Origin of the sequence: Kitasatospora sp. NPDC001309, assembly GCF_042896295.1 — a bacterium.
Taxonomy (GTDB): domain Bacteria; phylum Actinomycetota; class Actinomycetes; order Streptomycetales; family Streptomycetaceae; genus Kitasatospora.
On record NZ_JBIAXC010000063.1, the window covers coordinates 1 to 48,857 of the forward strand.

Genomic DNA, 48,857 nt, shown 5'->3' on the forward strand with positions numbered 1-48,857 from the left:
CCTCGTACTGGACGTACTTGGGCGATTCGGGCGTGCGTCCAGGCGGGATGCCCGGCGTCGCGCGCCTGGCAAGATCCGCCGGACAGGCCCTAGACGCCCTGGTACCGGGAGTTCAGGCGTAGTCGGGCAGGTCGAAGGCGGTGGCGGCCCGGAAGGCCGCCTCCAGTTCCATGCCGGGCCGGTCGAAGCCGGGGGCGGTCGGCGTCCGGGCCGCCGAGCAGCGAGGCGTCGGCCCCGTAGCGGTCGCGGGTCAGGTCGAGGATGGCCTGGTTGGCCGCGACGTGGTCGCGCAACCGCCGCTCGTAGGCGGGGAAGGCGGTGCGATGGTCGCCGCCGGCCGCGTGGAGTTCCCCGGCCAGGACGTAGGCGGCGGTCAGCGCCACGCTGGTGCCCTGGCCGGTGAACGGGGAGCAGCAGTACCCGGCGTCGCCGAGCAGGGCGACCCGGTCGTGGGACCAGCGGTCCATCCGGATCTGGGCCACGACGTCGTAGTGGAAGGCCTCGGTCTCCCACATCCCGGCCAGGAAGCGCGGCACCTCCCAGCGCAGTCGGGCGGCGCGCCCGGCGACCAGCTCGCGCTGCTCGGCGCGGTCCCGGGGCAGCATCCGGTCGAGCGGTTCGTCGGTGGAGAAGGTGACGAAGACCCGCAGTTCGGTGTTGTCGCGGACGGTCATCACCAGGCAGCCGTGGCCGTCCGCGCCCTCGTGGGCGATCTCCCAGCGGTCGAGGCCGAGGTGGTTGGGGACGGTCCAGCCGGCGACGTAGCCGCCGACGGGGTGCAGGTAGTCGTCCTCGGGGCCGAAGACCAGGCGGCGGGTCCGGGAGTGCAGGCCGTCGGCGCCGACGACCAGGTCGAAGGAGCGCTCCTCGCCGCTGCGGAAGCGGACCTGGACGCCGTCGCCGTGCTGGACGAGGGTGTCGATGCTGTCGTCGAAGCGGTACTCGATGCCCGGCCCGGCGGCTCCGGCGATCAGTTCGGCCAGTTCGTCGCGCAGGATCTCCACGTCGGGGCCGCCGACCGGGCCGCCGCTGGCCGTCCACTCGGTGGTGCGGTGCAGCTCGCGGCCGTCCCCGTCGACCAGGGACATGCCGCGCAGGCCGGTCCGGCGGGACCGGACCTCCGCGAGCAGGCCCATCCGGTCGACGACCTCCAGGGCGTTGCCGCGGATGTCCACGGGCTGACCGCCGCCGCGCAGTCCGGGGGCGCGCTCCACGACGGTGACGCGGAAGCCGTAGCGCTGGAGCCAGTAGGCGAGTGCGGTGCCGGCGATGCCGGCGCCGGAGACCAGGACCGAGGCCCGGGGTCCGGTGGCGCCGGGGTGCGCCGGGGAGTCGAGCGGAAGGGGGGTGGTCGTCACGGTGGTGGTCACGGTGGTGCCTCCGGTGGGTTCGGCGCTGCTGTCGTGGACCAGACTGGGCAGCGCCACCCACAGGACGCGGACAGACCGCTGACAGCACCGGCGGGCCACCGGCAGGGTGCTGACAGTGCGTCATCATCCACCCCCCGTTCCCTACTCCCGGGGCCGCTCGTCCAGGACCTGCTGGAGCTTGCCGGTCCGCGGGTTGGTGACCAGCTCCGAGCGCGGCACCCACTCCACCGTGAGGGGGTGGATGCTGCCGAGGGCGGCCTCGGACGGGTAGAGCGGCAGGGCCCGGTGGACGGCGTCGACCAGCCGGTCGGACAGGTCGGCGAGGTCGGCGGGCGGCGGCTGGCCGATGTGGCCGAGCCGCAGGATGACCCCGTCGCGGCCGTCCCAACGCCGCTGCACCAGCTGCATCCCGGCGATGTGCCGGTCCGGGTCGGCGGCGACCAGCACGCTGCGGATCTCCTCGGTGGGCAGGGTGACGGTGCCGACCCGGGCGCCCTCGCTGGTGCGGCCGAGCAGGCGGAAGCGTCGGCACTCGCCGTCGACCCAGGCGGCGCGGTCGCCGGTGGGGTAGCGCAGGATCGGCATCAGGGTCCGGAACAGGTTGGTGACCACGACGCGGCCGGGCGTGCCGGGGGTGGTGACGGGCTCGCCGGTGACCTCGTCGAGCAGCTCGACCACGGTGCGGTCGGCGAAGGCCTCGTGCACCCGGACGTCGTCGCCGGGGACGGGCGCGCCGACCAGTCCGGCGTCGTTGGAGGCGTAGCCGACCGAGGCGACGGCCGCGCGGGGGAAGGCCCGGGCGAGCAGCGGGCGCAGGTCGGCGAAGAGCAGGTCGCCGCCGAACAGCAGCAGTTCGACGCCGTCGGCGCGTTCGCCGCGGGCGACCAGGCACTCGGCCACGGCGCTGAGCTTCATCGGCTCGCCGGCCAGGACGTGCACGCCGAAGCCGGTGATCAGGTCGGCGATGTAGCTCTCCGGGGCGGCGCCGCCGACGCCGAGGCGCACGTTGTCGACCGGTGCGTGGTGCAGGGCGTTCTCGATGTAGAGGAAGCCGCCGTAGAGCTCGCCGGCGACGAACAGGTTGGCCACCCGGTGGCCGGGCCGCAGGCCGGCCCGGACCAGGCCGGCGCCGAAGGCCGTGACCGAGTCGGCGTGTTCGGCGCGGGTCCAGGGGGAGAACTTGGGGACGCCGGTGGTGCCGCCGGTCTTGTAGACGCCGGCGTCGGTGAGCGGGCCGGTCAGCACGCGGTTGTCGGGCCAGGTGTTGGCGGCCCAGAAGGCGGTCTGGTCGATCACCGGGAGCTGGTCGAGCCGGTCGGCGCCCTCGGGCAGCTCCCGGTAGAGCTCGGCGTAGAAGGGCGAGTGGGCGCGGGCGAAGCGGATCAGCTCGGCCAGGGGCTTGGCGGGCATGGGCGGGACTCCGTGGGTCGGGAGGAGGGTCGGGACGCCGGTCGGGCGGCGGGCAGCGGGCGGACGGGGCTCAGTCGGTGGTGGCCGCGGGCCGTCCGAGCCAGCCGCGGGCGAGGGTCTGGACGGCGGAGCCGTCGGGGTCGGCGAGCTTGGCCGCCAGGTAGTCGGCGGCCCAGGCGTTGGCGGGCACCCGGAACGGCGGCCGCGGCTCGCGCAGGGTGCGGAGCACGACCTCGGCGACCTCCCGGGCGGGTTGGCCGGCCGACTCCCAGCCCGGGCCGCCGACCCAGTCGAGGTAGTCGGCGAAGGTGTCCGCGTACGGGCCGGAGGCGGCGTGCAGGGTGGCCCGGTTGACGTCGGGGAAGACGCCGAACCCGGTGTCCGGGACGAAGCCCGGCACCACCACCGAGACCCGGACCCCGTGCGCCGCCGCGACCGGGGCGAGCGCCTCCAGGAAGCCCTCGACGGCGAACTTCGCCGCGCAGTACGCCTCGTTGAAGGGCTGGCCGACCACGCCGTGCACGCTGCCGACGGTGACCAGGCGGCCGCCGGCGGCGCGCAGCAGCGGCAGCGCGGCCCGGCTGACGGTGGCGACGCCGAAGAAGTTGACGTCCAGGTTGGCGCGCAGCGCCGCGTCGGTGGACATCTCCAGGGTGGGGTCGGAGTTGGAGACGCCCGCGTTGTTGACGACGGCGTCCAGCCGCCCGTACCGCCGGTGCACGGCGGCCAGGCAGTCGGTGACCGAGCCGGGGTCGGTGACGTCCAGCCGGTGGACGTCCAGGGTGACCCCGGCGGCCTCGGCGGCGGCCCGCAGCGGCCCGGCGCGCTCGGGTGCGCGCAGGGTCGCGACGGTGGTGTAGCCGGCCCGGGCGGCGGCGAGGGCGGTGGCCAGGCCGATGCCGGAGGAGGTGCCGGTGATCAGCAGGACCCGGCCGGTGGGGTCGGCGGGTTCGGTGTCGTTCACGTCGGCTCCTCCGCCGGGACCGCCTCCGCCGGGACCGCCTCCGCCGGGACCGCGGCCGTGCCCTTCGTGCGCTCGGCGGTGTCCAGCAGCGGCTGGAGGCCGAGCGCGGGGACGAAGGAGCAGGCGGCCAGCAGGGTGCCGGCGGCCATGGTGAGGCGGGCGGCGTCCAGGACGCCGAGCGGTCCGGTGAGCAGCGAGACGGCGAGTCCGCCGACCAGCGCGGCGAGCGGGATGACGCCCCAGGTGACGGTCCGGAAGGCGGCGTGCATCACGCCCTGGTTGCGCGCGGACATCCGGGACTGCCGGACGGGGGCGCTGCACACGTTGATGCAGGACATGAAGAAGCCGTAGCAGCCCATGGTCACGGCGATCACCGAGCCGGGCGGCAGCGCGGGCGCGGCGAGCACGCCCAGGCCGACCAGGCAGTGCAGCAGCAGCGACCAGGCCATCGTCCGGCCGAGGCCGAACCGGCGGGAGAGCCGGGGGGCGACCACGGCCCCGAGCAGGGCGCCGAGCGCGGCGACCGACATGGCCGCGCCGAACACGCCGACCTGCACGCCCAGGCCGCGGTAGGCGAGGACGGGCAGCACGGTGACGTACACCGGCCCGCCGCAGTTGAGGACCACGGCCGCCAGCACCACCCGGCGCAGCACCGGGTCGGCCCAGTTGAGCCGGAAGCCGCGGGTCAGCCGCTCCCGGATCGAGCCCTCCTCGACGGTCCGCTCGCCCCAGGGGCGCATGCGGCGGAAGCAGGCCGCCGAGACCAGGTAGCTGGCCGCGTCGACCAGCAGGGCGGCCACGCCGAGCGCGCTGTAGAGGGCCGCGGCGACGGACGGCCCGGCGACCTCGGCGACCGAACCGCTGCCCTCCAGCCGGGAGTAGGCGCGGACCATGCCGTCCTCGGGGACGACGGCGGGGACGGCGACGAGGTAGCCGACGTTGAAGAAGATGGTCGCGCCGCTGATGACGGCCACGCAGCCGAACAGCAGCGGGGTGGAGAGCGCGCCCAGGGCGTGGGCGAGCGGGATCGCGGCGACGGCGGCCAGCCGGACCAGGTCGCAGACGAGCATGGTGCGGCGCTTGTCCCAGCGGTCGACCAGCACCCCGGCGACCGGCCCGAGCAGCGGGATGCCGAGGTACTGGGCCATCGCGACCACGCCGACCTGGAGGGCGGAGGCGTGCAGCACGAAGATCATCAGGGTCGGGACGACGAAGACGGTGACCTTGTCGCCGACCAGGCTGACGGTCTGTCCGGCCCAGAACAGCGAGAAGCTCCGCCCGAGCGGCGCCGGGGCGCGCTTCGCCGGGGTGGTGTCGGCCGTCACGACTCCTCCCGGACGACCAGGGCGACGGTCTTGCCGGTGCGGCCGTTGCTGACCAGCTCGTCCACCGGGCGCACCCGGAAGGCCCACGGGTCGTGCTGGAAGGCGGTGCCGAGGGTGCAGGTCGCGGTGAACAGCTCGGTGCGCAGCCGCTCGACGTCCGGGACCGCCGCGGCGCCGGCGGTCACCACCAGCAGGTCCACGCCGGTCGCCCGGCCGTCCCGCTCGGTGAGCACCACCTGGGCCCGGGCCACGCCCGGGGCGCGCTCGGCCCGTTCGATCAGCTCGTCCACGTCCAGGCCGAGGCCGCGGACCTGGACGACGCTGTCGCGCCGGCCCAGCACCCGCATGGCCGGTCCGGGGCGCCCGCACGGGCAGTCGGTCAACTCGCCCGCGTCGCCGGTGCGGTAGCGCAGCACCGGGTTGAGCATCTCCGGGTCGAGGGCGGTGAAGTCCAGCAGTCCGCCGGGGTCGGCGTGCACCAGCTGGTGGGGCAGCGGGTGGAAGACCTCGGCCGGGCAGTCCGGGGTGTTGGTGCCCACCACCCAGGTCTCGGTGCTGCCGAACATGCCCCAGCGCCGCGCCTCGGGGGCCACCTCGGCGAGGTCGGCGTCCAGTTGGGGCTGCCAGGCCTCGCCGAGCCAGAGCACCTTGCGCAGCGCGGGCAGCCGGATGCCGGCGGACCTGGCGTGCGCGAACCAGAGCCGCAGCACGCTGGGGGTGCCGCCGATGGCGGTCACCCGCCGCGCGGCCAGCAGCTCCAGCCAGGCGCCGTACTCGTCCTTGGCGACCGAGCCGAGGGCGATGATCCGGCAGCCGGAGAGGTCGGCGAGGGCGGCGGCGAGGAAGTGGGCGCCCCACATCCGTCCGGCGCCCCAGGCGTTGACGAAGAGGTCGGTGCGGTCGAGCGGCTGCCAGTGGGCGTGCACGCCGGCCATGTAGAAGCCGGTGGGGGCGTAGCCGACCTTGGGGGCGCCGGTGCTGCCGCCGCTCTGGAACAGCCAGGTCGCGGACTGCTCGGCGGTCGGCTCCAGGTGGGCGAGGGCGGTGTTGAGGTCGACCTTCGCCAGCGGGGGGAGCTGGGCGAGCGCGTCGAGGGAGTCGGCGTCGAGGTGCGCGGGGTAGTGCGGGGCCAGCGCGGGCACGCTGCGCAGCCGGTCCAGGGTGCGACGGGCCACGTGCAGCCGGGGCGCGGCGGCCTCGGGGGACAGCGAGAAGGCGGTCATCGGGGGTCCGTCCGGAAGGCGGGGGCAGGGGCGGGGACGAGAACGGGGGCGAGGACGGGGCCGGTGCGGGGCGCGGTGTCGAGGGTGAGCGGGCGGGCGCCGTCGGCGAGCCACCTGGCGTGGCCGTCCCGGTAGGCGGCGAACCGGGCGCGGGTGACGTCCCGTTGCAGGCTGCGGTGCGGGTCGGTGCGGTCCGGGGCGATCACGCCGTCCGGTTCCAGCTCGGAGAACCAGTACCGCTCGCCGTCGTACAGGAAGTCGACGCAGAAGAACGGGATCGGCAGCCGTTCGGCGAACCAGGCGGTGGCGGCGGCGAGTTCGGGCGGCACCGGGGGGAACTCCATGCCCCCGCCGCGGCTGGCGTTGGCGACCGGGGAGCCGGGTTCGGGGGTGCGCTTCATCACCGCGTACGGCCGGCCGTCGACCACGTACACCCGGTAGTCGATGGTGCCGTCGCCCAGGTAGGGCTGGATCACCAGGGTGGTGTCGCCGCCCTGGGCCAGGCTGGCCAGGCCGCGCACCTCCTCGGGGTTGCGGGCCAGGTTGATCCCGCCGCCGCCGCACCAGCCGGCCGGTTTGACGATGGCCGGGTAGGTCATCCGCCCGAGCGCGACCTCGTAGCCGTACTTGGCGGTGTCCCGCCCGGTGCCGATCCGCACGGTCGGGATGGTCGGCACCGGGGAGTCGGCCAGGAACAGCAGGGTGGCCAGCTTGTCGTTGCCGATCAGCGACACCTGCGGGGGGAACGGCAGGTAGAAGCCGGCCTGTTCGAGCACCGCGTAGAGCGCGTACTGGTTGAAGACGTCCATCGACTGGTACGGCAGCGAGTAGAGCGCCGTGATGAAAAGGGTGTCCTCGGGGGTCACCACCTCGTCGTCGACGTACACCCGGGGGCGGCCGGGGCCGGTGGCGTCCACGCTGACGGCGTCCGGGGCGTGCCTGGTCCAGCGCAGGCCGAGGTCGGCGGCGCTCTCGGCGTAGAGGTCCCAGAAGAAGCCGTGCCACATCTCGGCCATCCGGGAGGACTCCCGGTCGGGGAAGATCCAGCACAGCCGGCGCAGCGGGCCGGGCGGGGCGGGGGCGGTCATCGGGCTCCTCGGGGTGCGGCGGGGGTGATGGCGGTCTCCGGGCGTGGGGTGCCGGGCGCGCGGCCTCTCGGGCGGGCGCCTGGGTGTGGTGAGGGGTGTGGTGAGGGGTGTGGTGAGGGGTGTGGTGCGGAGCGGGGGCGGTGGGGGCTCGGCCGGGGGAACGGTTGGGGCTCGGCCGCAGGGCGGACCTCGGCCTCGGCCCGCTCCGGGGTCAGGCGTGGTGAGGGTGGCTCCGAGGCCCGATCAGCCTGTCGGGGCGTGGAGTTCGAGGTGGCCCTCGCTCCTGCGGTGGCCGCGATGCGTCGGCCCGGGCCGGCCGGGGTGGGGGTTTCGACGGCGGTTCGGACGGCCTGATGGGAAGTCAGGACGGGTTTCGGCTGCCCGGTCGAACCCGTCGTGAAGCGTGGAGGGAATGCGGCCCGGTTGTTCCGGCGCCACCGTGGACGGGAGCGCCGGGGGGTCCCCGGGGTTTTTCGAAGGCTCTGCGGTCGGCTCCGGTGACTCCACTAATCGGATTGCGAGTTGAAGGCTTTCTCCGGTGCTTGCGGAGACCGTCGTACGGCACTGCGCGGCCGCCGCCACGGTCTGTCGGCGGGCCGGTGGGAATACCGGGTCGACGGGGCGGCAGTGGCCCCCGGCGGTCGGCACGCCGAGGAGTGCGACCACCGTTTCCGGTGCGTGGACGGCCCGTACGGCGACCGTGCCGGGGTTCGATCCCGGGCCTGTGGCCAGGGAGTTCGCCGATTCCAGGAGTCGGCCGTGGGTCGGGGCGGGTCCGCGGTGGACGATCGCCGGACGGCGGGGATTTCGACGTGCGATATCTCTGAGGACGTCAAGTAGGTCGGGGGCGACCCGGGGGAAACCGTGAATATTTGACATGCCCGCCCCAAATGCGCTGAGAACTGCTCATCCGTGCTCGGCGAACGGCGACTCTACCTTCGAACATGCGTGGCGACAATGGATGTTGAGGGTGTTCTTCCAAGGCTCCGTGGTGGAACTGTGAACCGCCCCCGACCGGGGAAATCGTTCGGGTGAGGACGGTGCGCCCGGGCGCCCCGAGGAGTTCACCGCCCACCCGCTGGGCTCCTCCGTCCGCCGCCCGCACGGCAGTTCGCCCCACTCAGTGCGGGTCGCCGGCGATCCGCCCGGCCAGTGCCCGTACGGTGGGCGGTAGTTCGCGCAGCCGCAGGGCGAGCAGCGGCAGGGCCAGGCCCAGGTACACCCAGCTGAGCACCAGCCGGGAGGACTCGCCGGGCAGGGCGAACTGGACGCCGAACAGCACCAGCAGCAGGGCGGCCTTCCAGGGCAGGAACCGCAGGTCGAGGAGGAGGACGACGGCCAGCACGGTCTGAGCGGCGGTCAGCAGCACCTCGTCCACCTGGCGTTCGACCAGGGGGAGCGAGGCCGGGCCGCCGCCCAGCAGGTGGGCCAGCGGCAGGCAGCCGATCAGCAGCGTCCACTGGTTGACCTTGCTGGAGAGCAGCGCGCCCAGCCCGTCGTCGCCGCGCAGCCGCCAGGCGAACACCACGGCGACGATCAGCTCCGGGGCCTCGGAGGCCAGCGGGGCGAGCCACTGCACCAACAGGAAGCGGTCGATGCCGAGCGAGGAGCCGGCGTCCACCAGCGAGGTGGCGAAGGGCTCGGCGCAGGCGAAGACGACGGCCGCGGCCGCGAGGAACACCAGGACGGTGACGGGCCGTCGGCGGGCCGTCGGCAGCAGGGCCAGCCGGGCCGGGACACCGACGAGCTCCTCCTCGTCGGTCTCGCTGCACCGGCTGATCCGGAACAGGTAGTAGGCGTACCAGGCGATCAGCACCACCGCGAGCACCCAGGAGATCCGCCGCATCGCCGGCATCACGAAGGCCACCAGCGCGGCGGCCCCCAGGAACGCGGTGTCGATCCGGCGGTGCTCGCGCAGCACGATCCCGGGGGCGACGCCGCGGCGCCGGGCGGCCAGGTACGCGGCCAGCGCGACCAGCGGCCAGCCGACGCCGACCAGCAGCCGGTTGGCGCCGGTCATGTTGGCGGCCGCGTAGGCGGCGTACTCGGGGCGGGTGCCGGCCGTGTAGGCGAACCAGAGGTCGACGGCGTACTCGGGCAGCACCGCGATGAAGGCCAGCAGGGCGAGCGCCAGCGGCCCGGAGATGTCCGCCCGGGCGGTCTCCGCCGCCCACATCAGCAGCAGCGCCGCCGACAGCACCCCGAGACCGAACAGCAGCATGGCCGGCACCGGCGAGGGGTGGATCCCGGCCAGCCGCAGCACCACCGCGGGCAGCGCGCCGGCGGCGGCCGCCGCGAGCCGCAGCGCCGTCACCGACCCGCTGGGCGGCGGCGCGGACGGCACCTCGGCGGTGCCCGGGGGCGGGGTGGCGGTCGCGGGTGACTCGTGGGCCATCGGCCGTCCTCGTGCTCGACGCTCGGCGGGGCGCACGGCGGGGGCTCGGCGCAACGCTCGGGGGACGCGAAGCAGGCTAGGGGCGCCCCGGGGCGGCGGCGCCGCTACGGGGCGGGGCCGCGGCGGAGTTCCCCCGTACGGCGGCGGGCGCGGCGGGGTGCGGCGGGGTGCAGCGCCGGTCGCGCCGGGGACGGGGTCGCCGGTCAGGGCCCTGGCGGCGACGCTCAGGACCCGAGCGGGGCCTCCCACACCAGCCGGGTGCCGCCGCCCGCGTCGTCCGCCGGGCCGTGGGTGAAGGCCCCGCCGACCCGTGCGGCGCGTTCGGCGAGGTTGCGCAGCCCGCTGCGCCGCCCGCCCTCGGGGATGCCCGTGCCGTCGTCCGTGACGGTGAGCACCACCCGCCCGGCCAGCGCCCGCAGGTTGACCTCGACCCGGCCGGCCCCGGCGTGCCGGGCGGCGTTGCTGAGCGCCTCCGCCAGCACGGCGACCACGTGTTCGGCCAGCTCCTGCGGGACGTCGGTGTCCAGCAGCCCCTCCAGGCTGAGCCGGGGCGCGAAGCCGAGCGGCCCCTGGGCCTCGGTGACCACCCGGGTGGCGCGGGCGCGCAGGCCGCGGTCCGGTTCGCTGTGGGCGCGCAGGCCGAAGATGGTCGAACGGATGATCTTGATGGTCTCGTCCAGGTCCGCCACCGCCCGGGCGACCCGGTCGGCGGCGGCCGGACTCTCGATCAGCCGGCCCGCGCTCTGCAGCGTCATCCCGGTGGCGAAGAGCCGCTGGATCGCCAGGTCGTGCAGGTCCCGGGCGATCCGGTCGCGGTCCTCCAGCAGGTTCAACTGCTCTGCGTCGCGCCGCCGTTCGGCCAGCTCCAGGGCGAGCGCCGCCTGGTCGGCGAAGCCCAGCAGCGGGCCGGTCTCCTCCGGCCCGAAGGCGGGCTGCCCCTGCGCCCGGGCCAGCAGCAGCACACCCCGCCCGTACCCGGGGCCGGTGCCCAGCGGCACCGCCACGGCCGGGCCCAGCCCGTCGAAGCGGCCCGCCGGACCGGCCGGGAAGCGGGCGTCGGCGGCCAGGTCGTCACTGGTGGCCGGGGAGCCGGAGGCGTACGCGGCGCCGGAGAGCGTGCCGTCCACCGGCACCGTCACCCCCAGCCGGGCGGCGGGCTCGGCGCCGAGCGCGACCTCCACCGCCAGCTCCTCGGCCCGCTCCTCCGGCCCGGCCAGCGCCACCGAGACGTCCGCCAGCTCGGCCCCGGCGATCTCCCGGGCCCGGCGGGCGATCAGCTCGACCACCTCCAGGCGCGGCGCGCCCGACAGCAGGCTGCGGGTGATCTCGGTGCTCGCCCGCAGCCAGCGCTGGCGCAGCTGGGCCTCCTCGTACAGCCGGGCGTTGTCGATCGCGACCCCGGCGGCGACCGCGAGGGTGGAGATCACCGCCTCGTCGTCCTCGTCGAAGTCCAGCCCGCCGCGCTTGTCGGTCAGGTAGAGGTTGCCGAACACCTCCCCGTGGATCCGCACCGGCACCCCCAGGAAGGTGTGCATCGGCGGGTGGCCGACCGGGAAGCCGATCGAGGCCGGGTGCTCGGACAGCACCGGGCAGCGCAGCGGCTGCGGGTGGCGGATCAGCTCACCGAGGATGCCCCGGCCGGAGGGCGGCGGGCCGATCTCCTCGATCTCCGCCTCGGACAGACCGACCGTCAGGAACTGCGACAGGGTGTGCCCGTCCGGCCCGATCACGCCCAGCGCGCCGTAGCGGGCGTCCACCAGGTCGACGGCGGCCTCCACGATCCGGTGCAGCGCCTGGGCGAGGTCCAGCTCCCGGCCGACCGCCAGCACCGCCTCCAGCAGGCTGTGCACCCGGTTCTGGGTGCCGCGCGCCGCGTCGATCCGCCACTGGAGCTCCTCCAGCAGCTCGTCCAGGCGCAGCCGGGGCATCCGCGCGCCGCCGCCCGCCGCGCTGCCGTCCGCTCCGCCCACCGCTGTCCTCCTCGTTCGCACCGCGACCCGTCGGCCCGCGCCGCCCGGTCCGATCAGGGACCGTCCGACCAGCGGGTATTCCGTGTCCACACCGTAGTGCCCGGGTGTCGACGGGGTGGCGGCCGGGGTCGCCCGTACTGTTCGGCGGGGGTCTTTCGTCCTGTGGGCGGGGGCCTTGCGGCCTCTGGCGGCTCGCCGTCGGCGGGCGACAGGGTGGGAGCAGAGCGGACGGGGCGTCAGTCACGCACCGTCCCCGGTGCCGAGACAGTGGAGGAACCGTCATGACGTCAACCGTGGTGGCCGGGGTCGACGGCTCGCCGGCGAGCACCGCCGCCGCCCAGTGGGCGGCCGAGGAGGCGGGGCGGCGCGGGGCGGCGCTGCGGCTGGTGCACGCCTGGCCGTGGCTGACCGACGGGGTGTCCTCCTACGCCGAGCCCGACGACCTCCCGGCAGCCGCCGAGCGCACCCTGGCCGAAGCCGCGGACGCGGTCCGCCGGCACCACCCGGAGCTCGTCGTGCACACCGACACGGTGCTGGACGCCCCGGTGGACGGGCTGGTGGCGGCCGCCGCCGACGCCGAGCTGCTGGTGCTCGGCTCGCGCGGACGCGGCGGCTTCACCGGGCTGCTGCTCGGCTCGGTCAGCATGGCGGTGGCCGGGCGCAGCGGCACGCCGGTGGTCGTGGTGCGGGAGGTCGGCGGCGAGGGGGCCGGGGAGGGAGCCGGCGAGGTGGTGGTCGGCGTGGACGCCCACGCGCCCGAGGAGGAGGTGCTCGCCTTCGCCTTCCAGGAGGCCGCCCTGCGCGGCGCCCGGGTGCGGGCGGTGCACGGCTGGGACCTGCCGCCGCTGTTCGGCTACGCGGGCGGGGCCGTGCCGGCGGGGGAGGTCGCCCAACTGGAGGCGCTGGAGGCGAAGCTGCTGTCGCTCGCCCTGGCCGGGCCGCGCGAGCGGCACCCGGCGGTCGAGGTGGTCGAGGACGTCCGGCTGGGCGCCGCGCGCGGCCTGGTGGAGGCCTCCGCCGGGGCCGGGCTGGTGGTCGTGGGCCGGCGCCGCCGTCCGATCGAGCTCGGCCCCCGGCTCGGCCGGATCGCCCACGCGGCACTGCACCACGCCGAGGCCCCGGTGGCGGTCGTCCCGCACGGGTGACCGACGCCCCGGCGGCGGAAGGGCTTTCGGCCCTGGCCCGCGCGGCGGCCCGGCGCGCAGGCTCGGAAGCAGCGAGGACTCCGCGGTCGAGTCGTCGACCGCTGGACGGTCGTGAGGAGTTGATCGCCATGATGCGCACCCCGGTTCCGACCCCGGTTCCGACCCCGGCGCTCACCCCGGCGGAGCTGCGCCTGCTCGCCGCGGCGGGCGGCGCGGCGCCGTCGCTGCACAACAGCCAGCCCTGGCGCTTCGTGCCCACCCCGGACGGCCACGGGCTCGCCGTCCACGCCGACCCCTCCCGCGGGCTGCCGCTGGCCGACCCGGTCGGGGCGGCGCTGCACATCGCGGTCGGCGCCGCCGTGTTCAACCTGCGGGTGGCCGCCGGACACCTCGGCCGCACGGCGGCGGTCCGGCTGCTCCCGGAGCCCGCTGAGCCCGGCCTGCTGGCCCTGCTCGACCTCTCCGCCCCGGCCCGCGTACGCCTGCCCTTCGGCCGCGACCTCCGCCCGGCCGTCGCCGCCCGCCGCTCCAGCCGCGAGCCCTTCGCCCAGCGGGACGTGCCCGAGGCGGTGCTCGGCGAACTGCTCACCGCCGCCGCCGAGGAGGGCGTCGTGGTGGCCGCGCTGGAGGAAGCCGGTGTCCGGCGGGTGCTGGCGCTGACCGTCGAGGCGGAGCGCCGTTGCGAGGACGACCCGGCCCGGGTGGCGGAGAGCCGCGCCTGGCTGCGCCCGCCGGGGGAGTGCACCGACGGCATCCCCTACGAGGCGCTCGGCTCCCTGGACCGCGACGCGAGGGTCCCGATGCGCCGGTACGCCGGCCGCCCGCCGTACGGCCCGGGCTCCGCCACGGCCCCCGGTGGGCCGCCCGCCCCGCCGGTCGGGCCGGAGCGGCGCTTCGAGGCGCTGCCGCAGCTGTGCACCCTGACCACCCCCGGTGACGGCCCGCTGGACTGGCTGCGCGCCGGGCAGGCGCTGGAGAGGGTCTGGCTGCTGGCCACCGTGCACGGGGTGCGGCTGACGGTCTGGCACCAGGCGCTCGAGTGGCCGGACCTCCGCTGGGCGCTGCGCGACCCGGCCGACGGCCCGGCGCACGTCCAGCTGGTGCTGCGGATCGGGTACGGCCCGCCCGGTGCGGCGACGCCCCGGCGGCCGGTCGAGGAGACGCTCGGCTGAACGGCCCGGCCCGGCACCGGGGAGCCCGCGCTCCCCGGCACCGGGCCGGCCCGTTCGGGCTCAGCGCGGCCGGTCGGCCGCCGTGCGGACCTCGGCGGTCAGGTGCAGCGGCGGGCTGTGCCGGAAGGTGAGGGTGAAGGCCACCCGCTGGCCGGGCCGCAGCGCGGGCGGGGCGGGGATCATCAGGTCGGCGTCCTCGGGCGTCATGGCCAGTTCGCCCCGACCGGGGACGGGCAGGCCGGGGACGGGCTCCCAGCGGCCCGCCGCGCCCTGGTGGAGGTGCCGCTTGAGGGTGATCGGTCCACCGAACTCCCAGTCGGCGCCGGTCAGTTCGTCGGGTACGTCGCCCGGGTTGCGGATCGTGAAGAAGGCCGCGGTGGCGGTGGCCGCGCCGGCCGTGGGCAGCAGCACCCAGCCGGGGCCGGCCTCCACCGGGCGGGGGCCGACGCCGGCTCCGCCGACCGCCGTCCAGCCGGTGAGCAGGGCCAGCGCGAGTGCCGCGGCGCCGACCGGCGGGCCGACCACGGCGAGCCGGTCGAGCGGCCCGGATATCCGTGTCCTCACCGCAGGCCACCCGTCGTCCGGCCGCTGGTCGTACGACCCTCCGTCGACCGTCCGCTGGTCGTACGGCCCCCCGTCGGCCGGCCGCTGGTCGTACGACCCCCGGTCGACCGTCCGCGCCCCGGTTCCCAGGTGCGCAGCCGCAGGCTGTTGCCCACCACCAGCAGCGAACTGAGCGACATCGCCACCGCCGCCAGCATCGGGTTCAGCAGCCCGACGGCCGCCAGCGGGATCAGCACCAGGTTGTAGCCGAAGGCCCAGAGCAGATTGGCCCGGATCGTGGCGAGGGTCTGCCGGGCCAGCCGCACGGCGTCCACCACCGCCTCGATGTCACCGCGCACCAGGGTCAGTCCGGCCGCGCCGATCGCGGCGTCGCTGCCGGAGGCCAGCGCCACGCCGAGGTCGGCCGAGGCGAGGGCGACCGCGTCGTTGACGCCGTCGCCGACCACCGCCACCGTCCGTCCGGCGGCCCGCAGTTCGGCCACCACCTCGGCCTTGCGCTCGGGCGAGGCCGAGTCGTGCACCCGCTCGATGCCCAGCTCGGCGGCCACCGCCCGGGCCGCGCCCGGGCCGTCCCCGGTCAGCAGCACGGTCTCCAGGCCCATCCCGCGCAGCCGGTGGAGGGCCCGCCAACTGCCGGAACGCAGCGTGTCACCGACCGCCAGTACGGCCGCGGCCCGTCCGTCCAGCTCCACCAGGACGGCGGTGCGGCCCGCCGTCCCGGCCGCGGTGACCGCCGCGGCGAGCTCCGGGGGCAGCGCGTCGCCGTCCGGCCGGACGGCCCGGACCGGACGGCCCTCGACGGTGCCGGACACCCCGAGGCCGGTGGCGGCGGCGAAGCCGTCCACCGGGGGGAGTGTCCCGCAGCGCTCCCGGGCGGCGGCCGCGACGGCCCGTCCGATCGGGTGCTCCGAGCGGTGCTCGACCGCGCCCGCCAGCCGCAGCACCTCCGCCTCGGTGCACCCCTCGGCGACCGTCACCGCCGCCAGTTCCATCCGGCCGGTGGTCAGCGTGCCGGTCTTGTCCACCACCACGGTGTCCACCCGGCGCAGGCTCTCCAGCACCTCGGGGCCGCGTACCAGCACGCCCAGTTCGGCGCCGCGCCCGGTCGCCGCCAGCAGCGCCGTCGGGGTGGCCAGGCCCAGTGCGCACGGGCAGGCCACCACCAGGACGGCGACCGCCGCCGTGACGGCCGCCTGCGGGGCGGCGCCCGCGCCCAGCCAGAAGCCCAGGACGCACACCGCGACCGCCAGCACGCAGGGCACGAAGACCCCGGCCACCGCGTCCGCCAGTCGCTGCGCCCGGGCCTTGCCGGCTTGGGCCTCGGCCACCAGGGCGGTGATCCGGGCCAGTTGGGTGTCCGCGCCGACGGCGGTGGCGCGTACCACCAGCGCACCGCCGACGTTCACCGTCGCCCCGGCCACGGCGTCCCCGGGGCCGACCTCCACCGGCACGCTCTCCCCGGTCAGCAGGCTCAGGTCGAGGGCCGAACCGCCCTCCACGACCACTCCGTCGGTGGCCACCCGCTCGCCCGGCCGCACCACGAACTCCTGCCCGGGGAGCAGCAGTTCGACGGGGATCAGGCGTTCCTCGCCGTCCTGCGCCCGGACGCAGACCTGCTTGGCGCCCAGCTCGGCCAGCGCCCGCAGCGCGGAGCCGCTGCGGCGGCGCACCCGGCCCTCCAGCAGCCGCCCGGCCAGCACGAACAGCGGCACCCCGACCGCCGCCTCCAGGTACACGTGCGCCGCGCCGCCACCGTCGGCGGTCAGCGAGAACGGCATCCGCATGCCCAACTCGCCTGCCCCGCCCAGGAACAGCGCGTAGGCGGACCAGGCGAAGGAGGCCACCACGCCCAGGCTGACCAGGGTGTCCATGGTCGCGGCGGCGTGCCGCAGCCCTTGCAGGGCGCGCCGGTGGAAGCCGGCCGACCCCCAGGTCACCACCGGCACGGCCAGGGCGAAGCAGACCCACTGCCAGGCGTCGAACTGGAGCGCGGGCACCATCGACAGGGCCAGCACGGGGACGGCCAGCAGGGTGGTGACCAGCAGCCGCCGGCGCTCGTCCGGCTCCTCCTCCGGCAGTCCGCCGAGCACCCCGGAGGCCGCCAACTCGGCCGTGTACCCGGCCCGTTCGACGGCCGCGACCAGCTCGTCCACGGACACCCCGGCCGGGTGCAGCACCCGGGCCCGGCCGGTCGCCAGGTTCACCCCGGCCGTCACCCCGTCGATCCGGCCCAGCCGCTTCTCCACCCGGCCCACGCAGGCCGCGCAGGTCATCCCGCCGACCGCCAGATCGGTGGACACCAGCTCCCCGGTGTCCGCCCCCGCGACCGGGCTCACCGCATCCCGCCCATGTCGTGCCCGCCCATGCCGGGCGAGGAACCGCCGCCCCGGCTCGGCGTCAGCCCCGGGGCCACCGGCCCCGCCTGCCGCCCCACCGCGTACGAGACCACGAACACCACCACCAGCAGCAGGGCGAACCCCACCAGCACACTCGACGGCCGGACACCCGGCGATTTCGGCTTCACCCCCCACCAGTCGGACGGCCGGAGCGGTCGGTTCCCGAACCTTCCGGGCCGGGCGGGTGGCGCTCGTCACGGTCCGCCCGGCCCGGTCCGCCCGCCGCCGTCGTACCGGGTGTCGTACCGCTGTCGTACCGGCGTCGTACGATCATTCGTGTGCCGAAGACCGGCGCAGGTACGACGAGCATCCGGGGGGATGGCGATGGAGACGACGAAGCGGGCCCGCGCACTGGGCGTGGCGGCCGGGGTCCTGGGGGTGGCGCTGGCGTTCGCCGGAACGGCGTCGGCGCGGCCGACCGACGGGCCTGACACCCCGATCGGCGGGCCGGGGACGGGGCGGATCCTGCCGCCGACCCCGGACGAGGACACCATGTTCTCGATCCCGGACTGGATCGGCAACGGCGGCGCCGTGACGGCCTCGGTGACGGAGTCGCTGCCGATCACGGTCGTCGTCGGCTGCCGGGGCGGCGGTTCGGCACAGGTCCACGTCGGCGGGCAGGCCCCGGCCGACTTCACGGTGCAGTGCCCGGCGGACGCGGTCGGCGTCGGCTCGGTGGAGATCCCCGCCCGGCCGGGCCGGGACTTCCAGTTCACCGTCCGCACCTCGGACCCGTCGATCCACTGGGGCATCAACGCCCTCCAGGTCCGCCCCGCTCCGCCGACCGACTGACCGCCGACGGACCGGCCGCCTACGGACCGACCGCCGACGGACCGACCGTGGTCGGACCCGGCCGGGGGCTCAGCGCCGGACGCTCCGCGGGCCCGTCACGGCGGCGCCCAACGCGCCGACCCGGGCCCGTAGTTCGCGGTCGGCGGTGACCACCAGGCAGGCCCGCGCCGGATCCCCGGTGCGGGCCTCGCGGACCAGTTCCACGATCCGGTCGTCGCCGCTGCCCGCCGCCGACACCACCCGGACCTCCGGCAGCCCGGTGACGCCCCGGGCCGCGCCCTCGACCACCAGCACCACCTCCAGCGGGCCGGGGTGCTCCGGCACGCCCCGGGCGGCCACGGCGACCAGGGCGTCCCGGAGGCGTTCGGCGGCGCCGTGCCGGTCGCGCCACCAGCCGTCGGGGACCGAGCCGACCACGTTCGCGCCGTCCACCACCAGCAGGGGCGGCGGCCCGGCTTCGTCATGTTCCATCAGTCCGTCCGGTCCGCCTGATCCGTCAGGGTGATCCGGATGCCGACGGTGCCGCGCTCACCGCGCCGCAGCCGGCTGCCGAGCAGGGTGAGCACGCCGAGCAGCCCGTACTTCTGGCGCAGCAGGGTGCGGTAGGCGGCGGTGCGCTCGGGGGCGAGGAGTTCGGCGGTGGCCGGGTACTGGTCGCCGGTCGGGCGGCCCTTGACGTCGCAGGGCCCGACCAGGACGTCGGACCGGTTGCGGATCCGCTTGACCTTCCAGGAGTCCGCGACGGTCCAGACGCCGAGCGCCTCCCCGTCCCGGACCACCCACACCGGGGTCGGCACCGGGGTGCCGTCCTTCTTGTAGGTGGTGACGAGCAGGTAGCTGCCGGAGGAGAGGCTGACGATCCGGGCGAGCCGGGCCGCGGCGGTGGGGTCGGGCGTGGTCATGGCCGAGAGTCTACGAGGTGGGAGCGCTGTGGCCGGTCACCAGAAGCGGGCGAGGGCGCTCTGTCTGAACGGCTCCGGCGAGATGCAGAGCTCCCCGGCGAACGGCCGGTCCAGCACCAGGACGAGCAGCAGGCTGAATCCGATCAGCGCGGCCACCGAGCCGACGAACAGCAGCCGTGCCCGCCGGGCGCGGACGCCGTACAGCAGGGACAGCAGGACGATCGCCACCGCTCCGCCGACGATCAGGACCTGGAGCAGGACGGGCAGTTCGGAGCCGCTGGCGTTGATCCGGTCCCGGCGCCGGCCGGCCACGTCGTTGAGACTGTCGAGCGCCTTCGCGTAGAAGGCCTGCTCGGACGGCGACTGCGGCTCGAACGCGAGCAGCGCCCGGTACATCGCGTCGACCTCCGTGCCGGTGGCCGTGAACTCGCCGCGGCCGGCCCTCATCAGCGGCCACTGCCGCTCCACCACGACGTGCACGTAGTCGCCGACCGAGGCGGTGACGGCCGCCCGGGGCCCGGGCGGGAAGGCGGCGGCGTCCCGGGCGATCTGGGAGACCGCGGTGGCTTCGGCGGAGACCACCTTCTGGGTGTCCTGCAGCTCGGTCCACAGGTTGACGATGACGAAGGCCAGGATGAGGCCGTAGATCGCGCCGAAGATGCCGAGCACCACGCCGACCATGTCGTTGTTCCCGCCCCGGGCGAGGGCCGGGGACCAGCGGCTGACCAGGACGCTCCCGGCCAGGGCCAGCAGGACGGACCCGCCGACCACCAGCACGCCGAGCCAGGCGGTGGAGAGGTGGTTCAGCAGCCACAGCTCCACGACCGACCTCCGGGTCAGCCGTCCCGGCGGGGGCGGGTGCCGCGGAGGAGGGCGCGGGCGCGTCGGGTGAGACGGCGGGCCACGCGGCCGCCGACGCCGGTGGCACCGATCCGGGAGGCGCCGGTGCCGACGCCGGTGCCGAGGCCCGTGCTGCCGCCGGCCGACGCGGGGCCGGTCGGCCGGGGGCCGGTGGGTGCGCCGCCCGCGGCGGGGGCCGTGCGGGCGGCGGCGAGGCCGGCGCGGCGGCGGGCGGAGCCGCGGGCGGTGCCCCAGACGGCGAGACCGGTGGCGACGGCGGCGCCGGTCCAGAGGGCGGGCGCGAGGACGGAGTCGTCGCCGCCGAGGACGGGGGTGCGGGACCAGGGCGGCAGGTCGGCCTCGCTGTCGGCGGCGGCCTGCGGGGCGCCGTCGGCCGGGGTGGCGGGCGCGCCCGGGGCGCCGTCCTTGGTGGAGCCCTTCGGCGCGGCGAGGTCCTCGACGAGTTGCCCGACCGGCTGGACCTTGCCCGCCGCGGCGAAGCCCCAGTCCAGCAGGACGGCGGCCTCGTCGTAGACCTTGCTCTGCGCCTCGGGGTGCATCACGGTCACCAGCAGGGTGCGGCCGCCGCGTTCGGCGGCTCCGGTGAAGGTGGCGCCCGCGTTGGTGGTGTAGCCGTTCTTGACGCCGATCAGGCCGGGGTACTTGCCGAGCAGCCGGTCGGTGTTGGCGATGTCGAAGGCGGTGCGCTGGCCGGTGGTCTTGTCGAGTCCGCCGGGGAAGCGGGCGGTGCGGGTGGCGCAGTAGGACCGGAAGTCGGCGTTGCGCAGCCCGGCGCGGGCGAACAGGGTGAGGTCGTACGCGGAGGAGACCTGGCCGTCCATGTCGTAGCCGTCGGGGGAGACCACCTTGGTGTCCCGGGCCTGGAGGGACTGGGCGCGGGCCTGCATCTCCCGGACGGTCTGCTGGACGCCGCCGTTCATGTGGGCCAGGACGTGCACGGCGTCGTTGCCGGAGCTGAGGAAGACGCCCCGCCAGAGGTCCTCGACCCGGTACGGCAGGTTCTCCTTGACGCCGACCAGGCTGCTGCCGACGCCGAGGTCGGCGAGTTCGGCGGGGGTGACCTGGTGCTCCGTGGAGCGGTCGAGCTTGGGCAGCACGGTGTCCGCGAACAGCATCTTGAGGGTGCTGGCCGGGGGCATCGGCAGGTGGGCGTCGCGCGCGGCGAGCACCTCGCCGGTGCCGGCGTCGGCGATCAGCCAGGAGCGGCCGGTCAGTTCGGCCGGCAGGGCGGGGGCCCCGGCCAGCGGCGCGACCTGGACGGCCGGGCGGCCGAGCCGCTCGCCGCCGACGACGGAGGCGGCGTCCTGGGCGAGGGCCGCCGGGGCGCCGGCGGCGAGCACCAGGGCGGAGGCGGCGGAGACGGCCGCGACCCTGGCGACGGACGGTGGTTTCGGCTGCGGTCCCCGCTGCGGTTCCCGCTGCTCACGCTCTGGCTGCACACGCTCTGACTGCACACGCTTTGGCTGCACACGGCGAACGTACCGGCGCCGCCGTCGGACCGCCGTGTCGGCTGCTCCGTCCGGAGGGAGGGCGGGACGCGACTTTGGTCAACGCCGGTCGCGCCGAAAGTCGGTTGGGCGCGGGCCGGCGGATTCCTAGGCTCGGGAGCATGAAGACCCTGCTCGGTTACCTCGGTTTCGTCCTGATCCTGGGCGGTGGCACCGGCCTGCTGGCCGACCACCTCGGGGGCTTCCGGCTGTTCGGCTTCGTCCGCTTCCTGGTGCCGGACGGACACGAGACCGCCGGGTACGCCGTGCTGCTGGTGCTCGGCGCCCTGCTGGCGATCCCCGCCGCCCGGCGGGGGTAGCGGGCCTCCCCTCCCGGCCCCTCGGCTCAGGCGCCGACGCCCGCGGCCACCCCGTCGAGCAGGACGGCCAGGCCGGTGCGGAAGGCGTCCGCGCCGGTGTCCTCCGGGCTGCCGCCGGCGCTCTGGAGGGCGGTCAGCAGCGGGAAGCGCTGCGGGAAGTCCGGCGCCAGTTCGGCGAGCCGGGCGGAGCGGGTGCTCCACCACTCCTCGTCCGTGACGCCGGTGGCGGCCGCCGCGCCGCGGGCGTCGGCGGTGGCGGCGGCCGTGCCGCGGACGAACTGCCAGAGCGCGGCGACCGCCCCGCGCAGTCGCCCGGCGGGCAGGCCGGCGGGTCGCAGCGCGGCCAACAGGTTTTCCATGGCGGCGAGTTCGGCCGGGCCGAGGACGGGGCGGGCCTGCGAGACCTGGAGCACCCAGGGGTGGCGCAGGTAGCAGGCGTACAACTCCTCGGCCCAGGCGGTGACGTCGGCCCGCCAGTCGTCGAACTCCGGTGTTCCGGTGGGGAGCTCGGCGAGCACCCGGTCGTGCATCAGGTCGAGCAGTTCGGCCTTGCCGGGCACGTAGGTGTAGAGCGCCATCGCGGTGCGGCCGAGCCGTTCGCCCACGGCGCGCATCGACAGGGCGGCCATTCCCTCGGCGTCGGCCACCGCGATTCCGGCGGACACGATCGCGTCCACACTCAGCCCCGGTTTCGGGCCGCTGCGCCCGGTGCGCGGTTCCCCGGGGTGCCCCCACAGCAGGGCGAGTGAGCGGTGGGCGTCTCCCTGCCCGGCGTAGACGGTCATCCCGACATCTCCTTATGGCGTAAAGTATCCTGGCGCCAGCAACTCTTTATGCCGTAAGTTATCAGGATTCCGCACAGCGGTCCGCACAGCGAGGGGTTACCGATGACTCTGCCCGTCACCTTCATCGAGGTCGTAGCGGTCGACCGGATCACGCCGCGCACCGCCCGGGTCGTCTTCGAGGCGGAGGCCCTGGACGACACCGTGGGCGGCACGCCCGACCAGCAGCTCAAGCTCTGCTTCCCGCGCCCGGGGCAGCGCGAGCCGGAGCTGCCGGCGGGGCAGGACGACCCGATGGGCTGGTACCAGGCCTATCTGGCGATCCCCGAGGCCGACCGCCCGGTCATGCGCAGCTTCACCCTGCGCCGCAGGCACCCCGGCACCCGGCGGATCGAGGTCGACTTCGTCCTGCACGGCGACTCCGGCGTGGCCGCGGCCTGGGCGCTGCGGGCCGCGCCGGGGGACCGGCTCGGCATGGTCGGGCCCTCCGCGCTGTACGCCCCGCCGGTCCCGTTCGCCCAGGTCGCGGCGGCGGCCGACTGGGTGCTGCTGGCCGGCGACGAGACCGCCCTGCCGGCCGTGGCGACGCTGCTGGAGGCCCTGCCGGAGGGGGTGCGGGCGTACGCCTGGATCGAGGTCGCGGACCGGGCGGAGCGTCAGCGGCTGGCGACCCGGGCCGAACTGGAGGTGCGCTGGCTGCACCGCGACGGCGCGGCCCCGGGCGCCCTGCTGACCGCGGCGTTCCGGGGCGGCGCGCTGCCGGGCGGGCGGCCCTTCGCCTGGCTGGCCGGGGAGGCGGGCGCGGTGCGGGCGCTGCGCCGCTGCCTGGTGGAGGAGCACGGGGTGCCGAAGTCGGACATCGACTTCACCGGCTACTGGCGCCACCGGCTGACCCAGGACGACGCGCCGACGGCCGAGGACCTCGCGGACGCCCGGGAGCGCCTGGGGTGAACTCCTCGGCCGCCCCGTTCGTTCTGCTTGCCGAGCGTTCTGCGTGCCGAGCGTTCTGCGTGCCGAGCGTTCTGGGTGCCGAGCGTTGTTTCGAGGGCCGTCGACGGGGAAGAAGAGTCGCGGTGTCGACAAAGAGGCAGCGGGTGGGCCGGAGTGGCGATGTTCCGCCAGTGTCCAGAGTTCGCCACTGACGTTTTTGCCGCCGCGGAAGCCTGTTTTGACCGTCCCTGACCGGCTCTGATCGGTGAAAAAGGGGCAGCAGCGGCCGGATTTATACTGTGTATTTTACTTTCTGATGGTCATTTTTACTTTCTGATGGGGTTTTAACCCCTTGTCGTGGTCGTGCCGGATGCGCTGGAATGCGACCGCTGTCGGGACGCGCGGTCCGGAGCACCGCGCGTCCGACCAGGATTCGTAGGCTGGATCGTGCAACCTGACGTCTCATCAGACGAAAGGATGTCCATTGATCGGCTGGCGCAAGACCCAGCTAGCAGCCGCCGTCACCGTCACCGCCGCGTCCATGGTCCTGAGCCTCGGGACCATCGCGAGCGCGGCCCCGACCCAGGATCCGCAGAACGCCCAGGCGGCGTCCTCGGACGGGTCGCCGGCACCGGTGATCGTGATCCTGAAGGACCAGATAGCGGACGCCCCGGCCGACCACGGTCACCTCGGCGCACGTGAGCAGAAGACCGCCAGCGCGCAGAAGCCGCTGCTGGACAAGGTCAAGGCCAACGGCGGCACCAACGTCAAGAGCTTCGTGGTCGGCAACGCCTTCTCCGCCACGGTCAGCCCGGCCGAGCGCGCGGCGCTCCAGTCCGACCCGGCGGTCGCCGCCGTGGTCGCCGACACCCAGGTCCAGGTGGCCCCCGTCGCCTCGACCACCGCCAAGAAGGCGGACACCGCGGCCACGGCCTCCGGCAAGTCCGGCGACGCGTCGAAGGCCGTTTCGGGCAGCAACGGCCAGGGTTCCCAGGAGAACGCGACCAACACGGTCTGCCCCTCCGACCCGACCAAGCCGCTGCTGGAGCCCGAGGGCCTCTACTCGGTCCGTGCCTACAGCGGCAACGGCAACCCCGGCGTGGAGAACCTGGCCACCGGCAAGGGCGTCAAGGTCGCCTACATCGCCGACGCGCTCGACCCGAACAACCCGGACTTCATCCGGGCCGACGGCTCGCACGCCGTGGTGGACCACCAGGACTTCTCGGGTGAGGGCTGGGACGCGCCGAGCGGTGGCGCCGAGGCCTTCGGCGACGCCTCGGCGGTCATCGCCCAGGGCCGTCAGACCTACGACGTCTCGCAGTTCGTCAACGCCTCGCACCCGCTGCCGGCCGGCTGCAACATCAACATCCGCGGCCTCGCCCCGGACGCCGACCTGGTCGCCCTCAAGGCCGGCGGCGAGATGATGTCCAACTCGTCGATCCTGCAGTCCATCGACTACGCGGTGCGGGTCGCCCACGTGGACGTGCTGAACGAGTCCTTCGGCGGCAACGTCACCCCGGACAGCGGCGCCCACGACACCATCGCGCTCTTCAACGAGCAGGCCGTCAAGGCCGGTGTCACCGTCGCGGTCTCCACCGGTGACGCCGGTATCAGCGGCACCATCGGCACCCCGGCCACCGACCCGTACGTGATCTCGGTCGGCGCGTCGACGGACAACCAGAACTACCAGCAGACCGGCTACGCGGCTTCCAAGTTCTCCAACAAGACCTGGAACAACAGCCGGATCTCCGCGCTCTCCTCGGGCGGCTTCACCATGGCCGGCCGCACCCTCGATCTGGTCGCCCCGGGCGAGTCGGACTGGGCGCTGTGCACCGCCGACACCACCAAGTACGCGGACTGCACCAACTTCAACGGCAAGGGCTCGAACATCCAGCCCTTCGGCGGCACCAGCCAGGCCGCCCCGTTCGTCACCGGTGCCGCGGCCCTGGTCATCCAGGCCTACCGCGACACCCACGGCGGCGACTCGCCGTCCCCGGCGCTGGTGAAGAAGTTCATCACCGGCACCGCCACCGACCTCGGCGTCCCCGCCGAGGAGCAGGGCGCCGGTCTGCTCAACGTCCGGGCCGCCGTCGAGGCCGCCCGCGGCTACGACGACGGCGACGGCACCGACGGTGCCCGCACCGTCGTGGTCAACACCGGCCAGGTGAGCATCCAGGGCGCCCCCGGTTCGACCCACACCGCCGACGTCTCCGTCACCAACACCAGTGACGAGCCGCAGTCGGTGAGCGCCACCACCCGCAGCTTCGCGCCGCAGGCCACCAACCAGCAGGTCGTCAAGCTGGACTCGGCCTCGACCGACACCTTCAAGTACGCCACCAACGGTGCCGACTGGGTGCAGAAGCAGGTCAAGTTCACCGTTCCGGCCGGTGCCGACCGCCTCGCGGCGTCGATCGCCTGGCACGGCGGCCCGAACCCGGTCACCAACGGCCCCGTGGTCCGCATGACGCTGCTCGACCCGTCGGGCCGCTTCGAGACCAACACCCGTCCGCAGGGCGGCGCCACCCCGGCCAACTTCGGCCTGGTCGACGTCCCGCACCCGGTGGCCGGCGAGTGGACCGCCATCATGTACACCCCGGCGGGCAAGGCCGGCTACACCGGCGACGTCCAGTTCGGCACCTCCACCCAGCGCGCGGTCCCGGCCGGCGCGGTGAGCCCGAACACCACCGAGCTGCAGCCCGGTCAGACCAAGACCCTCAAGGTCCAGCTGACCACCCCGGCGACCAGCGGTGACAGCAGCGAGGCGGTCCTCGTCTCCAGCTCGAACGGCAACACCACCAGCGTCCCGGTCGTGCTGCGCAGCCTCGTCCCGGTCAAGGACGGCAAGGGCAGCTTCACCGGCACCATCACCGGTGGCAACGGCCGCGGCTCCTCGCCGACGCAGATGTTCGCCTACGGCTTCGACGTCCCGAAGGGCCAGAAGGACCTGCGGGTCGGCGTCACCGTCGGCAAGGACGCGAACCTGTTCATGCAGGGCGCCCTGATCAGCCCGAACGGCACCCCGGTCGACATCGAGGGCAACACGCTGTTCGACGCCCAGGGCAACCTGACCGGCGCCGCCAACGGCGTCTCGGCCACCACGATCAACCCGGCCGAGGGCCACTGGCGCTTCGTCCTGAACGTGCTCGGCCCGGTCAGCGGCCAGGAGCTCGCCCAGGACTTCGCCGGCAGCATCGCGTTCAACCAGAACCAGGCCACCGCGGCCGGTCTGCCGAACGACCCGAAGACGAAGCTGGCGGCCGGCAAGCCGGTCACCGTCAACGTCAACTACACCAACAACACGGTCGCCACCCAGTCGATCGCGGCCGACGGCCGCCTCGACAAGCGCGTCGACCTGCCGCTCGTCCCGCAGGGTGCCTCGGCCAGCGTCAACCTGCCGCTGAGCCTGACCTCCTCGGTGCCGAGCTTCCTGGTGCCGCCGAGCACCGACCAGCTCAAGGCCGTGGCGGCGTCCTCGACGCCGGCGCAGATCGAGCTGAGCGCCACCACCGCCTCGCCGGACCTCTTCGGTGACCTCAAGAAGGCCCAGGACGGCTCCGCCATCTCGGTCGCCACCTCCAAGGGCAGCGCCGAGCAGCCGATCGTCCCCGGTGCCTGGAGCACCTTCGTCCAGCAGATCGGCCCGTTCGGCACCGCCGGCGCGCCGAAGGGCACCTCCACCATCACCGCCACCGCGCACACCCTGGCGTTCGACCCGGCGCTGACCTCCAGCACCGGTGACCCGTACGCCGCCGCGGTGAACGCCACGGCCACGGCCGCCGCCCCGGTGACCGTCGCCCCCGGCGCCACCGGCTCGCTGCAGGTGACCGTCACCCCGACCGGCCCCAAGGGCAGCACGGTCAAGGGTCTGCTCTACCTGGTGTCCGGCCCGACCTTCGTGCCGACCGCCAACAACAGCCTCGGCACCACCGGTGCGGTGCTCGCGGCGATCCCCTACAGCTACACGGTGAACTGACGCTCAACCAGTTCAGCGCACCAGCCTGAGGCCGAGGCCGTCCCGGAGTTCCGGGGCGGCCTCGGCTGCTTGTCCCGGTGCCGGAACAAGCCGGGGCCGTCCGCTTGTTGAGCCCGGGAGGAGAGCCCTCGGGGTCCTACGGAGCGGAACGGGAGCGGGAGTTGAACGAGGCGATCAAGCACAGCGAGATCGAGGTGAACGGTGTCCGGCTGCACCTCGCCGAACAGGGGGAGGGGCCGCTGGTCCTGCTGCTGCACGGCTTCCCGGAGAGCTGGTACTCCTGGCGCCACCAGTTCGCGCCGCTCGCCGCGGCCGGGTACCGGGTGGTCGCCCCCGACCAGCGCGGCTACGCCCGCAGCGCGCAGCCGGCGTCCGTGGACGCGTACTCCGTACTGCACCTGATCGGCGACGTCACCGCGCTGATCCGCGAACTCGGCGGGGGAAAGGCCGTGGTGGTCGGCCACGACTGGGGCGCGCCGGTCGCCTGGGGCACCGCCGCCCTCCGGCCGGACCTGGTGCGCGGGGTCGCCGGCCTGAGCGTCCCGCCGCTGCCGGCCGGCCCCGGCACGCTGCAGGCGGCCCGGGAGAGGTTCGGCGAGGGCTTCTACCAGATCTACTTCCAGCAGCCCGGCCGGGCCGACGCCGAGCTGGCCGCCGACATCAGGTCCAGCCTGCGCCGCGTGCTGTGCGGCCTCCAGCCCGGTGGCGAGCCGCGGCCGTGGGTCGTCCCCGAGGGCAGGACCCTGCTGGACACCATCCCGGAGCCGGACCGGCTGCCCGGCTGGCTCACCGACGCGGACCTCGATGTGTTCGCCGCCGACTACGCCCGGCACGGTGAGCGGGCCTTCACCGGCGGGCTCAACTGGTACCGCAACATCGACCGCAACAACGAGCTGATGGCTGCCTTCACCGGCCTGCGGATCGAGGTGCCCGCGCTGTACGTGGCCGGCGAGCAGGACCTGGTGAACGCGATGATCCCGCCCGGTGTGCTGGACTACCTGCTGACGGAGCTGACCCCGCGGCTGCACCGGCACGTCCGGCTGCCGGACACCGGCCACTGGACCCAGCAGGAGCGCCCGGCCGAGGTCACCGAGGCGCTGCTGGACTTCCTCAAGAGCCTGGACTAGGGCCTGTCCGGCGGATCTTGGCAGATCAGCGCGCGGCGTTGGGCGCCCGGCTGGGCGTGCGCCCGAGTCGGCCTCGTACTGGACGTACTTGGGCGATTCGGGCGTGCGTCCAGGCGGGATGCCCGGCGTCGCGCGCCTGGCAAGATCCGCCGGACAGGCCCTAGCCGGAGTTCCGGCCGGCCTGGTCGCCCTGCCCCGTGCGGGCGGTGACCAGGCCGGACTCGTACGCGGCGATCACCGCCTGGGCGCGGTCCCGGACGTCGAGCTTGCCGAAGATGCTGGTGATGTAGTTCTTCACGGTGGACTGGCTGATCTCCAGGGCCAGCGCGATCGCGGCGTTGTCGAGCCCGGTGGCGATCAGCCGCCACACGTCGACCTCCCGGGGCGTGAGCTCGCCGCACCGCACGGCGGCCGGCGATGCCGAGGCGGGCGCGGCGGGCGCCCGGACGTAGGTGGAGATCAGCCGGGTGAGCAGCCGCGGGGCGACCACCGCCTCCCCGGCGTGCACCGTCCGGATCGCCGAGCCCAGCTCCTCCGGGGAGACGTCCTTGGGCAGGAAGCCGTGGGCGCCGGCGCGCAGCGCGGCCACCACGTACTCGTCCATGTCGAAGGTGCTCAGCGCCAGGACCCGGCAGCCGGGCAGCTCCCGGGCCAGCCGCTCGGTCGCGCCGACGCCGTCCAGGACGGGCATCCGGATGTCCATCACCACGACGTCGGGGAGCAGCCGGAGGGCGGCGGCGACGGCCTGCTCGCCGTCCCCGGCCTCGCCGACCACGGTCAGGGACGGGTCGGGGGAGAGGATCAGCGACAGGCCGCGGCGCACCAGCGGCTGGTCGTCCACCAGCAGCACCCGGATCCGCCCGGTCATCGGAGCACCTGCCCGGTCTGGACCGCGGCCTCGGCCGATTCGGCGTCGCTCAGCGGGAGTTCGGCGGCCACGGCGAAGCCGCCGCCCGGCTGCGGGCCGGTCGCCAGGGTGCCGCCGTGCAGGGCGACCCGCTCGCGCATGCCGAGCAGGCCGTACCCGGCCCGGCCGGTGGGCTCCGCCGGGGGCGCGCCGCCGCCGTCGTCCCGCACCTCGACGGTGACCCGGTCCGGGTGGTAGGCGAGGCGGACGGTGGCCCGGGCGGGCCCGGCGTACTTGCGGGCGTTGGTGAGGCCCTCCTGCACGATCCGGAAGACGGTCAGCCCGACCGTCGGCGGCAGCGGGCGCGGGGGCCCGTCGACGGTGAACTCGGTCGGCAGCCCGGCCACCCGGGACTCGTCCACCAGCCGCTCCAGGTCCTCCACCCCGGGCTGGGGCAGCGGCGGGGCGGCATCCGGTTCGTCCCCGGTCCGCAGCACGTTCAGCAACTGGCGCATCTCGCGCAGCGCCAGCCGACCCGAGGACTCCAGGACGACCAGGGCGTCCCGGACCACCTCCTGGTCCCCGAGGTTGGCGCGGGCACCGCCGGCCATCAGCTGCATGGTGGTGATGTGGTGGGCCACGATGTCGTGCAACTCCCTCGCGATCCTGCGGCGTTCGTCGGCCACCGCGCGGTCCGCCAGCAGCCGGCGGTTGGCGGCCACCTCGCGCTGCCAGCGGGCCACCGCCAGACCGGCCCCGGCCACCATGACGGCGGCTACGGGGTCGGCGATGAGCTGCGGCCAGAGCGGGGATTCGAAGCGCAGCTGGCTCAGCGTGGTGGTCACCGCCGTCACGCCCACGGCGGCCGCGGTCACCGGGACGCCCCGGCTCACCGCGACCGAGTACAGCGCGACGACCAGCACCGCGCCGAAGTGCGGGCCCCTCGGGGAGAGCAGGTCGGCCGCCGCCTGGAGCACCAGGACGGCGGCCAGCGCCGGCACCGGGCGGCTGCGCCGGGCCAGCAGCGGCAGGCCGGCGAGGACGACCACGGCGAAGCCCGGCACGGACATGCTGAGGGCGCCGGTCGCCGGGCCGAGCAGGACGTAGCCGATCAGGTCCAGGGCGCCGGCGCCGATGGCCACCATGGCGTCGGTACGGGTCCACGGCAGGCGGTCCGTCCAGTCCTCCAGCGGCCCGTCGGTACCCGCGTCCACCCCGGGGCGCTGACGCCCGTCCATCTGATTCCTCCCGGCTGACCAGCGCTGACGCCCCCATTCTGGCATTGGCGGGCCGGGCCGGGCGTGCTCCCCCGGGCGGAGGAGCAGGGGCCCGGACCAGGACCACGGTCCCGGTCCCGGCCCCCGGCGGGGGAGCGCGGGCCCCCGGCGGAATCCTCCGCTGCCAGGACGCCCCGGCACCCCCGCGGCTGATGGTCTTGGAACAGGCCGGGAACCCCCGGTCCAGAGGCCGACGTTCGCGTCCACCGACCGGAGGAACAGTGATCCGCGCACTGACCGGATTCTCCACCCGACACGCCTGGAAGGTCATCGCCGTGTGGGCGGTGCTGGGCATGGGGCTGGCCGTGCTCAGCCCGATGCTGATGTCCCGGGTGACCCAGTCGCAGAGCGGGGAGTTCCTGCCGCGCAGCTACGACTCGGCGGCCGCACTGCGGATCGCCGAGCAGGACTTCGGCATCAAGCCGGACGCCACCACCGTCACCGTGCTGGTCGCCCGCACCGACGGGAAGGCGCTCACCGCCGACGACCAGCACAAGATCGAGGCCGGCGCCGCCAAGCTGGGGGAACGCAAGGTCACCATGCCCCGGAAGCCGGACGAGCCGGCCGCGCTGGTCCCCGACCGCTCCCAGACGCCCCGGGTCGCTCCCGCCACGGTCGCACCGGACCGCACCTTCGAACTGCTCAGCGTCGAACTGACCGGCAACGCCGCGGACGAGGGCGTCCAGGGCGTCTACCGCACCTTCCGGGACCAGGCCCGGGCCCAGTTCGACGGGATCGGCATGCGCACCGGGTTCACCGGCGGACTCGCCCAGCTGTCCGACACCACCGAGGCCAACCGGGGCGCCATGGTGCTCGGCAGCGCCCTGCTCACCGCACTGATCGTGCTGCTCAACGTGCTGGTCTTCCGCAGCGTGCTCGCCGCCCTGCTGCCGCTGCTCGCGGTCGCCATGGTCAGCGGCGCGGCCGGCGGCGCCGTGGCCGGCGCGGCCGCCCTCACCGGTCTCAAGCTGGACAGCTCTACCCCCGGCCTGATCGGGGTGGTGCTGCTCGGCATCGGCGTGGACTACCTGCTGTTCCTGCTCTTCCGGTTCCGCGAGCAGTTGCGCGCCCGGCCCGAGCAGAACGCCCGGGAGGCCGCCGCCGAGGTGTCCGGCAAGGTCGGCACCGCGATCACCTCCGCCGCGCTGACCATCGTCGCCGCCTTCGCCACCCTGGCCGTGGCGAGCTTCGGCCAGTTCCGCTCGCTCGGCCCGGCCGTCGCCGTCGCCGTGCTGGTCATGCTGCTGGGCAGCCTCACCCTGATGCCCGCCCTGCTCGCCGCCTGCGGCCGCGGGATCTTCTGGCCCTCCCGCGCCCTGCGCCGGGAGCCGCGCCCGGGCGTCGCCGCCCGCTTCGGTGAGCTCGTCGCCCGCCGGCCGCTGGCGCTGCTGCTCGCCTCCGTCGCCCTGCTGGGCACGCTGGCCGCCGGCACCGCCGGACTCAAGATGGACTACAGCCAGGGCGACTCCACCACCACGGCCGCCGCCGCCACCGCCGCCGAGATCGCCCGGGCCATGCCCGCCGGCGTCTCCGACCCGACGACCGTCTACCTGGTCGCCCGGGACGGCGGCACCGTCGACGCGGCCCGCTTCGACGGCCTGGCCCGCGAGCTCAAGGGCGTCGAAGGGGTGGGCCAGGTCGGCCGGCCCGTCCTCGCCGACAACCACCGGGCCGCCCGGATCGACCTCTACCTGAACGCCGACCCGCAGAGCCAGCGCGCCCGGGACCTCGCCTCCGGACCGGTCCGCGCCGCGGTCGCCGCGCACACCCCGGCCGGGACGGTCGGCCACGTCGGCGGCACCGCGGCGATCTTCGCCGACATCGCCACCGCCGTCGACCGCGACCTCACCGTGGTCTTCCCGGTCGCGGCCGCCCTGATCGCCCTGATCCTGCTGCTGCTCCTGCGCAGCCTGCTCGCCCCGGTCGCGCTGATGCTCTCCGTCGGCCTCGGGTTCGCCGCCACCCTCGGCGCGGCCACCCTGCTGTTCCAGCACGGGCTGGACCGGCCCGGTGTCTCCTTCACGCTCCCGCTGGTGCTGTTCCTGTTCGTGGTCGCGCTCGGCACCGACTACAACATCCTGATCACCGACCGGATCCGCGAGGAGATGCACCGGCCCGGGTCGGCCCGCTCCGCCGTGGCCCGCGCCGTCCGGCACACCGCCCCGGCCGTCGCCACCGCGGGCCTGGTGCTGGCCGGCTCCTTCGCGACGCTGGCCACCACCCCGGGCAGCGAGCAGGTCGCGTTCTCGCTGACCCTGGGGATCCTGCTCTCCGCGCTGGTGCTCTCCCTGGTCACCGTGCCGGCCCTGGCCGCCCTGCTCGGCCGCGCCCTCTGGTGGCCGCTGCGACCGGCCCCGGCCGCCGCGCCCGGCACCGACGCCCGGCCGCCCGTCGCGGCGCCGCGCCCGGCCCCGGACCAGCTCGGCGCGCGCTGACAGCCGGGGCGCCCACTGACTGCCTGAGTGCCCGCAGACCACCCGAGGCCGCCGGCCCGCCGCTGCTCCCCAGCGGCCGGGCCGGCGGCCTCGGGCCGTACGCGTCAGACCGGCAGCAGGCGGGCGATCAGTTCGCCGAGGCGGCGGGCGTTGCGGCAGGAGTGCATCTCCACCACGTCCGCGTACGTCGGGGCGGCGGAGTCGCCGGTCGTCCAGAGCGGGGGGCGTTCGGGGTTGAGCCAGATGACCCGGCGGGCGCGGGAGGCGATCCGGCGCAGCGCCTCCGGGTGGGGGTCGCGGTGGTTGTTGCGGGCGTCGCCGAGGACGAGCACGCAGGTGCGGGGGCCGACGGCGGCCAGGTGGTGGTCGGCGAACTCGCCCAGGGCGGAGCCGTAGTCGCTGTTGCCGTGGTAGCCCGTCACCCGGGCCTCGGCGACGATGCGGGCGGCGAGCCGGGCCGGGTCGCCCTCGCCCCGCCGCAGCAGGTCGGTGACCTCGGCGGTGCGGTTGACGAAGGCGAACACCCGGACCTTGCTGAACTGTTCGCCCATCGCCTGCACCAGCAGCATGGTGAAATCGGCGAAGCCGGCCACCGAGCCGGAGACGTCGCACAGCAGCACCAGCTCCGGCCGGGCCGGGCGGCGCAGCCGGTACGCCGGGCGCAGCGGCACCCCGCCGGTGCCGAGGGAGCGGCGCAGGGTGCGCCGCAGGTCGATCCGCCCGCGGGCGGCGCGGCGGCGCCGGGCGGCCAGCCGGGTGGCCAGCTTGCGGGCCAACGGGTGCACGGTGCGGCGCAGTTCGGCGAGCTGGTCGCGGCCGGCGGCCAGGAAGTCGATCCGGTCGACGGTGGGGGCGACGGCCCGCTCCGCGATCCGTTCGGCGCCGCGCAGTTCGGCGACCCGGCGGCGGGCCTCGGCGGAGACCAGGGCGCGGAAGTCCCGGATGCGGCGGCGGATCTCGTCGGCGAGGACGCGGTCGGCGAGGTCACGGTCGGCGTGGCCGTCCGGGCCCTGGTCCCGCAGGCCGGCGAGGATCCGGGCGAGCAGGGTCTCGGGGGCCAGCCGGCCGAGCGCCTGGTGGGCGGACCAGCCGTCCGAGCCGGGGGTGCTGCCGGTGCCGTACCGGCCGAAGGCCTCGATCACCTCGCCGGCCAGCCGGGCCTGGGCGGCCCGGTCGTCGGCGGCCAGGGCGGCGGCGAGGCGCTCGCGCAGCCGGTCGCGGAGCGGGTCGGGGCGGCCGAAGCGCGGCGGCTCCGCGGTCTGCGGCGCGGGCTCGGCCGAGGGGTCGGTGCCGTGCCGGGCCTCGGGGGTGCGCAGGGCCTCGGGGGTGCCGACGCCGAGCGGGAAGAACAGGTCGAAGGTGGCGTCGAAGACCGCCCGTTGGCCGTCCGAGCGCAGCAGGGCGGCGGCCAGTCCGGCCCGCATCTGCTCCCGGTCGGCGAAGCCGAGCACGTCGAGCACGGCGGCGGCGTCCACCGTCTCGGCCGGGCCGATCCGCAGGCCGTGCCCGCGCAGGGCGCGGACCAGTCCGGTCAGCCGGGCGGCGGTGTCGGTGGCCCCCGGGGTGGTCACGCGAGGGTGAGCTTCTGGGCGGCCTTGCGGACGTCGTCCTGGTGCTTGAGGATCACCCCGAGGGTGTCCCGGACGACCGCGTCGTCCAGGGTGTCCGCGCCGAGGGCCAGCAGGGTGCGGGCCCAGTCGATGGTCTCGGCGACCGAGGGGGCCTTGCGCAGGTCCATCGCGCGCAGCGCGCCGACCACCCGGACCAGCGACTCGGCCAGCGTCGCGTCCAGCCCCGGCACCTTGAGCCGGACGATCCGGCGCTCCAACTCGGCGTCCGGGTAGTCGAGGTGGAGGAACAGGCAGCGGCGGCGCAGCGCCTCGGAGAGCTCGCGGGTGGCGTTGGAGGTGAGCAGGACGAAGGGGCGGCGGGTCGCGGTGATGGTGCCGAGCTCGGGGACGGTCACCTGGAAGTCGCTGAGCACCTCCAGCAGCAGTGCCTCCACCTCGACGTCGGCCTTGTCCATCTCGTCGATCAGCAGGACGGTGGGCTCCTCGCCGCGGATCGCGGTGAGCAGCGGGCGGGTGAGCAGGAACTCCTCGCCGAAGATGTCGCCGCGGGCTTCCTCCCAGCCCTCGTCGCGGCCGGCGGTGATCCGCAGCAGCTGCTTGGCGTGGTTCCACTCGTAGAGCGCGCGGGCCTCGTCGATGCCCTCGTAGCACTGCAGCCGTACCAGCCGGGCCGCGCCCAGTTCGGCGACGGCCTTGGCGAGTTCGGTCTTGCCGACTCCGGCGGGGCCCTCCACCAGCAGCGGCTTGCCGAGCCGGTCGGCCAGGAAGACGGTGGTGGCCACGGCCGTGGAGGCGAGGTAGCCGGTCGCGGCGAGTCGCTCGGCGGTGTCCGCCACCGAGGCGAAGAAGCCCGTGCCGGTGGTGCTGCCGTCGCTGCCGCCGCTGCCGCTGGTCATCCGAGCCGCCCCGTTCCGGTCCGCCGCGCCCGTCCCGTCGGGGCCCGTGCAGCGCCACCCTACCGGCCGGTCACTTGCTTGTCCCGGGGCGTTGTCGGGGGCCTTCTCGGGGGCGCTCTCGGGGATCGGTGGAGCGGCGTACGGAGGGCGGCTGCCCGCCGTACGCCGCTCGGACGGATCCGGTTGCCAGGGGCGTCAGTTGACCCAGAGGACCGGGCTGCCGGCGACGGAGCTGTCGGTGACCGGGCCGTAGGTGGCGCTGAAGTAGCCGGTCGAGAAGCACAGGCCCGGGCCGGACACCAGGTTGGCGGGCTGGTTGGCGAAGCTGATGCTGTTGTCGGTGTTCGAGGTGGAGCCGGTGATGCCGCTGGGGCTCTGGTAGACGCAGGTGACGGTGCCGAGCAGGGTGTTGAGGACCACGGTGATGCCCACCGGGCCGGCGCCGGTGCCGTTGAGCGACACGTTGGTGCCGGAGCCGGAGGTGACGGTGTTGGTGTACGGCAGGCTGGTGGCCGTGACGCTCTTGACGCTCCGGACGCCGAAGACGTTGGAGGTGCAGGAGCCGAAGGACTGGCTGTTGAGCTGCTCGGTCGCGCTGCCGGGCGCGGTCGGGTTGGACGTCACGGTCGCGGAGAACGAGGAGTTGGCACAGCTCACCCCGGTGGTGCTGCCCGCGCCGTTGGTGAAGGTCGCGGCGGTGCCGGGCGCCAGGTTGGCGACCAGGGTGTCGCCGACGGCGATGGCCGCGCCGCCGGCGCTGCCCTGGGTGAGGACGGCGGGGGAGTCGGCCTGGGCCGGTGCGACGGCGGCGCCGGTGAGCGCGAAGGCGGCGAGGGATGCGGCTGCGAGCGTGCGACGGATGCGCATGAGGGTGCCTCTCTCCGTCCGGGGACGGGTGGGGGAATCCCCGCGTGCGGGTGTGGTGGTGTGCACGACGGGGGAGGTGCATGGCGTACCGGGAGCTCTGTCGGACCACGGGTGCGGGCGGGCCCGGCGCCACGGGCCCGCTCCTGGGGTACGACGGTGTTCGTGCAGCGGTGCAGCGGTACGGGTGCAGCGGTGCGACGGTGCGACGGTGGTGCGGTGGCTCCGTGGTGGGGCGGCGGTCGGCGGCTGCCACCGCCGCGGGCCCGGCTCCCGCCCTGGTCCGGCGGTCCGGGCGGTTCGCCCGGGGCCGTCGGAGCCCCTGGATCCGACCGGTGGCGGCCTGCGCGCCGACCGATTGGAAACCTGGCAGTGTTGTAAACCCGTCGTTACGTCAATGTCAATACAGGACACAGGAGTTGGTGATGGATCCCAAACACCTCCGGAGTGCCGACCTGATCCTGCTGCCGGGTGCCCGGACCGGCCGGGATCCGGCCAGGTCGATCAAGCCGGGGCCGCGCCGGCAGCCCGCCGGAGTGGTCGCCGCGACCCAGCGCGAACGGCTGCTGGACGGCCTGGTCCGGACGGTGGCCGAACGCGGCTACCAGCACGCGACGGTGAGCGACATCTGCCGCGCGGCGGGCGTGACCAGGCCGGTCTTCTACGAGCTGTTCAGCGGCAAGGAGGACGCCTTCCTGGCCGCGCACCGGTACGGCACCGGGGTGGTGATCCGGCGGATGGCGGCGGCCTTCGCGGCCGAATCCGACTGGTGCTCCGGGATCCGCCAGGCGCTCGACGCGATGCTCCAACTCCTCGCGGGCACACCGTCCTTCGCGACCATGGCGGTGATCGAGATCGAGGCGGTCGGCCCGGCCGGCCGTCGTGAGCGGGAACAACTGCTCATCCGCTTCCGGGCGTTCTTCGCCGACGTGCCGCAACTCCCGGGCGGGGTCGGGGTGCGGCAGATGGTCGACGCCGTGGTGGGCGGTGTCTACAGCGCGGTCTACCGGCTGATCTCCTCCGGGCGCACCGATCAACTGACCGATCTGCTCCCGGTGTTGAGCATGTTCTGCCTCGCCCCCTTCCTCGGTCCGGCCGAAGCGGCCGACCGGCTGGACGGCCCGACCCGGAGGATTGGTGAAGATCCTTCGTGCACCCGTATTGACCCGGCGAATACCGGGCAGTAGCTTCCCAGTTACCCAGCGCGCTCCGAACGGATCCGCCCCGCTGCCGAGGGGCGGACGGCCCGGTCGGGGCGCGGAACGCTGTCCGCGCCAGGACAACGTGCCAGCTGCCTGCACACCCCATCCATCCACAGGGAGCACACATGGCCATGTCCGAGGAAGCCGCCGCCGCGGCGGAAACCCCGCAGACGCCGACCGGGACCAGAAGAGGACGGGTCCGCATGAAGCGCTCCGCCCTGATGGCCGTACCGGTCGTCGCGGTCGGGGGCATCCTGATGACCCTCACCGCGCAGGGCGTGCTCGCCGCGCAGTTCTCCATCTCCGGCATGCCGTTCACCATCACCGCCGACAAGCTCGACGGTGACGGCTTCGCCCAGTTCGGCTCGCTGGACTCGATGATCCCGGACAGCCCCAACGCGGGCAACACCGGTGGGCAGGTCCTGGTGGCGGTCTCGGCGATCAAGGCCGCCCAGATCACCAACCTGTGCCAGGCCGTCGACCTCGGCGGCGTCAGCCTGGTGATCCACGCGGGCGACAAGGGCACCCCGGTGTCCGCCTCCGACCTCACCACCGACTCCGATCTGCTGTCCGGCGACGCGGAGTTCAAGAACATCGAGATCGGCGGCGACGCCAGCACCTACACCAAGGCCGGCCCGGTCGGGAAGGGCCAGCCGGGCGTCTTCGGCCAGCAGGCCGACCACGTCACGCTGACCCACCTCAACCAGCACAACTACGCCAGCACCGCCGTCGGGTTCAAGCTGCCCAACCTCCGGCTGAGCTTCAGCTCCAAGGGCTGCTGAACATGACGGAGTCCGTACCGGAGCCGGCCGCGACCGGCGAGGGCGCCGCTGAGCGGACCGAGGAGGTGGCGGCCGCGGGGACGGCCGCCACCGCCCCCGCGACCGCCGCCCCCGTCGCCGGCCCCGCCACCGCTCCCGCAGGGGCCGTCGCTCCCGCCGGAGCCGCCGCGACCGCTGCGCCCGCGAGCCCCGCGAGCCCGGTCAAACGCGACTGGCGGGGTAACCGGCCGTTCTGGGGCGGGCTGCTGGTGACCCTCGGCGGCGCCGAGATCCTGTTCACCCTGTGGGCCCCGCTACCCGTCCTGCTGCACATCTCACTGGTGGGCCTGGCCGGGTACCTGGTGCCGTCGGTGATGCTGCTGTGCGGCCTGCTGATCCTGTTCAACCCGACCCAGCGGCTGTTCTACTCCATCCTCGCCGCGCTCGCCTCGCTGGGCAGTTGGGTGACCTCCAACCTGGGCGGCTTCGTGATCGGCATGCTGCTCGGGATCGTGGGTGCCTGCCTGACCTTCGGGTGGGTGCCCGACCAGCCGCTGCGCCGTGGGAGGCAGCGGCGGGAGGACCGCCGCGCCGCGCGCCGGGCGGGGGCAGGGACGGGGGCGGGCGCGGCCGGGGCCGGAGCCGGGGCAGGGGCGGCCGGGGCCTGAGGGCCGGGACCTGCCGGGAGTCACCGGCGGCGCCCCGCGCACCGGTGGTGGGAGAGCACCGGGTGCGCGGGGCGCTCCGCCGTGCCCGGGCCGTGCGCCGCGGGCCGCGCGCCGGCCACGGAGGGCCGATGGTCCCGGGACCGTCCGGGGCCATCGGCCCTTCCCGCCCCGGTGGCCCGGCAGTTGACTGGGCAGGTCATGGACTACAGCAGCCAGGCCGACGCGGCCGCCACCGCCACCGCCGAGTACGACCGTCTGATCGCCCGCCACCACGCGATGCGACTACGGCGCCAACTCCTCAGCCCCGCAGCGCCGTCGGGGCCCCGGTCCGGTGCAGGCCCGGGCCGCGACGGCCGCGAGGACCACCAGGACTACGGGGACCAGGACTACGGGGACCACGACGGCGCCGCGGACCAGCACCTGATCCGGCGCGAACTCGGAGCCGTCGCCCCGCTCGCGGACCTGATCGACCGGCTCTACGCGGTCATGTTCCGCCGCCGCCCCTTCCTGCGCCCGCTCTTCCCCGCCTCGATGGAGTTCCAGCAGGCCCACCTGGAACGCATCTTCCACCACCTGATCGACCACCTGCACCAGCCCGCCGACCTCGCCCGCATGCTCCGCCAACTCGGCCGCGACCACCGGAAGCTGGGCGTCCGGCCGGTCCACTACGCGGCCTTCGAGGAGGCCCTGTGCGCGGCCCTCCGGCACCGGGCCGCCGAACGGTGGACGCAGGAGCTCGAAGCCGCCTGGGTGCGGATGCTGCGGTTCGCCGTCGGCGCGATGGTCGCCGGCGCCGACTCGGCGCTCACCGAACCCCCGTACTGGCACGCCGTGGTGACCGGCCACGAGCGCCGCCGCCCCGACCTCGCCGTGGTCCGGGTGCGTACCGGGGAGCCCTACCCCTACCGGGCCGGCCAGTACGGCACGGTCGAACACCCGACGCTGCCGCACACCTGGCGGCAGTACTCGATGGGCTGCGCCCCGCGCGGCGACAACGAGTTGGAGTTCCACGTCCGCCGGACCGGCCCCGGCGGCGTCAGCGCGGCCCTGGTCGAGCACACCGCCCTCGGCGACCGGCTGCGCCTCGGCCCGCCGCGCGGCAGCCTGCTGCCCGACGGCGACGCCCGCGACCTGCTGCTGGTCGCGGGCGGCACCGGACTCGCCCCGATGAAGGCGATCGTCGAACAGCAGGCACTGCACCGCCCGCCGGGCCGCCGGGTGCACCTCTTCGTCGGCGCCCGCGACCGGTCCGACCTCTACGACTGGCAGTCCCTCTCCGAACTCGGCCTGCACAAGCCGTGGTTGTCGCTCACCCCGGTGACGGCCGGCCGCCTCGCCGACGCCGTCGCCGCCGCCGGGGACTGGCGCGAGCACCTCGCCTGCGTCAGCGGCCCGGCCGGGATGATCGCCGCCGTCCGCTCCGAACTCCTCGCGTCGGGGCTCCCGTTGGAGCGCGTCCGGTTCGACCGGGCGGCCTACCGGTAGCCCCGCCGGGGATCACCGGTAGCAGTACGAGTCCGAGGAGGCGTCCCCGCCCGCCAGGTGGGTCTGGTGGACGCGCAGCCCGCGGAAGTCGGCGCCGTGCGGGAAGAACCGCTCGTCGACGCTCAGGCCGCCGGCCTCCGGGTCGGCGTCCAGCTTGACCATCCACGGTTCGATGCCGTCCGGGTAGAACTGGTCGTCCCAGGCGCCGTACAGGGAGTTGGTGAGGTAGAGCCGCCGTCCGTCCCGGCTGATCTCCACCATCTGCGGCGCCCCGCTCAGCGGCCGCCCCGGCTCGGCCGGGTGCGGGGTGCGGGCGGCGACGCCGCCGAGGCGGACGGAGGAGGCCAGCCGGGGGTGGAACGGGTCCGACACGTCGTACTGGAACAGCTCGCCGGTGCCCCAGGCCGACACGTACAGCCAGCGGTCGTCCACCGACAGGTTGATGTCGGTCACCAGCGGCGGCACCGCCCCGAACGGCCGCAGCGCGGGCGGGAGTTCCTCGGCCCGGGCGGGCTCGGCCGGGATCTCGATCACCTTGCGGGCGGTGAACGCCGGGCCGTCCCGGTACCAGAGCCAGACCGAGGAGGAGAGGTCCTCCACGTTCACCACCACCCCGGCGAAGCCCCACTCCGCCTGCGGGTCGTGCGCGGGGCGCAGCTCCAGCACCATCTGGTACTGGTCCCCCAGGTCGACCCGCTGGAGGTGCCGGCCGGTGCCCAGCTCCCAGAAGTGCAGAGCGTGCCCGTACTTGCGGGCGAGCAGCTGCTCGGGCAGCACCCCGTCCTCGACCATCCACGGGGTGCCCCACTCGCTGGTCACCCCCACGTCGGTCCCCAGGTGCCACCAGACGTCGTACGCGAAGTGCTGCGGCCCGCGCTCCGTCTCCCAGGGGCGCAGCACCTCGAAGGTGGTGTGGTCCAGCAGCGCCACCCCGCCGGGCCCGTCGCCGCCGTCACCCGCGCCGAGGCAGGACAGGAACACCCCCTCCGGGCCGCAGTGCAGGGTGTGCGGCCGCGAGTAACCCGCCTTCGCGGCCAGCTCCTTCGCCTCGACCGTCTTCACCAGGCGCGGCCGCACCGGGTCCGGCCGGGTGTCCATCACGTGCAGCCGCGACGACCGCAGCCCCGGGAGGAGCAGGAACCGCCGCTCCGGGTTCTCGTGGCAGGCGTGCGCCAGCGCGCTGGAGCAGGCGTTCCAGCCGAAGTGGTGCAACTCGTCCCCGAGGGTCGGCAGTTCGGCGAAGTTGAGCACCTTCCCGTAACTCGGCGACGCCGGGTCGGTGTCCACGGTGAGCAGGGCATCCGGCTGCCGCCCCGCCCGGTCGAACCCGGCCACGTACGCCAGTTTCTCCGGCGGCGCCGCGATCGCCTCCGCCGCCGACCGGTAGAGCGACGGATCGATGTGCCCGTGCTGCATGCAGACTCCCCAACTCGCCGTGTCCGTCCGGGAAGCGTTCCACACGACCACCGGCGCACAGCAGGCGCACGCGAAGCGACGGGGAAGCGCGGACGGCTACCCTTGCGCGGTGCACGACGGCGTCAGCGGGGGCGACAGCCGGGCAGCGTCGTCCAGGCCGTGGCCGCGCACGTGACGGCGGCCCTCCACCCGCCGACCGTCGCCACCCCGGCCTCCGGCCGTTCGCCCCGGAGCGATTCGGGACGGCTGCCGCGCGGGCCGCGGCTACCGGCCGGTATGGTCGGGGGCGGAACGGGTGGTGACCTGCCGGAAGGGCGGGCGGAGCAGAGGGACGGGTGCGGCGGCAGATGGAGTTTCGGGAAGACATCCTGGGTGCCCCCTACGAGGCGGCCGAGCTGACGCTGCGGTCCGATGACGAGGGGGCGGTCTGCGCGACGCTGGTGCGGCGGGTGGTGCCGGGGGCGGAGCGGGCGGTGCTGTACGTCCACGGGTACAACGACTACTTCTTCCAGACCAACCTGGCGGAGCACTACGCCGCGCTCGGGTTCTCGTTCTACGCCCTGGACCTGCGCAAGTACGGGCGCTCGCTGCGGCCGCACCAGTCGCCGAACTTCGTCCGCGACCTCGCCGAGTACGACGAGGAGATCGACGAGGCGGTGCGGATCATCCGGGAGGTGGACGGGCACCGGCAGCTGCTGCTGAACGGGCACTCCACCGGCGGGCTGGTGGGGGCCCTGTGGGCGGGGCGCCGGGCCGGGCGGGGGCTGGTGGACGGGCTGTTCCTGAACAGTCCGTTCCTGTCGATGCCCGCCGGGGCGGCCGTGCGGACGGCGGGCGGGCCGGTGGTGACGGCGCTCGCGCGGATGAAGCCGACCCGGATCCTGCCGTCCTCGCTGAACCCGCACTACACCCACAGCCTGCACAAGGACCACAAGGGCGAGTGGGACTTCGACCTCACCCTCAAGCCGGCCGAGGGCTTCCCGCTGTACGCGGGCTGGCTGTCGGCGATCCACCAGGGGCACCGGCAGCTGCGGCACGGGCTGGGGATCGACGTGCCGGTGCTGCTGATGGCCTCGACGAGGTCGGTCTCCACCACCAAGTGGCACAACGCCCTGCACCACGCCGACGGGGTGCTGCGCGCCGACGACATCGCCGCGCAGGGGCCGCGGCTGGGCCGGCACGTCACGGTGGTGCGGATCGAGGGCGGCATGCACGACCTGGTGCTGTCCGGCGAGACGGCCCGGACCGCGGTGTTCGCCGAGCTGGACCGCTGGCTGGCGGCCTACCTGGACGTGCGCCCGGTGGGGGAGCCCGCGTGACGGACGGGCCGGTGGAGGCGGACGAGCCGGTGCCGGTCGGCCGGGCCACCGACCTGGGCTTCGCCAAGCTCATGCCGGACATCGACCGGGACGGCGGCTGGCTGCTCACCCTGGACGGCACCCCGCAGTCGTACGTCGACCTCGCCGACCCGACCCACCTGGAGTTCGAGTACACCCGCCGGCTCGGCCACCTCGCCGACGCCCTGGCGCCCGCCGGCCGGCCGCTGGACGTGCTGCACCTGGGCGGTGGCGCGCTCACCATGCCGCGCTACCTGGCCGCCACCCGCCCCGGTTCGCGGCAGCGCGTGGTGGAGGTGGACGGGCCGCTGCTGGAACTGGTCGCCGCGCACCTGCCCTGGCAGGGCCCCGGCGCGGACGTCACCGCGACGGTCGGCGACGCCCGGGCGGCCCTGGCGGCCACCCCGGTCGGCTCGCAGGACCTGCTGATCGCGGACGTCTTCCACGGCTCCCGCACCCCGGCGCACCTCACCTCGGTGGAGTTCCTCCGGCTGGCCGCGGCGGCGCTGCGCCCGGGCGGCTGCTACGCGGCCAACCTGGCGGACGGCCCGCCGCTGGCCTTCGCCCGGGCCCAGGCGGCCACGGTGCGGGCGGTGTTCCCGTACGTGTGCCTGGTCGCGGAGGCCCCGGTGCTGCGCGGGCGCCGGTACGGCAACATCATGCTGGCCGGCTCGACGGCCCCACTGCCGGTGGCGGAGCTGACCCGGCTGCTGGCGGGCGACATCTTCCCGGCCCGGCTCACCGACGGCGCGGAGCTGGCCGCCCTGGTCGGCCGCACGGCCCCGGTCACCGACGCGGACGCCACCGACTCCCCGCCCCCGCCGGACGGCGCCTTCAGCGTGGGCTGAAGGCGGAGCACGCTGAGTCGGCCGCCCGTCAGGCCGCGCGGTCGATGTTGTCCAGTACTGCGCGGAGCAGGCCCGGGAAGCGCTCCTCGAACTCCTCGGTGCGCAGCCGGGCGCTCTGCTGCTGGCCCTGGGCGGTGCGGAGGATCAGTCCGCACTGGCGCAGCACCCGGAAGTGGTGCGAGGCGTTCGACTTGCTGATGCCCAGGGCGTGGTAGATCACCGAGCACTCGGTCTCGCCCTCCCGCGCCAGCAGGTCGACGATCCGCAGCCGCAGCGGATCGCTGAGGCCGTGCATGGCCTCGGCCAGGCTGACAGTGGCCGGTTCGGCGTGGAACGCATCTCGCATGGCTCGATTCTACGTTCGCCGTTCGCGGCGTTCCGGGCGTGCGTTCCGGGCGTGCGTTCCGGCGTGCGGTCCGGCCCCCGGCGCGGCAGGTGTGGTGGTGAGGTGTCGTCAGGTCTCCTCTGCGGAGCCCTCGTTCCAAAGGTTCAACAGATGTTGTACCGTCGAACCATGAATCCACGGATCCACCTCCTGGCCCTGGGGACCTTCACCGTGGGCACCGAGGGCTACGTCATCGCCGGAGTGCTCCCGAGCGTGGCGCACGACCTGCACAGCTCGGTCTCCGTCTGCGGCCAGCTGGTCACGGTGTTCGCGCTGGTCTACGCCCTGGCCGGGCCACCCCTGATCGGACTGTTCCACCGGGTGCCGCCCAAACGGCTGTTGACCGGCGCCGCGCTGTTCTTCGCCCTCGCCAACGCCCTCGCCGCGATCGCCCCCGACTTAACCGTGCTCGCCGTCGCCCGGGTGCTCGCCGCCCTCGGCGCCGCTCTCTTCGCGGCCCCGGCCGCCGCGACCGCGGCCGCGCTCTGCACCCCCGAGGAACTGCCCAGGGCGATCTCGGTGACCGCGGGCGGCAACGCCGTCGCCCTCACCCTCGGCGCTCCGATCGGGACGGTCATCGGCTCCGCCCTCGGCTGGCGCGCGTCCTTCTGGTTCGTGACGCTCCTCGCCGTGCTGACCGCCGTCGCCGTCCGTACCGGCCTGCCCGAGGTCCCACCGGGCGGCAACGCCGCCGCCGGGCGGCTCGGCCTGCTGCGCCGCGCCCCGGTCCGCTGGGGCCTGGCGACCACCTTCGGGCTGTTCCTGGCCGCCTACGGCGTCTACACCTACCTGGACCCGGTGGTGCACCGGGCGACCGGGCTCGGCAGCAACGGGGTGGCCGCGCTGATGATCGTGTTCGGGGCCGGCGGACTGCTCGCCGGACGGACCGCCAGCAGGCTCATCGCCCGGCGGGGGGTGGCCGCGGTGCTGCGCGGTGCCCTCACCCTGATCGCCGGGCTGCTCGCGGTGCTGGCCGCACTCACCGTCACCGACACCCCGCTGATCTCCACGGCCGTCGTGTTCCCGCTGGTGTTCGCCTTCGGCGCCGCCTGGTGGTCGGGCGGCATCGGCCAGCAGACCCGGCTGGCCGGACTGGCGCCCGACCAGCGCGCCCAGGCCCTCGGACTGCACTTCTCGGCGCAGTTCCTCGGGGTGGCGCTCGGCGGCGGGCTCGGCGGGCTGGCGCTCTCGGGCGTCGGCCCCGCCGCGGTACCGGTCGTCGGCGGGGCCGTCGCCCTGCTCGGCCTGCTGAGCATCCGCCGGGTCACCCCCGGGCCGGACACCACCGCCGGGGCCGCGGCCCCGGCGGCCGCCGGTCAGGACACCGGTCCCGGTCCCGGCCAGGGGACGTCGGTGGCCACCGGGGCGGTGTAGTCGACGCCGGGGACGGCGAAGCCGTACAGGCGCTGGACCTCGGCGTGGAACCAGTCGAGGTCGGCGAGGTCGGCCACGGTGTCGGTGGTGGCGGCCGCCCAGCGTTCGGCGACGGCGGCCTGGACCTCCTCGGCGAGCTCCCAGCCGTCCAGCCGGACCCGGCCCTCGTCGTCCAGGAGGAGCGGGGCGGCGCCGGTGAGCTGGTCCCACAGGGTGGCGAGCTGGTGCACCGGCGGGACCATGTCCGGGCCGAGGACGCCGCGCAGCAGCCCGGTGTAGAGGGCGATGCCGGGGACGGCGGTGGAGGACTGGGTGACGGCGGCGCCGTTGACGGAGGTGACGGCCCGCCCGCCGACCGCCTGGCCGAGCCGCTCGTCCAGGGCGCGGGCGGTGGCCTCCAGGTGGGCCTTGGCCGCGCCGATGGTGCCCTGCCGGTAGATCGCCGCCGTCAGCGGGGAGCCGATGTAGGAGAGTGCCGCGGTGGTGAAGCCCTCGCCGAGGAGCCCCCGGGCGGAGAGGCGGTCGATCCAGCGCTCCCAGTCGGCCCCGCCCATCACGGCGACGGTCTGCTCGATGTCGTCGCCCTCGGCCGGTTCGGTCCCGACCTCGCGGACCTCGGGGTGGCCCCGGTCGTCGAAGACGAGGGTCCTGGTGCGGTCGGCCCGGCCGATCGGCTTGAGGACGGAGGCGTAGGTGGCGCCGGTGTCGGGGTCGGTGCGCCGGGGCGCGGCCACCGAGTAGACCAGGTGGTCCAGCCGGCCGCCGAAGCGCTCCTCGATCAGGTCGGCGACCTGGTCCTTCATCGCGTCGGAGAAGGCGTCGCCGTTGAGGAGGACCACGTCCCGACCGGCGGCGCGGGCGAGTTCGGCGGTGGCGGCGGTGCGGTACCAGCCGGCCGTGGCGGTGCGCCGCTCGGTGGGGCCCTTCTCGAAGGAGACCAGGATGCCGCGGATGCCGGCCCGCTTGAGCCCGGCGACGGTGGCCGCCAGGCCGTACCCGGCCGAGGAGCCGATGATCAGGGCCACCGGCCCTTCGCCGTCCGGCAGTCGGGCCGGGTCGGGGCAGTCCCGCCACATGTCGGCGACCAGTCGCGCGCAGCCCGCCGGGTGGGAGTCGAGGAAGAGGAACCCCCGGTTGCGGGGGATGAGAACGCGCTCGCTCACGGTGGCAGTCCTTGGGTGGGCCGGGTGGTGGAGGCGGCTGCCGGAGAGGGCGCCGCGTTGCCAGTCTGGGACAGCACGGAGGCGGCCAGCGGCCACCGCCGGGCACAACGATCACGAGTGGATCTTGGAGTGTTCCGCCACTGACGCGCCCGCCCCGCCCCGCGGCGCGGCGCGTCGCCGGGAGGGGCGGTCCGGGGCGGGTGTCAGAATCGGCGGGTTCATGCCGGAGCACGGTGCACGTCCGAAGGAGTGAGCGGTGAGCGGTGGCGGGGAACGTCCGGAGCTGGGGAAGGTGCCCGAGACGGCGCTGTGGACGCTGTGGCACCGGGCGGTGGAGGCCCGGCGGCCCGACGCGGTGCTGCACGACCCGGTGGCGGTGGGGCTGGTGGGGCGGATCGACTTCCCGTTCGCCGCCCGGTTCGGGGAGTCCCGGCTGGTGAGCCAGGTGCAGGCGCTGCGGGCGGCCTGCTTCGACCGGGAGGTCGCGGACTTCCTGGACCGGTACCCGCGGGGCACCGTGGTCGGCCTCGGCGACGGGCTGGAGACCCAGGCCTGGCGGGTCGACAACGGCCGGGCGAGCTGGCTGTCCGTCGACCTGCCCGAGACCGCCCGGCTGCGCGAGCAGCTGCTGCCGCCGGACGACCGCCACCGGATCCTCGCCTGCTCGGCCACCGACCCGCGCTGGATGGACGAGGTCGACCCGGACCCGGCGCGCGGCGTGCTGATCACCACCGAGGGCCTGCTGATGTACCTGCGGCCGACCGAGGTCCGGGCGCTGATCGCCGCCTGCGCCGAGCGCTTCCCGGGCGGCGCGCTGGTGCTGGACGCGGTACCGCGCTGGGCCGGCCGCCGGGCCGTGGCCGGGAAGCTGCGGGACCGGCACTACCAGGCCCCGCCGATGCCCTTCGGCATGGACGCCGACGAGCTCGGCAAGCTGGCGCAGGCCCACCCGGCGGTCACCGGCGTGCGGGAGGTGTACCCGGAGGACGGGCGTGGACTCCTGCGCGCCGTGCTGCCGCTCGCGCGCGTGATCAAGCAGCGTCCGTCGGTCGTCGCACTGCGTTTTACCGAATCTTGAAGAAATGCCGGTCGGCCTGGAACTATGGGAGTCGGGACGTACGTCGTAACAACGGGTGATCGGCCAGGGGGACGGGCCGCCCGGCACGTTAGGCTGCGCCCCGGGGGGAGCGGCCAGGGTGCCGCCATCGGACAACCGCCGGGACGGGCGTGCGGCTCCACGGGGAGCCGACCCCGGCCCGACCTGCCACGGAGGTACTGGCCTTGCACATCGACGCCTGGATCGAGAGCGTCCCACCGACCGCGGTGTACGCCCTGATCGGCCTGATCATCGGGATCGAGTCGCTGGGCATCCCGCTGCCCGGCGAGATCGCGCTGGTCACGGCGTCCCTGATGGCGGTCAAGGGTGTGGTGAGCCCGTGGGGGATCGCGATCTGCGCGATCGCGGGCGCGATCATCGGTGACTCGATCGGCTACTCGATCGGCCGCAAGGGCGGCAAGCCGCTGTTCGAGAAGCTCGGACGGAAGTTCCCCAAGCACTTCGGGCCCTCCCACCTGGCCACCGCCGAGCGCTCCTTCCAGAAGTGGGGCATGTGGGCGGTCTTCTTCGGCCGCTTCATCGCCCTGCTGCGCATCTTCGCCGGTCCGCTCGCGGGCGCGCTCCGGATGCCGTACTGGAAGTTCCTGATCGCCAACGTGCTGGGCGGCATCGTCTGGGCCGGTGGCACGACCCTGCTGGTCTACAAGGTCGGCAAGGCCATCGAGCCCTGGCTCTCCCGGTTCTCCTGGGCGGGCCTCGCGGCCGCCGTGGTGATCGGGGCGGCCTCGGCCTGGGTGATGAAGCGCCGCGCGGCCAAGACCCACGCCAAGATCGAGGCGGAGGAGGCGGCCAAGGCCGCTGCGGCCGCCGGGGCCGGCACCGCCGCCTCGTCGGCCACGGCGCCCGTCGCCGAGTGACACCGCACCGACAGCACTGACACCTACGGCCGCCCATCGGGAGCGGCCGTGCAGGAGCCGCGCCCGCCCCCCCCCCCGGGGGGGGGCCGGGGGGGGGCGGCCCCGGGGTGCCCGCCCCCCCCGGGGGGGCCCGCCCGCCCCCAAACCGCGGGGGGGGC

42 protein-coding genes are annotated in these 48,857 nt (G+C 74.9%); 17 read left to right on the top strand and 25 right to left on the bottom strand.

Annotated elements, in window-relative coordinates:
* Positions 1-89: 89 nt before the first annotated feature.
* From ACFY2K_RS39055 to ACFY2K_RS39095, 9 genes are all read right to left on the bottom strand, one after another.
* Positions 90-1,427, bottom strand: coding sequence for an FAD-dependent monooxygenase (locus ACFY2K_RS39055; RefSeq protein WP_387717399.1), 1,338 nt, complete (start codon positions 1,425-1,427; stop codon positions 90-92).
* 84 nt (positions 1,428-1,511) lie between these two features.
* Positions 1,512-2,780, bottom strand: a complete 1,269-nt coding sequence (locus ACFY2K_RS39060) for a phenylacetate--CoA ligase family protein (protein WP_387717401.1) — start codon at positions 2,778-2,780, stop codon at positions 1,512-1,514.
* A 70-nt stretch (positions 2,781-2,850) separates the two neighbouring features.
* Positions 2,851-3,744 (bottom strand): SDR family NAD(P)-dependent oxidoreductase, encoded by an 894-nt coding sequence (locus tag ACFY2K_RS39065; RefSeq protein ID WP_380529056.1) that lies wholly within the window; start codon positions 3,742-3,744, stop codon positions 2,851-2,853.
* Positions 3,741-5,069 (bottom strand): MFS transporter, encoded by a 1,329-nt coding sequence (locus ACFY2K_RS39070; RefSeq protein ID WP_387717403.1) that lies wholly within the window; start codon positions 5,067-5,069, stop codon positions 3,741-3,743. Before ACFY2K_RS39070 ends, ACFY2K_RS39065 begins: the two co-directional genes overlap by 4 nt.
* Positions 5,066-6,292 carry an AMP-binding protein gene (locus ACFY2K_RS39075; protein WP_387717406.1) on the bottom strand — a complete coding sequence of 409 codons (1,227 nt, stop codon included), beginning with the start codon at positions 6,290-6,292 and terminating at the stop codon, positions 5,066-5,068. The genes ACFY2K_RS39070 and ACFY2K_RS39075 overlap by 4 nt, the downstream gene beginning before the upstream one ends.
* Entirely contained in the window at positions 6,289-7,380 is a 1,092-nt protein-coding gene (locus tag ACFY2K_RS39080; protein WP_387717408.1) for a RimK family alpha-L-glutamate ligase, read from the bottom strand. Before ACFY2K_RS39080 ends, ACFY2K_RS39075 begins: the two co-directional genes overlap by 4 nt.
* Positions 7,381-7,623: 243 nt before the next feature.
* Positions 7,624-8,259 (bottom strand): AMP-binding protein, encoded by a 636-nt coding sequence (locus ACFY2K_RS39085; protein WP_387717410.1) that lies wholly within the window; start codon positions 8,257-8,259, stop codon positions 7,624-7,626.
* A gap of 241 nt (positions 8,260-8,500) precedes the next feature.
* On the bottom strand, positions 8,501-9,775 hold the full coding sequence (locus tag ACFY2K_RS39090; RefSeq protein WP_375886609.1) for a hypothetical protein: 1,275 nt from the start codon (positions 9,773-9,775) through the stop codon (positions 8,501-8,503).
* 224 nt (positions 9,776-9,999) lie between these two features.
* A complete protein-coding gene (locus ACFY2K_RS39095; protein ID WP_375886643.1) occupies positions 10,000-11,703 on the bottom strand; it encodes a GAF domain-containing protein in 1,704 nt (567 codons plus the stop codon).
* A gap of 323 nt (positions 11,704-12,026) precedes the next feature.
* On the opposite strand from ACFY2K_RS39095, the gene ACFY2K_RS39100 reads away from it, so the two are divergent.
* Together ACFY2K_RS39100 and ACFY2K_RS39105 are read left to right on the top strand one after the other, a co-directional pair.
* The gene (locus tag ACFY2K_RS39100; protein ID WP_387717412.1) at positions 12,027-12,890 is read left to right on the top strand and encodes a universal stress protein; all 864 of its coding nucleotides are present in this window, start codon (positions 12,027-12,029) and stop codon (positions 12,888-12,890) included.
* 128 nt (positions 12,891-13,018) lie between these two features.
* Positions 13,019-14,062, top strand: coding sequence for an Acg family FMN-binding oxidoreductase (locus ACFY2K_RS39105; RefSeq protein WP_387717414.1), 1,044 nt, complete (start codon positions 13,019-13,021; stop codon positions 14,060-14,062).
* A 60-nt stretch (positions 14,063-14,122) separates the two neighbouring features.
* Here the strand turns inward: ACFY2K_RS39105 and ACFY2K_RS39110 are convergent, their stop codons facing one another.
* Genes ACFY2K_RS39110 through ACFY2K_RS39120 form a run of 3 tightly spaced genes read right to left on the bottom strand, consistent with a single transcriptional unit; the run spans position 14,123 to position 17,108 of the window.
* Positions 14,123-14,626 carry a copper chaperone PCu(A)C gene (locus tag ACFY2K_RS39110; protein ID WP_380529072.1) on the bottom strand — a complete coding sequence of 168 codons (504 nt, stop codon included), beginning with the start codon at positions 14,624-14,626 and terminating at the stop codon, positions 14,123-14,125.
* Positions 14,623-16,899, bottom strand: a complete 2,277-nt coding sequence (locus tag ACFY2K_RS39115; protein ID WP_387717438.1) for a heavy metal translocating P-type ATPase — start codon at positions 16,897-16,899, stop codon at positions 14,623-14,625. The genes ACFY2K_RS39110 and ACFY2K_RS39115 overlap by 4 nt, the downstream gene beginning before the upstream one ends.
* 59 nt (positions 16,900-16,958) lie before the next feature.
* Positions 16,959-17,108: a hypothetical protein gene (locus ACFY2K_RS39120; protein ID WP_375896037.1), complete on the bottom strand. Its 150-nt coding sequence runs from the start codon at positions 17,106-17,108 to the stop codon at positions 16,959-16,961.
* 238 nt (positions 17,109-17,346) lie between these two features.
* Here ACFY2K_RS39120 and ACFY2K_RS39125 point away from each other — a divergent pair, with 238 nt between their 5' ends.
* The gene (locus tag ACFY2K_RS39125) at positions 17,347-17,814 is read left to right on the top strand and encodes a hypothetical protein (protein ID WP_380529074.1); all 468 of its coding nucleotides are present in this window, start codon (positions 17,347-17,349) and stop codon (positions 17,812-17,814) included.
* Between the two features lie 69 nt (positions 17,815-17,883).
* On the opposite strand, the gene ACFY2K_RS39130 is transcribed toward ACFY2K_RS39125, so the two are convergent.
* Genes ACFY2K_RS39130 through ACFY2K_RS39145 form a run of 4 tightly spaced genes read right to left on the bottom strand, consistent with a single transcriptional unit; the run spans position 17,884 to position 21,016 of the window.
* On the bottom strand, positions 17,884-18,285 hold the full coding sequence (locus ACFY2K_RS39130; RefSeq protein ID WP_380529076.1) for an NTP pyrophosphohydrolase: 402 nt from the start codon (positions 18,283-18,285) through the stop codon (positions 17,884-17,886).
* The gene (locus ACFY2K_RS39135) at positions 18,285-18,716 is read right to left on the bottom strand and encodes a PPOX class F420-dependent oxidoreductase (protein ID WP_380529078.1); all 432 of its coding nucleotides are present in this window, start codon (positions 18,714-18,716) and stop codon (positions 18,285-18,287) included. Before ACFY2K_RS39135 ends, ACFY2K_RS39130 begins: the two co-directional genes overlap by 1 nt.
* Before the next feature lie 36 nt (positions 18,717-18,752).
* A complete protein-coding gene (locus tag ACFY2K_RS39140; protein ID WP_380529080.1) occupies positions 18,753-19,538 on the bottom strand; it encodes a DUF4239 domain-containing protein in 786 nt (261 codons plus the stop codon).
* Positions 19,539-19,552: 14 nt separating this feature from the next.
* Positions 19,553-21,016 (bottom strand): D-alanyl-D-alanine carboxypeptidase family protein, encoded by a 1,464-nt coding sequence (locus ACFY2K_RS39145; RefSeq protein ID WP_387717417.1) that lies wholly within the window; start codon positions 21,014-21,016, stop codon positions 19,553-19,555.
* A gap of 170 nt (positions 21,017-21,186) precedes the next feature.
* Here ACFY2K_RS39145 and ACFY2K_RS39150 point away from each other — a divergent pair, with 170 nt between their 5' ends.
* Positions 21,187-21,384 (top strand): hypothetical protein, encoded by a 198-nt coding sequence (locus ACFY2K_RS39150; RefSeq protein WP_360230485.1) that lies wholly within the window; start codon positions 21,187-21,189, stop codon positions 21,382-21,384.
* Between the two features lie 26 nt (positions 21,385-21,410).
* Here ACFY2K_RS39150 and ACFY2K_RS39155 read toward each other — a convergent pair whose 3' ends face one another.
* A complete protein-coding gene (locus ACFY2K_RS39155) occupies positions 21,411-22,169 on the bottom strand; it encodes a TetR/AcrR family transcriptional regulator (RefSeq protein ID WP_380594145.1) in 759 nt (252 codons plus the stop codon).
* 102 nt (positions 22,170-22,271) lie between these two features.
* Here ACFY2K_RS39155 and ACFY2K_RS39160 point away from each other — a divergent pair, with 102 nt between their 5' ends.
* The 3 genes from ACFY2K_RS39160 to ACFY2K_RS39170 all read left to right on the top strand — a co-directional run bounded on the left by ACFY2K_RS39160 (position 22,272) and on the right by ACFY2K_RS39170 (position 28,196).
* Positions 22,272-23,117: a siderophore-interacting protein gene (locus tag ACFY2K_RS39160; protein WP_380594143.1), complete on the top strand. Its 846-nt coding sequence runs from the start codon at positions 22,272-22,274 to the stop codon at positions 23,115-23,117.
* A 463-nt stretch (positions 23,118-23,580) separates the two neighbouring features.
* Positions 23,581-27,069 (top strand): S8 family serine peptidase, encoded by a 3,489-nt coding sequence (locus ACFY2K_RS39165; RefSeq protein ID WP_375896014.1) that lies wholly within the window; start codon positions 23,581-23,583, stop codon positions 27,067-27,069.
* A gap of 161 nt (positions 27,070-27,230) precedes the next feature.
* Positions 27,231-28,196, top strand: a complete 966-nt coding sequence (locus ACFY2K_RS39170; protein ID WP_380644785.1) for an alpha/beta fold hydrolase — start codon at positions 27,231-27,233, stop codon at positions 28,194-28,196.
* 160 nt (positions 28,197-28,356) lie between these two features.
* Here ACFY2K_RS39170 and ACFY2K_RS39175 read toward each other — a convergent pair whose 3' ends face one another.
* Both ACFY2K_RS39175 and ACFY2K_RS39180 read right to left on the bottom strand, forming a co-directional pair.
* A complete protein-coding gene (locus ACFY2K_RS39175) occupies positions 28,357-29,064 on the bottom strand; it encodes a response regulator (RefSeq protein WP_387717421.1) in 708 nt (235 codons plus the stop codon).
* Positions 29,061-30,281, bottom strand: a complete 1,221-nt coding sequence (locus ACFY2K_RS39180) for a sensor histidine kinase (protein WP_380644784.1) — start codon at positions 30,279-30,281, stop codon at positions 29,061-29,063. Before ACFY2K_RS39180 ends, ACFY2K_RS39175 begins: the two co-directional genes overlap by 4 nt.
* A gap of 260 nt (positions 30,282-30,541) precedes the next feature.
* On the opposite strand from ACFY2K_RS39180, the gene ACFY2K_RS39185 reads away from it, so the two are divergent.
* Positions 30,542-32,755 (top strand): MMPL family transporter, encoded by a 2,214-nt coding sequence (locus ACFY2K_RS39185; RefSeq protein ID WP_387717423.1) that lies wholly within the window; start codon positions 30,542-30,544, stop codon positions 32,753-32,755.
* Positions 32,756-32,859: 104 nt separating this feature from the next.
* Here ACFY2K_RS39185 and ACFY2K_RS39190 read toward each other — a convergent pair whose 3' ends face one another.
* From ACFY2K_RS39190 to ACFY2K_RS39200, 3 genes are all read right to left on the bottom strand, one after another.
* Complete coding sequence (locus ACFY2K_RS39190; RefSeq protein WP_387717425.1) at positions 32,860-34,326, bottom strand: VWA domain-containing protein; 1,467 nt, start codon at positions 34,324-34,326, stop codon at positions 32,860-32,862.
* Complete coding sequence (locus ACFY2K_RS39195) at positions 34,323-35,222, bottom strand: AAA family ATPase (RefSeq protein ID WP_380531354.1); 900 nt, start codon at positions 35,220-35,222, stop codon at positions 34,323-34,325. The genes ACFY2K_RS39190 and ACFY2K_RS39195 overlap by 4 nt, the downstream gene beginning before the upstream one ends.
* A gap of 195 nt (positions 35,223-35,417) precedes the next feature.
* The gene (locus ACFY2K_RS39200; RefSeq protein WP_375895996.1) at positions 35,418-36,089 is read right to left on the bottom strand and encodes a Tat pathway signal sequence domain protein; all 672 of its coding nucleotides are present in this window, start codon (positions 36,087-36,089) and stop codon (positions 35,418-35,420) included.
* 422 nt (positions 36,090-36,511) lie between these two features.
* Here ACFY2K_RS39200 and ACFY2K_RS39205 point away from each other — a divergent pair, with 422 nt between their 5' ends.
* From ACFY2K_RS39205 to ACFY2K_RS39220, 4 genes are all read left to right on the top strand, one after another.
* On the top strand, positions 36,512-37,273 hold the full coding sequence (locus ACFY2K_RS39205) for a TetR/AcrR family transcriptional regulator (protein ID WP_380594127.1): 762 nt from the start codon (positions 36,512-36,514) through the stop codon (positions 37,271-37,273).
* A 140-nt stretch (positions 37,274-37,413) separates the two neighbouring features.
* Positions 37,414-38,070, top strand: a complete 657-nt coding sequence (locus ACFY2K_RS39210) for a DUF6230 family protein (RefSeq protein WP_380531347.1) — start codon at positions 37,414-37,416, stop codon at positions 38,068-38,070.
* 2 nt (positions 38,071-38,072) lie between these two features.
* Positions 38,073-38,717, top strand: a complete 645-nt coding sequence (locus ACFY2K_RS39215) for a DUF6114 domain-containing protein (protein ID WP_387717428.1) — start codon at positions 38,073-38,075, stop codon at positions 38,715-38,717.
* 198 nt (positions 38,718-38,915) lie between these two features.
* Entirely contained in the window at positions 38,916-40,202 is a 1,287-nt protein-coding gene (locus ACFY2K_RS39220; RefSeq protein ID WP_387717430.1) for a globin domain-containing protein, read from the top strand.
* A gap of 12 nt (positions 40,203-40,214) precedes the next feature.
* Here the strand turns inward: ACFY2K_RS39220 and ACFY2K_RS39225 are convergent, their stop codons facing one another.
* Positions 40,215-41,618 carry a selenium-binding protein SBP56-related protein gene (locus tag ACFY2K_RS39225; protein ID WP_375895982.1) on the bottom strand — a complete coding sequence of 468 codons (1,404 nt, stop codon included), beginning with the start codon at positions 41,616-41,618 and terminating at the stop codon, positions 40,215-40,217.
* Between the two features lie 347 nt (positions 41,619-41,965).
* Here ACFY2K_RS39225 and ACFY2K_RS39230 point away from each other — a divergent pair, with 347 nt between their 5' ends.
* Both ACFY2K_RS39230 and ACFY2K_RS39235 read left to right on the top strand, forming a co-directional pair.
* Positions 41,966-42,937, top strand: coding sequence for an alpha/beta hydrolase (locus ACFY2K_RS39230; protein WP_375895979.1), 972 nt, complete (start codon positions 41,966-41,968; stop codon positions 42,935-42,937).
* A 71-nt stretch (positions 42,938-43,008) separates the two neighbouring features.
* Positions 43,009-43,803, top strand: a complete 795-nt coding sequence (locus ACFY2K_RS39235; RefSeq protein ID WP_380531360.1) for a spermidine synthase — start codon at positions 43,009-43,011, stop codon at positions 43,801-43,803.
* Positions 43,804-43,831: 28 nt separating this feature from the next.
* Here the strand turns inward: ACFY2K_RS39235 and ACFY2K_RS39240 are convergent, their stop codons facing one another.
* Entirely contained in the window at positions 43,832-44,149 is a 318-nt protein-coding gene (locus ACFY2K_RS39240; RefSeq protein ID WP_380531336.1) for an ArsR/SmtB family transcription factor, read from the bottom strand.
* Positions 44,150-44,317: 168 nt separating this feature from the next.
* Here ACFY2K_RS39240 and ACFY2K_RS39245 point away from each other — a divergent pair, with 168 nt between their 5' ends.
* Positions 44,318-45,562 carry an MFS transporter gene (locus ACFY2K_RS39245; protein ID WP_387717433.1) on the top strand — a complete coding sequence of 415 codons (1,245 nt, stop codon included), beginning with the start codon at positions 44,318-44,320 and terminating at the stop codon, positions 45,560-45,562.
* Here ACFY2K_RS39245 and fabV read toward each other — a convergent pair.
* Positions 45,505-46,725, bottom strand: coding sequence for an enoyl-[acyl-carrier-protein] reductase FabV (fabV, locus tag ACFY2K_RS39250; RefSeq protein ID WP_380531331.1), 1,221 nt, complete (start codon positions 46,723-46,725; stop codon positions 45,505-45,507). The genes ACFY2K_RS39245 and fabV overlap by 58 nt on opposite strands.
* Before the next feature lie 256 nt (positions 46,726-46,981).
* On the opposite strand from fabV, the gene ACFY2K_RS39255 reads away from it, so the two are divergent.
* The gene (locus ACFY2K_RS39255; RefSeq protein WP_387717435.1) at positions 46,982-47,803 is read left to right on the top strand and encodes a class I SAM-dependent methyltransferase; all 822 of its coding nucleotides are present in this window, start codon (positions 46,982-46,984) and stop codon (positions 47,801-47,803) included.
* Between the two features lie 203 nt (positions 47,804-48,006).
* Entirely contained in the window at positions 48,007-48,699 is a 693-nt protein-coding gene (locus ACFY2K_RS39260) for a DedA family protein (protein ID WP_375895971.1), read from the top strand.
* The last annotated feature ends 158 nt before the right edge of the window (positions 48,700-48,857 follow it).

Coding starts and splice junctions, on each gene's coding strand:
- ACFY2K_RS39060 (WP_387717401.1), bottom strand. CDS start 2,780: ATGCCCGCCAAGCCCCTGGCCGAGCTGATCCGCTTCGCCCGCGCCCAC.
- ACFY2K_RS39075 (WP_387717406.1), bottom strand. CDS start 6,292: ATGACCGCCTTCTCGCTGTCCCCCGAGGCCGCCGCGCCCCGGCTGCAC.
- ACFY2K_RS39080 (WP_387717408.1), bottom strand. CDS start 7,380: ATGACCGCCCCCGCCCCGCCCGGCCCGCTGCGCCGGCTGTGCTGGATC.
- ACFY2K_RS39085 (WP_387717410.1), bottom strand. CDS start 8,259: ATGTCAAATATTCACGGTTTCCCCCGGGTCGCCCCCGACCTACTTGAC.
- ACFY2K_RS39090 (WP_375886609.1), bottom strand. CDS start 9,775: ATGGCCCACGAGTCACCCGCGACCGCCACCCCGCCCCCGGGCACCGCC.
- ACFY2K_RS39095 (WP_375886643.1), bottom strand. CDS start 11,703: ATGCCCCGGCTGCGCCTGGACGAGCTGCTGGAGGAGCTCCAGTGGCGG.
- ACFY2K_RS39100 (WP_387717412.1), top strand. CDS start 12,027: ATGACGTCAACCGTGGTGGCCGGGGTCGACGGCTCGCCGGCGAGCACC.
- ACFY2K_RS39105 (WP_387717414.1), top strand. CDS start 13,019: ATGATGCGCACCCCGGTTCCGACCCCGGTTCCGACCCCGGCGCTCACC.
- ACFY2K_RS39115 (WP_387717438.1), bottom strand. CDS start 16,899: ATGACCTGCGCGGCCTGCGTGGGCCGGGTGGAGAAGCGGCTGGGCCGG.
- ACFY2K_RS39125 (WP_380529074.1), top strand. CDS start 17,347: ATGGAGACGACGAAGCGGGCCCGCGCACTGGGCGTGGCGGCCGGGGTC.
- ACFY2K_RS39130 (WP_380529076.1), bottom strand. CDS start 18,285: ATGGAACATGACGAAGCCGGGCCGCCGCCCCTGCTGGTGGTGGACGGC.
- ACFY2K_RS39135 (WP_380529078.1), bottom strand. CDS start 18,716: ATGACCACGCCCGACCCCACCGCCGCGGCCCGGCTCGCCCGGATCGTC.
- ACFY2K_RS39150 (WP_360230485.1), top strand. CDS start 21,187: ATGAAGACCCTGCTCGGTTACCTCGGTTTCGTCCTGATCCTGGGCGGT.
- ACFY2K_RS39155 (WP_380594145.1), bottom strand. CDS start 22,169: ATGACCGTCTACGCCGGGCAGGGAGACGCCCACCGCTCACTCGCCCTG.
- ACFY2K_RS39160 (WP_380594143.1), top strand. CDS start 22,272: ATGACTCTGCCCGTCACCTTCATCGAGGTCGTAGCGGTCGACCGGATC.
- ACFY2K_RS39175 (WP_387717421.1), bottom strand. CDS start 29,064: ATGACCGGGCGGATCCGGGTGCTGCTGGTGGACGACCAGCCGCTGGTG.
- ACFY2K_RS39180 (WP_380644784.1), bottom strand. CDS start 30,281: ATGGACGGGCGTCAGCGCCCCGGGGTGGACGCGGGTACCGACGGGCCG.
- ACFY2K_RS39195 (WP_380531354.1), bottom strand. CDS start 35,222: ATGACCAGCGGCAGCGGCGGCAGCGACGGCAGCACCACCGGCACGGGC.
- ACFY2K_RS39200 (WP_375895996.1), bottom strand. CDS start 36,089: ATGCGCATCCGTCGCACGCTCGCAGCCGCATCCCTCGCCGCCTTCGCG.
- ACFY2K_RS39205 (WP_380594127.1), top strand. CDS start 36,512: ATGGATCCCAAACACCTCCGGAGTGCCGACCTGATCCTGCTGCCGGGT.
- ACFY2K_RS39210 (WP_380531347.1), top strand. CDS start 37,414: ATGGCCATGTCCGAGGAAGCCGCCGCCGCGGCGGAAACCCCGCAGACG.
- ACFY2K_RS39215 (WP_387717428.1), top strand. CDS start 38,073: ATGACGGAGTCCGTACCGGAGCCGGCCGCGACCGGCGAGGGCGCCGCT.
- ACFY2K_RS39220 (WP_387717430.1), top strand. CDS start 38,916: ATGGACTACAGCAGCCAGGCCGACGCGGCCGCCACCGCCACCGCCGAG.
- ACFY2K_RS39225 (WP_375895982.1), bottom strand. CDS start 41,618: ATGCAGCACGGGCACATCGATCCGTCGCTCTACCGGTCGGCGGCGGAG.
- ACFY2K_RS39230 (WP_375895979.1), top strand. CDS start 41,966: ATGGAGTTTCGGGAAGACATCCTGGGTGCCCCCTACGAGGCGGCCGAG.
- ACFY2K_RS39235 (WP_380531360.1), top strand. CDS start 43,009: ATGCCGGACATCGACCGGGACGGCGGCTGGCTGCTCACCCTGGACGGC.
- ACFY2K_RS39240 (WP_380531336.1), bottom strand. CDS start 44,149: ATGCGAGATGCGTTCCACGCCGAACCGGCCACTGTCAGCCTGGCCGAG.
- ACFY2K_RS39245 (WP_387717433.1), top strand. CDS start 44,318: ATGAATCCACGGATCCACCTCCTGGCCCTGGGGACCTTCACCGTGGGC.